28 protein-coding genes are annotated in these 43,767 nt (G+C 40.1%); 15 read left to right on the top strand and 13 right to left on the bottom strand.

Features of this window, described 5'->3' with window-relative positions; translation table 11 throughout:
• Positions 1–447: 447 nt before the first annotated feature.
• On the top strand, positions 448–1,110 hold the full coding sequence (locus H5203_RS17600) for a response regulator transcription factor (protein WP_145235355.1): 663 nt from the start codon (positions 448–450) through the stop codon (positions 1,108–1,110).
• On the opposite strand, the gene H5203_RS17595 is transcribed toward H5203_RS17600, so the two are convergent.
• Positions 1,107–4,646 (bottom strand): PAS-domain containing protein, encoded by a 3,540-nt coding sequence (locus tag H5203_RS17595; RefSeq protein ID WP_182758182.1) that lies wholly within the window; start codon positions 4,644–4,646, stop codon positions 1,107–1,109. The genes H5203_RS17600 and H5203_RS17595 overlap by 4 nt on opposite strands.
• A gap of 181 nt (positions 4,647–4,827) precedes the next feature.
• Here H5203_RS17595 and H5203_RS17590 point away from each other — a divergent pair, with 181 nt between their 5' ends.
• The 9 genes from H5203_RS17590 (at position 4,828) to H5203_RS17550 (ending at position 14,862) form a co-directional block, all read left to right on the top strand.
• On the top strand, positions 4,828–5,868 hold the full coding sequence (locus H5203_RS17590; RefSeq protein WP_145235348.1) for a DcaP family trimeric outer membrane transporter: 1,041 nt from the start codon (positions 4,828–4,830) through the stop codon (positions 5,866–5,868).
• A gap of 140 nt (positions 5,869–6,008) precedes the next feature.
• Positions 6,009–6,815 (top strand): ABC transporter ATP-binding protein, encoded by an 807-nt coding sequence (locus H5203_RS17585; RefSeq protein ID WP_182717177.1) that lies wholly within the window; start codon positions 6,009–6,011, stop codon positions 6,813–6,815.
• Positions 6,815–8,776: a long-chain fatty acid--CoA ligase gene (locus H5203_RS17580; protein ID WP_182820040.1), complete on the top strand. Its 1,962-nt coding sequence runs from the start codon at positions 6,815–6,817 to the stop codon at positions 8,774–8,776. Before H5203_RS17585 ends, H5203_RS17580 begins: the two co-directional genes overlap by 1 nt.
• Positions 8,773–9,666, top strand: coding sequence for a branched-chain amino acid ABC transporter permease (locus H5203_RS17575; RefSeq protein WP_145235342.1), 894 nt, complete (start codon positions 8,773–8,775; stop codon positions 9,664–9,666). Before H5203_RS17580 ends, H5203_RS17575 begins: the two co-directional genes overlap by 4 nt.
• Before the next feature lie 68 nt (positions 9,667–9,734).
• A complete protein-coding gene (locus H5203_RS17570) occupies positions 9,735–10,808 on the top strand; it encodes a branched-chain amino acid ABC transporter permease (RefSeq protein WP_149982122.1) in 1,074 nt (357 codons plus the stop codon).
• Positions 10,809–10,903: 95 nt separating this feature from the next.
• The gene (locus H5203_RS17565; RefSeq protein WP_145235338.1) at positions 10,904–12,154 is read left to right on the top strand and encodes an ABC transporter substrate-binding protein; all 1,251 of its coding nucleotides are present in this window, start codon (positions 10,904–10,906) and stop codon (positions 12,152–12,154) included.
• An 82-nt stretch (positions 12,155–12,236) separates the two neighbouring features.
• Positions 12,237–13,058: an ABC transporter ATP-binding protein gene (locus tag H5203_RS17560; RefSeq protein WP_145235336.1), complete on the top strand. Its 822-nt coding sequence runs from the start codon at positions 12,237–12,239 to the stop codon at positions 13,056–13,058.
• Between the two features lie 41 nt (positions 13,059–13,099).
• Entirely contained in the window at positions 13,100–14,347 is a 1,248-nt protein-coding gene (locus tag H5203_RS17555) for a phenylacetate--CoA ligase family protein (RefSeq protein WP_145235333.1), read from the top strand.
• 23 nt (positions 14,348–14,370) lie between these two features.
• A complete protein-coding gene (locus H5203_RS17550) occupies positions 14,371–14,862 on the top strand; it encodes a PaaI family thioesterase (protein ID WP_182758183.1) in 492 nt (163 codons plus the stop codon).
• Between the two features lie 48 nt (positions 14,863–14,910).
• Here H5203_RS17550 and H5203_RS17545 read toward each other — a convergent pair whose 3' ends face one another.
• From H5203_RS17545 to H5203_RS17525, 5 genes are all read right to left on the bottom strand, one after another.
• Positions 14,911–15,171: a hypothetical protein gene (locus tag H5203_RS17545; RefSeq protein ID WP_182820039.1), complete on the bottom strand. Its 261-nt coding sequence runs from the start codon at positions 15,169–15,171 to the stop codon at positions 14,911–14,913.
• 202 nt (positions 15,172–15,373) lie between these two features.
• Positions 15,374–15,997, bottom strand: coding sequence for a 3'-5' exonuclease (locus H5203_RS17540; RefSeq protein WP_145235327.1), 624 nt, complete (start codon positions 15,995–15,997; stop codon positions 15,374–15,376).
• Positions 15,998–16,032: 35 nt separating this feature from the next.
• Positions 16,033–17,871 carry a DUF294 nucleotidyltransferase-like domain-containing protein gene (locus H5203_RS17535; protein ID WP_182820038.1) on the bottom strand — a complete coding sequence of 613 codons (1,839 nt, stop codon included), beginning with the start codon at positions 17,869–17,871 and terminating at the stop codon, positions 16,033–16,035.
• Positions 17,872–17,990: 119 nt separating this feature from the next.
• A complete protein-coding gene (locus H5203_RS17530) occupies positions 17,991–19,715 on the bottom strand; it encodes a sodium:solute symporter family protein (protein WP_145235323.1) in 1,725 nt (574 codons plus the stop codon).
• 10 nt (positions 19,716–19,725) lie between these two features.
• Complete coding sequence (locus H5203_RS17525) at positions 19,726–19,989, bottom strand: DUF4212 domain-containing protein (RefSeq protein ID WP_145235321.1); 264 nt, start codon at positions 19,987–19,989, stop codon at positions 19,726–19,728.
• Positions 19,990–20,377: 388 nt separating this feature from the next.
• On the opposite strand from H5203_RS17525, the gene H5203_RS17520 reads away from it, so the two are divergent.
• Complete coding sequence (locus H5203_RS17520; RefSeq protein ID WP_145235319.1) at positions 20,378–23,818, top strand: PAS-domain containing protein; 3,441 nt, start codon at positions 20,378–20,380, stop codon at positions 23,816–23,818.
• Positions 23,819–23,936: 118 nt separating this feature from the next.
• Here the strand turns inward: H5203_RS17520 and H5203_RS17515 are convergent, their stop codons facing one another.
• The 4 genes from H5203_RS17515 to H5203_RS17500 all read right to left on the bottom strand — a co-directional run bounded on the left by H5203_RS17515 (position 23,937) and on the right by H5203_RS17500 (position 32,405).
• A complete protein-coding gene (locus tag H5203_RS17515; protein ID WP_145235317.1) occupies positions 23,937–26,588 on the bottom strand; it encodes a DUF2339 domain-containing protein in 2,652 nt (883 codons plus the stop codon).
• Positions 26,589–26,694: 106 nt separating this feature from the next.
• Complete coding sequence (locus tag H5203_RS17510) at positions 26,695–28,059, bottom strand: hypothetical protein (protein WP_145235315.1); 1,365 nt, start codon at positions 28,057–28,059, stop codon at positions 26,695–26,697.
• Positions 28,060–28,262: 203 nt separating this feature from the next.
• On the bottom strand, positions 28,263–29,585 hold the full coding sequence (locus tag H5203_RS17505) for a metallophosphoesterase (RefSeq protein WP_145235529.1): 1,323 nt from the start codon (positions 29,583–29,585) through the stop codon (positions 28,263–28,265).
• Positions 29,586–29,633: 48 nt separating this feature from the next.
• On the bottom strand, positions 29,634–32,405 hold the full coding sequence (locus tag H5203_RS17500) for a TonB-dependent receptor (RefSeq protein ID WP_145235313.1): 2,772 nt from the start codon (positions 32,403–32,405) through the stop codon (positions 29,634–29,636).
• 335 nt (positions 32,406–32,740) lie between these two features.
• Between H5203_RS17500 and H5203_RS17495 the strand changes: the two genes are divergently transcribed.
• The 4 genes from H5203_RS17495 (at position 32,741) to H5203_RS17480 (ending at position 38,554) form a co-directional block, all read left to right on the top strand.
• Positions 32,741–33,661, top strand: a complete 921-nt coding sequence (locus H5203_RS17495) for a GGDEF domain-containing protein (RefSeq protein WP_145235311.1) — start codon at positions 32,741–32,743, stop codon at positions 33,659–33,661.
• Complete coding sequence (locus tag H5203_RS23150) at positions 33,658–34,683, top strand: AraC family transcriptional regulator (RefSeq protein WP_145235309.1); 1,026 nt, start codon at positions 33,658–33,660, stop codon at positions 34,681–34,683. The genes H5203_RS17495 and H5203_RS23150 overlap by 4 nt, the downstream gene beginning before the upstream one ends.
• A 68-nt stretch (positions 34,684–34,751) precedes the next feature.
• Positions 34,752–35,321, top strand: coding sequence for a sigma-70 family RNA polymerase sigma factor (locus H5203_RS17485; RefSeq protein WP_145235307.1), 570 nt, complete (start codon positions 34,752–34,754; stop codon positions 35,319–35,321).
• A gap of 8 nt (positions 35,322–35,329) precedes the next feature.
• Positions 35,330–38,554, top strand: a complete 3,225-nt coding sequence (locus tag H5203_RS17480; protein ID WP_182820037.1) for a serine/threonine-protein kinase — start codon at positions 35,330–35,332, stop codon at positions 38,552–38,554.
• Between the two features lie 47 nt (positions 38,555–38,601).
• Here H5203_RS17480 and H5203_RS22980 read toward each other — a convergent pair whose 3' ends face one another.
• The 3 genes from H5203_RS22980 to H5203_RS17465 form a co-directional block, all read right to left on the bottom strand.
• The gene (locus H5203_RS22980) at positions 38,602–39,954 is read right to left on the bottom strand and encodes a PQQ-binding-like beta-propeller repeat protein (protein WP_145235303.1); all 1,353 of its coding nucleotides are present in this window, start codon (positions 39,952–39,954) and stop codon (positions 38,602–38,604) included.
• A gap of 148 nt (positions 39,955–40,102) precedes the next feature.
• The gene (locus H5203_RS17470; protein ID WP_145235301.1) at positions 40,103–40,372 is read right to left on the bottom strand and encodes a hypothetical protein; all 270 of its coding nucleotides are present in this window, start codon (positions 40,370–40,372) and stop codon (positions 40,103–40,105) included.
• Between the two features lie 207 nt (positions 40,373–40,579).
• The gene (locus H5203_RS17465; RefSeq protein WP_145235299.1) at positions 40,580–43,477 is read right to left on the bottom strand and encodes a PKD domain-containing protein; all 2,898 of its coding nucleotides are present in this window, start codon (positions 43,475–43,477) and stop codon (positions 40,580–40,582) included.
• Positions 43,478–43,767: the final 290 nt, after the last annotated feature.

Below are 43,767 nucleotides of genomic sequence, written 5' to 3'. Positions count from 1 at the left end.
TTTTTAAGATACCATTTTAGTAATAGTCCTTTGTCTAGGTTATAAGAGGGAAAGTTAAATAAATGGTTTAAGCCCGCTTTTGGTGCTGCAATTTTGGTAATCGACCTTTGTCTTGATTATAAGAGGGAAAGTTAAATAAATGTGTTAAGCCCGCTTTTGATGCTGCAATTTTGGTAATCGACCTTTAATCTGAATATAAAAGGCAAGATTAAATAAATGTTTACTCCCTCTCCTTTCTTCCTGATATCTACTCATAACATAGAATAAAACAGCGCTTATAGGTTCATTTTCACGAGTGAATTTTAGTCAATTTATGCTATTTAGGTTTATTATTATTGAATTATTTTATAATAGCGTTACTTTATTCAAGACAACGAACACTATTCAATCAAAAAACAATTGATGAAACTAAAAGATCATTAATCTAAACATTAGGTTAGAAATAAAATGACAACACACACAAAAATCTTAATTGCAGATGATCACCCGCTGTTTCGACAAGCACTATTACTTATGCTGGAATCAAGCTTTAATAATGCTTGCCTACTTGAAGCCGAAACAATTCCCGAATTAGAGCACAAATTAGCAAACACCACAGATGTTGATCTGATCTTACTCGATCTTGATATTCCGGGTGCACAGGGTTTTAATACGCTGAGTAATATACGTGAGCTGTATCCTGAAATAGGGGTGATTGTAGTATCAGGTTTTGAAGAGCCTGATACCATACGCAAAGCGATGAGCCTGGGTGCAGCAGGCTTTATACCTAAATCAACTCCCGTCCCTGAGATGATAAAAGCAATAGAAGATGTGCTACAAGGCAAACTATGGACACCCACCGATGATCACAATAAAAATACGCCAGAGCAACAGCAAGCAGAAAAGTTAGCAACATTAACGCCCCAACAGCATAAAATATTACACATGTTTGCCGATGGTTTGTTAAATAAACAAATCGCCTACGAACTTAGCTTGTCTGAATCTACAATCAAAAGCCATGCCAGCACAATATACTTAAAACTTGGGGTAAAAAGTCGAACTCAAGCCGTGATTTTATTAAACGAGCAGCAACTGGCACAAGCATCACTTTCACCTTTTCATCGCCATTAACTATTATAATTTTTTTCTAGCTGTTTAGTTAATAAAGCACTCATCAACGCCCGTAATGCGACGGGCTTGATGATTTTCCGCAAATAGCCAATATCGGCTTGCTTTGCCTGTACTTGCACTAACTCATCAGTTGTTGCGGTGATTAAAATCGCAGGTAATGGATACTGGCTGATTGCTCGAATACGCTTGATTAATTCAATGCCATTACAGCCATCAAGATGCTCCGAGTGAGGCTTTTGCTCCTGTCGCTCAGAGTAGTCTACTGTTACAATATGCAAAGGGTTAGCGGGGAACATTGGTTCAGCACTAAGTTGATAATCAACTAAGAGAATATCAATTTCATCTTCATGTGTTTTATAAAGTGCAGACGCCTCGGCTGCGGTTGTCGCGGTAAATACACGACATTTCCAGGCTGTTAAAAGCTCGGTCATACCTGCAATAACATCTTTTTCGTTATCAATACATAGCACCCCAACTCCTTGCAAAGTCATATTCTTAGGGGCAAGTGTCGGCTTTGTTTGCTGTACACGGTTTACAATCGGTACTTCAACGCTAAACAAGCAGCCATGCTCAGGCTCTGATACCAAGCCAACCTTATGCTCAAGAATATTAGCCAGGCTTTGTGCAATATTTAAACCCAACCCCAAGCCTTTAGGGCCAATCAATTGCGTCGATAATTGTGTAAATTGTTCAAATACTTCTTGCTGCTTATCTTCGGGGATGCCAGGTCCGTTATCAATCACTTGAATACTTAAGTAATTGCCCTTACGACGACAACCCAGCAATACTTTACCTTTATTTGCATAGCGAAATGCATTACTTAAAAAGTTTTGCACAATCCGCGTTAGCAAAGTTAGATCTGTGCGGATAAATAATTGACTTGAGTGACAGCGAAAATCAATTTGATAATCTTTACTCAAGGCAGAAAACTCCGAATGCAACATACTAAATACCCGCTCCAGTGCAATGTCATTGAAAACAGGGATGATATTGCCACTTTCAATCCGCGCAATTTCATTTAAATCAAGTAATAGGTTATTTGCTATCTCTAACGAATTATCAATTTTCTTAATTTGCTCACGCTCTTGTATTGACACTCTAGGGCTCAAACATACCGCAGAAGAAAACAACCGAGCAGCCGACAATGGTTGCAAAAGATCATGACTACAGGCTCTTAAATATTGACTCTTTTTCAAATGAGCCTGCTCTGCTTTTAACCTTGCATCAGCGAGTTCTCGATTGGCTTTTTCAAGCTCTAAGTTTGCTAGTTCTAATTCTGTCGTGCGCGCAAGAACACGACTTTCAAGATCGGTGTTTTCTTCTTTTAAATAATTTTCTGCTCGGCGAAACTCCGTAATATCTGAGAAAATCATCACAAATCCTCCACCAGGTATTGGGTTCCCTTCAATTAACAGCACCTTACCATTGGCTAACTTTCGCTCTGATTTATGCTTACTACCGGCTTTTAAGTACTCAAGACGTTTATTAACCTGCCCCTCAATATTATGTATATAGCGATTTTGATTGCTAAGGTTGAAGCGGATCAACTGGCTAATTGGGCAACCAATATAGATTAAATTTTTAGGGTAATTAAAAATATCTAGATACTGCTTATTCCATGCTACTAAATTCAAATTAGCATCTATCACAGAGATCCCTTCACTGGTATTTTCAATCGCTCCTTGCAATACTGAACGACTAAATTCAAGTTGTTGAGTAGAGTTATCCTCAACAATTTTAGCAACTTGATCAAATGCGATATCACGCCCAGCCAAAGCAAAAGAAATCACCAATTTGGCTGATGCCGAGCCCATTACACTCGCTAATGTCTGCTCTGCATGCAGTAATAAAGCCTCATTATAGGTTTTATGCTTTTTAATTTTATGTGATTGATTAAATTCAGCAAAGCACTCGGCTGCTTTGTCTTGACCAATAAAGCGAGCAATTAACAGCTCGAGTTCCTGACGATCTATTTTTGGTTGTTTAGGCAGATGTGAATCTTGTTTATTATCGGTTTCATAGAAATATTTACTCTGCATTTCTTCGCGAATATTTTGCCGAGTAAGCTGTGAAACAATAAACAGCACAATAAGGTTAATAGCCAAGCCAAACAAGGTAGCCACCGTTGTAGCAGGCCAATTTGTATTGCTTAACGGGTGTGCATAAAACCCAAGCTGTGGTAATAAATTAAACAGTGCCCAAATAGAGAAACCACAAAACATGCCCCAAAAAACGCCCTTTTGAGTCGCTCTTCGCCAAAAAAAAGCAGCAACCAATGCAGGCCCTATTTGCGCAATCGCGCCAAACGCAACCTCACCAAGTGATGCCAGCGTATCAGGTGGAGAAACTAATAACATACAATAACTAAGCGCAATAACTACAACGACTAAGATTTTACGGATCAATAATAATCGGGATTGAAAGTGTAAAAAGTCATGGTGCTTACGAGGCGCTAATTTAAAAATTAACGGAAAAACAATTTCGTTACTGAGCATAGTACTCAATGCAATGGTCGATACAATCACCATTGAACTTGCCGCAGAAACCGCCCCTAAAAACGCAAATAACGACAGCCACTGTTGGCCGTTGTAGGCGGGCAAAAATAAAACATAAGCATCAGGGTCTAAAGACTGGCCATAATTTAATGTGCCAGCAAGGCCTATGGGACCTGCAAAAAAAGCGAATACCAAAATATAAAGAGGTAATAACCAGCGCGCTAAATTACTGGTTTTTTGTTCTTTAATCTCAACAAACATAACTTGAAATTGCCTTGGTAAACATAAAAAAGCCGACATAACGATGATCAATAAACCCACCATACCTACTAGGTTATAGCTTTCAAACTGCTGCGATAAGGACACGTAATCTTGTGACTTTTGCCAAATATCAGCGGGGGAATCATAAATAACAAATGATACAAATAAGCCAACAAGTAAAAAAGCGATCAGTTTAACTAACGATTCAAAGGCAATCGCTATCATGACGCCGGGATGACGCTCTGTTACATCGATAGTTCGAATGCCAAAGATAATGGTGAATCCAGCTAAAATCAGGCTAACGATTAAACCTAATTGCCAAATCGGAAAATCTTGGCTTTGCTGTAAAATTTTATAAGAGTAAACAATCGCTTTAAGCTGCAAAGCAATATAAGGCAAGGTGCCAATCATGGCCACTAACGTTACCAACAAGGCTAAGCTTTGTGATTTACCAAACCGAGCCGAAAGTAAATCAGCAATGGAAGTACTTTTGAGTTTGAGGCAGGTTTTTATGATCCGCTGAATAAAAGGCCAAGCAAATATAAATAATAAAATAGGGGCTAAATAAACCGAAATATAAGAAAAAGAGCTATTTGCCGCCTGCGCTGAAGTACCTAGAAACCCCCAAGACGTACAGTAAACCCCTAATGATAAGGCATAAATAATAGCATGCTGTTTGGCAACTAGCTTATGTCGATACTTGCCCCCAAGGTGGGCAATTAGAAATAACAAACTAATGTAACCAATACTTACACTAACCAACAACCAATTAGAAAACATCGCGCTCTTCTTTGTATCAAATTGTATTTATTATTATTTTCAATGCTTACTTTGCCCGTAAAACACAGCATATAACATTGGACTAAAGGACTAAGCGCAAGGTACTAGCCCTTATTTACAATTGTTGATTTTTTCGACTCACCTAGTATGAATCACACATAATAACAAAGGAATTTGGTCGATGTTCAACACACAATATAAAAAATTACTGCTTACATCTGCTTTTCTTACTGCCAGTACATCCGCACTGGCAGGCTACGAGATCAACATAACTGAAAACGATAAATTAACCTTCGGTGGCTACATTAAAATTGATGCACGATACGTTGACGGTGACATTGCCTATCGTGATTACTGGATTGGTGATGGCATTGCTTTAGAAGAAGACGCATCCCAGTTTCGTATCTTTGCTAACGAAACCCGTTTCAATACTAAATACCAACACGGCGAGATAACAGGCTTCATCGAAATGGATTTTTGGGGCGGCGGCGGTAATGAAATTGTCTCTAACTCAGCTAACCCGCGCATCCGACATGCTTTTATAAACTACAAAGATCTCACTGTTGGCCAAACTTGGTCAACCTTTATGAATACTAGCGCAATTCCTGAAACTGCCGATTTTGCTGGCGCAACAACAGGTCTAGTATTTATTCGTCAAGGGCAAGTACGTTATAACATGGGCAACTTCCAAGTATCCATTGAAAATCCTGAGAGCTGGGGGGGCGATACCGCAAACGATAATATTCCTGATTTAATCGCACGCTATAACATCAAAGGTGATTGGGGCAATGTCTCTATTTCTGGCTTAGCACGGCAATTACATACCTTATCAGGTAACACTGAAAGCGCCTTTGGCGCATCTGTTGCGGCACGAATTAAAACAACAGGAAAAGATGACTTACGCCTACAAATTCATAAAGGTGATTTAGGCCGCTATGTAGGGGCTGCGGCTGTTAAAGATCTCTATGGTGAAGAAGTTGAAGATATTACCTCTGTATTAGTTGCCTATCGTCATTTTTGGAATGATTCACTGCGTTCAAGCGTGCTGTACGGCAAAGTTGATGGAGATGTATCCAATCGTGAGCGTACGCAATGGGGTATAAACCTCTTTCAAAACTTAACTAAAGAACTCGAAGTGGGTATTGAAGTCGGTAACTTTTCAATTGATGAGTTAGATAAAGATTCAAATTACCTACAAGCCACAATGAGATACATCCTCTAGCTGACAGAACACTTTCTAATGTTTGTTGTGTGTAATAACGACCCCAACCGTTAATACATTTTAAAGAGGGTTCACCCCCTCTTATTTTTCAACGCATTCGTTATTCATTTTTATTCTCAGTTAAATTTAGGAGTATGAGTATGACAACATCGATACTCAATATAGAGCAAATATCGCTAGCCTTTGGTGGTGTTAAAGCCTTAACAGATGTTAGTTTTTCGGTGACTAAAGGCTCTGTATTTTCAATTATTGGCCCAAATGGGGCTGGTAAAACATCAATGCTCAATTGCATTTCTGGCCGCTATCAACCTAACAGTGGAAAAATCACCTTTGCAGATCAAGATGTTACCCACTTAAAACCCAATGACCGCGCAGACTTAGGTATGGGCCGTACTTTTCAAAACTTAGCCTTATTTGGCCATATGTCAGTGCTCGATAATATTATGGTTGGTCGCCATCACTTATTAAAAAACAATTGGTTAACAGGGCCGTTATATTGGGCTTCTGGGGCGCAAAAAGAAGAACTCGCTCACCGAAGAAAAGTAGAAGAAGTGATCGACTTCCTTGAGATCTCTCATATCAGAAAATCCATCGCTGGCACCTTGTCTTACGGGCTTCGTAAACGCGTTGAATTAGCTCGTGCAATGGCTCTAAACCCAAAACTGATTTTACTTGACGAACCAATGGCTGGAATGAATCTGGAAGAAAAAGAAGACATGGCCAGATACATCCTCGATTTAAATGAAGAATTCGGTATTACGGTCGTTATGATTGAACATGATATGGGAGTTGTAATGGATATTTCTCATGAAGTTATGGTGCTGGATTTTGGTAAAAAATTAATTTCTGGTTTACCACACGAAGTCATGGCTGACCCCTATGTTAAACGTGCCTACCTTGGTCTTGAAGACGACGCAGAGCCAGCCACCTTAGAGGAGGTAAGTTAATGACTAGCCAAATCAATCAAGATTTTGAGATGGGTGAACTGAATACCTTCCCCAAAATTCTACAACACAATGCCACGCATTGGCCTGATATGGTGGCGATGCGAGAAAAAGAGTTTGGTATTTGGAACGAGTTCAGCTGGGCCGAATATAACAATAAAGTAAAGTGGTTGTCGCTCGCGTTGAGTAACAAAGGCGTGAATACAGATGATACCATTGCCTTACTTGGTGATAACCGCCCAGAATGGATATGGGGCGAAATTGCTGCTCACGCTTTACGTTGCCATTCATTAGGTATTTATCAAGATTCAATGCATGACGAAGTAATCTATTTACTCGCTAGCAGTGGCGCAACCGTTGTGATTGCTGAAAACGAAGAGCAATGCGATAAATTACTTGATTTAGGTGATGGCATAGAGCAAGTAAAATTCATTGTTTATTGCGACCCAAGAGGTATGCGCAAATACAACGACTCGCGACTTATAGATATCAATACCCTATACACACTGGGCCAAGAACTCGAACAAGCATACCCTGATCGTTATCAAGCCATGATAGATGCCTCAGCCCCTGACGACATTGCTATTTACTGCACCACTTCAGGTACCACATCAAAACCCAAAATTGCCCTACTCAATGGTGGCAATTTTATTAAGCACTGTAGTTCATATTTACGTGCTGACCCGCGTCAAGCTGGCGACAACTATGTATCTGTATTGCCCTTACCTTGGATCATGGAGCAAGTCTATGCAATTGGCCAAGCACTGATCGCCCGTCAAATTGTAAATTTTGTTGAAGAACAAGAAACACTCATGGCTGACCTACGAGAAATTGGCCCCAGCTTTGTACTATTAGCACCACGGGTATGGGAAGGCATTTTAGCTGACGTACAAACCCGTATGATGGATTCAACACCTTTTAAAAGAAAGCTATTTAATTTTGCCATGAAGCTGGCTGAGCAAAGCCAAGTAACAGGCAAAAAATCATGGCTAGCTGAAATTCTACTGCTAAAAGCACTTCGTGATCGACTCGGTTTTTCATTCTTAAAATCGGCTGCCACCGGCGGAGCTGCGATGGGGCCTGACACCTTTAAGTTTTTCCAAACCATTGGTGTGCCTTTACGCCAACTCTACGGCCAAACAGAAATGTGCGGAGCTTACACCATCCATCATGAAGCCGATGTTGACTACGACAGTGTTGGCGTCGCGTTTGATAATGCACAAATTAAAGTCATTAATCCCGATAAAGCCGGTATTGGCGAAGTTATTGCTAAAACAGTCGGAATGTTTAGTGGCTACCTTAATAATCAACAAGCCTATGATGAAGACGTGATTGACGGCTGGATGCAAACAGGTGATGCCGGTTACTTTAAACCGTCTGGCCATTTAGTGGTGATTGATCGGATCAAAGATCTCGCTTGCACCAGCGACGGCGCACAATATTCTCCTCAATATATAGAAAACAAACTTAAGTTTTCTTCATTTATTGGCGAAGCCGTTATTTTAGGTAAAGCAAAGCCTTATCTATCAGCCATCATTTGTATTCGTTTTAGTATTGTTGCGAAATGGGCTGAGCAACAAGGGCTGTCGTTTACCAACTACACCAACTTATCAACCCTGCCTGAAGTGTACGAAAAAATTGGCGAAGAAATAATGCGCGTCAATGAGTCACTTCCTGAATCACAAAAAATCCATAAATTTTTATTACTTTACAAAGAACTTGATGCCGATGATGGCGAATTAACACGAACCCGTAAAGTTCGCCGTAGTGTTATTGCGGATAAATATGGCGACATTATTTCATCCATTTATGACAACAAGGAAAATGTTGATATTGATACCATGGTGGTATTTCAAGATGGTACTAAAACCCGTATTCAAACCCAGCTTAAAGTCACTTCGCTGATCGAAACAGCCTGCACGGCTGCTGATAACAATATCAACATAACACGGAGAGTCTCATGAATTTTGAATTGCTAATTCAACTAATCGTCAATGGTTTAATTGTCGGCTTACTCTATGGCGTCGTTGGGATGTGCTTTGTATTAGTGTACAAATCAACGCAAATTGTAAACTTTGCCCAAGGTGAGTTTTTATTAGTGGGTGCCTGGGTATGCTGGGCAGTACTGATTTATTTAGAGCTGCCTTTTGTAGTGGGCTTTTTACTGACAATGGCCTTTATGGCAATCTTTGGTGTGCTGCTGCAAATGATTGTTTTACGCCCGATGATAGGTGAACCTATTATCTCAGTGATCATGATCACCATTGGCTTATCAATCTTTTTTCAAGCCTTGATGAAATGGATTTTTGGTGTTTCAGCGCAAAGTTACCCGCAAGTATTTACCACTAATAGCATCCAAATATTTGGCTTGAACATTGAAGCCGCTTACTTAATGAGCACCGTAATCGCCTTAATAATTATGGTTGCCTTCTATCTATTCTTTAAACATTCAAAATACGGTTTAGCAATGCGAGCCACAGCCTTTGATCAACAGATTGCACAAAGCTTAGGTATTTCGGTAAAACAAGTTTTTGCTATGAGCTGGGGTATTGCTGCTACGGTTTCAGCCACAGCTGGAATTGTTATTGGCATGGTAAACGGGGTTTCAAATTCACTGTCATTAATTGGTATCAAAGTTTTCCCTGCAGTTATTCTTGGCGGTTTAGATTCTATCATCGGCGCTATTGTCGGTGGTTTGATCATTGGTGTATTAGAGAATGTCGCTGAGTTTTTCGACAGCCAATATCTGCATGTTGGCAATATGTATGACATCGCACCATTTTACGTGTTGCTCGTCATCCTTTGGTTCAAACCATACGGTTTGTTCGGCACAAAAGATATTGAACGTATTTAAACAAGCCGATTTAGGTGCATCAATAGCGCCTAACAAGTGCAGATAAAGGTAAATTTTAGGAGTTTATTATGTCGAGTTTAACCATGAGACCCTGCGGCGATTTCCGCACCAGTTATAAACAAGATAATACAATTTTTGAAACAACAACCATCAAAAATGTGGCAATTTTCGCAATTGCCCTATTATGTGCAGCGCCATACTTAGTCGATGCATATTACTTAACCCTATTTATTCAAATTTCATATTTAGGGATAGCCGCACTAGGGCTCAATATTTTGGTCGGTTACACCGGACAAATTTCATTAGGTCATGGCGCATTTTTTGGCTTTGGTGCTTTTGCATCAGCATGGCTCAATATCTCCTTTGGTATTCCTGTATTGCTGTGTATTCCACTGGCTGGTTTTTTAACAATGGCTGTAGGCATGATGTTTGGTTTACCGGCCTCAAGAATTAAAGGCTTGTACTTAGCTATAGCCACACTGGCTGCGCAGTTTATTTTAGAAGACTTCTTTGCCCGTGCTGACTGGTTTTCTGGTGGTTCTGCCGGCTCATCTGCCGACCCAATTAGTATATTTGGCTTTGTTTTTAATAGCGATGAAAGCTTCTTTTATATCGCCTTAGCAGCCTTAGTTATTATGTATATTTGGGGCTGTAATCTGATGCGCAGTCGTGATGGTCGCGCCTTTGTTGCAGTACGTGACCATTATCTATCAGCTGAGATCATGGGCATCAAGCTCAATAAATATCGCTTACTCTCTTTTGGTATATCGTCTTTTTATGCCGGTATTGGCGGTGCCTTATATGCCCATTACTTAGGCTATGTTTCTGCCGAAGGCTTCACCTTATTTATGTCGATTCAATTTTTAGCCATGATCATCATCGGCGGCTTGGGTTCAATTAAAGGCACCTTAATGGGTGTGGTATTTATGGTGTTTTTACCTGAAGTGCTCGAAAGCGGCGTTGGTTTAATGAAGATGACCGACTGGGGCAATATTCCTATGGTGGTTGATGGCCTGGCCTATATCAAAGAAATGGCCATTGGCTTAGTGATTATCTTATTCCTTATTTTTGAGCCGCAAGGCATGGCACACCGCTGGGCACAAATTAAAAACTATTGGAAGTTTTACCCGTTCTCTTACTAATCAATAGACACTAACTTAAGCATATACAACACACATGAGCATCATTAATGCGTAAATAATTGGCAATCTAGCCATAAAAAAAAAAGGAAATAGTTATGCACAATCATAAGGCAAAATTAACGTCTCTATTAATAGTAAGCGCGCTGTGCACCAGTCAACAAACATTCGCTGAAGACTCAGTCTTTGTTGGTCATCTAGCTGATATGAGTGGCCCGACAGCTTTTGTTGGTAAAAATTACGCTGACGGCGTGCGTGATTCCCTAGCTTACATTAACGAAAATGGTGGCATCAATGGCACTAAACTCGAATATGAAACAATTGATTACGCTTACAAAGTGCCGCAAGCGATTGCCGCTTATAAAAAGTGGCATTCGCGTAAAAACATGGTTGCCATGCAAGGCTGGGGCACCGCTGATACCGAAGCACTGATCTCATTTGTAGCCAAAGATAAACTACCAGTATTTTCAGCGTCTTACTCTGGCCACTTAACGGATCCTATGGGTAAAAACCCACATACAAAGAAACCAGCTCCTTATAACTTTTTTTACGGCGCATCCTATTCAGATGCGTGCCGCGGTTTAGTCCAGTGGGCAGCTGAGGACTGGCAAAAAAAGGGGGGCAAAGGCAAACCTAAGTTTACTCATATTGGTGCAAATCACCCCTTCCCTAATGCACCGAAAGAAGCCTGTGCAGAGTACGCCACCGAATTAGGCTTTGATGTACAACCTGCGGTTGTTATTTCGATGAAACCAGGTGATTTTAAAGCGCAATGTTTAAGCTTAAAAAGCTCAGGCTCAAATTACGGATATATAGGCAATCTAGGTGGTTCAGTATTGTCTTTAGTTAAATCATGTAACACCGTTGGTACCGATATTCAGTTTATGTCGAATATATGGGGGGGCGATAAAAAAATATTCCAAGCTGCGGGCGAAGGCATTAAAGATTATGTATTTCCAGCTATGACGCCGTTTTGGACTGATCAAGTACCTGGCATGAAACTCGTTAGGGAGATTTCAAAACAATCAGACCCTTCAGGCCAAGAAGAGCGTGTTCATCATTACATTCGTGGCGTGTGCTCAACATTCTTTATGAAAGAGGCTATGGAATGGGCAAAAGATAACGGCGGAATAACCGGTGAAAATATTAAAAAAGCCATGTATGCCCGTAAAGATTGGGTACCAGCAGGACTTGAAGGCGTATGCCTTGCGGGCAACTGGAGTGAACAAGATCACCGTGGCACTAACCAAGTTTACATTTACAAAGGCAACTATAACGAAGGCAATGTCGTCGTTGAAGAGTTATCACTGGTAACCATTGAGCGCCGTGATGCGTGGTTAGGTTTTTAATAGCTCGTTAAACATAGCAGCGGATGAAGCATCTCGTTATTTTCATCCGCTGATAAATTATTAATTTTTCAAGGAGTTAGCTATGTCACAAGCAGCTATAAAAATACAACCTGCATCACCAATTCTAAGCGTTAACAATATTGAAGTTGTTTACGATGAAGTCATCCAAGTTTTACGTGGTGTTAGTTTAGATGTGCCAGAGGGTGAAATAGTCACCCTACTTGGGCCAAATGGCGCAGGAAAATCAACCACCTTAAAAGCCATTTCTGGCTTATTAAAAACTGAAAATGGCGAAGTCACTAAAGGCGACATTACCTTTATGGGCGAACGAATAGACAATAAAAATGCCGAAGATGTGGTGCGCAGTGGATTGTTTCAGGTTATGGAAGGGCGTCGTATCATCGAAGATATGACCTCTCTAGAAAACTTAAAACTCGGCGCCTTTACCCGCAAAGACGCACAAATAAATCAAGACATTGAAATGGTGTACCACTATTTCCCTCGCTTAAAAGAACGCACAGGCTTAGCTGGGTATTTATCAGGTGGCGAACAACAAATGCTGGCAATTGGCCGTGCATTAATGGCACGTCCAAAGATGATTTGCCTCGATGAGCCATCGATGGGGTTATCGCCATTATTGGTTAAAGAAGTGTTCGGAATCATAAAAAAGATTAACCAAGATCAAGGTATTACTATGCTGTTGGTAGAACAAAATGCCAACTATGCACTGAGAGCGGCTAATTATGGTTACATCATTGAATCAGGGAAAGTTGTATTAGATGGCACACAAGAGCAGCTTTTAAACAACGAAGATGTAAAAGAGTTTTACCTCGGTGGAGGTAACGAAGAACGTAAAAGCTTTAAAGATCTTAAGTCATATAAACGTCGCAAACGCTGGTTGTAATCAACCTATCTCTCTACTTTTTCTATGTTACTGGAGCTATTATGAGCCATTTTTATCATGCCAATGAACATCAACACTCTGAAACCAGAGAACAAAATTTATTGTCCCGTTTAGCTGACTTTATTACCTATGCAAAAAATAACAGCCCCTATTATCAGGCTATATTAGCGAACATTGATGCCACGAATATCACTACTCGCTCACAACTAGCGACTTTGCCGATCACCAGAAAATCTGACCTTTTAGACATACAAAAGCAACAGCCTCCGCTTGGCGGTCTCGCATCTAAAAGTGGCCATATAAATCGAATTTTTCAATCACCGGGGCCTATTTATGACCCTGAAAATTGCCAGCAAGATTGGTGGCGAATGGGCCAAGCCTTTTATGCTGCGGGGTTTAGAGCAGGTGAGTTAGTACAAAATTGTTTGTCATACCATTTGACTCCTGGCGGTTTTATTCTTGATTCAGGGGCGCGTGCGTGTGGCTGTGTGGTTATACCCGCAGGCCCAGGGCAAACAGATCAACAACTTGACGTAATAGAAGATTTACACCCGCAAGGTTATTGTGGCACTCCCTCTTTTTTAAAAATATTACTGGATAAAGCGCAGGCAACTAAACGTGACGTTAGCAGCCTCAAAAAAGCACTGGTGACTGGAGAAGCATTATCTCATGAACTGCGCGAGTTATTTAAACAACAAGGTATCAACACCTTACAGGCTTACGCAAGTGCCGATGTAGGCTTAATTGGCTATGAAACCATTGCTGACGATGGGTTAATTATCGCTGAAGATTTAATTGTCGAAATTGTGCGCCCAGGCAGCCTCACTCCAGTCGCAGATGGTGAGATTGGTGAAGTGGTTATTACAAGTTTCAATACTGATTATCCGTTAATCCGTTTTGCAACCGGTGACTTATCGGCTATCAAGCCAGGGCAAAGTGCGTGTGGTCGCACTAACATGCGCATTCAAGGTTGGTTAGGTAGAGCCGATCAAACCACGAAAATAAAAGGTATGTTTGTTCATCCTCAACAAATAGAGCGAATTAGGCTCAGTGTTAAGGGGATAAAGAAAATGCGCTTAGTGGTCAAGCTACAAGATCATCAAGACAAAATGCAGCTATTGTGTGAATACGATCAAGACCAATCAGAGCTAACTAAACTGGAACTCACCGGATTATTGCTAGATAACTTAAAACAATACACAAAATTAAATGGCAGTGTTGAGTTGGTCGAGCTAGGCAGCTTAGCTGATGATGGCAAAGTGATTGATGATCAACGAGTCATCGGATAACCCAATTAGAACTAGGAGTTTTAATGAACAATATAGCCTTTCAAGATTATTACCCCGATGAGCTCAGCCATTGTTATGGCTGTGGCAAAAACAATGAGCAGGGTCACCAATTAAAAAGTTATTGGTATCAGGATGAGCAAAATCAAGGCAATATCGATAAAACTATCGCCCACTTTACGCCGCAACCTTGCCATACAGCAATCCCTGGCTTTGTTTATGGTGGGCTGCTTGCGTCCCTGATTGACTGCCATGGTACAGGCAGTGCCGCTGCTATAGCTTATCGATATGCAGAGCGAGATATGGGGACTCAACCTGCATTTCGTTTTGTTACAGGGGCTTTAAATGTTAACTTTTTAGCGCCGACTCCAATGGGGGTAGAGCTGCAGCTAATAGGTAGCTTCATTGAAGTAAAACCCAACAAAGTGATTGTCGACATCACGCTATCAGCGAACAACGTGATCTGTGTTAAAGGCAGCGTAATTGCTGTGAAAATGCCAGCGAGCTTTATCAGTTAGCATTCAAAGTTAAGAGCGAACTGCCGTGTTCGCTCTTCAATTCAAAACTTAGCGCTTACCTAGCTTTTTCAGCAGTACACTGACTGATAGCGACAAAGCCATAATCACCACACCATAAATAACTAACATACCTGACGGTGTAGCAAGTTCTATTATTTGCTCGTTTGCGCCCAAGCATAAGTTTGTTTTATGATTAATAGCCCCACCACTATCTAAACAGCGGTCAACCAATAAAAACCCATGTAACCACCATACGGCGAACAAGCTCACTAAAACGCCAGCTAAAGATGGCAGTAAATTATTTTTCATAGATAAAAACCAAACGAGAAAGTAAATGTTAATGCTCTACAATAGCAAATAAAGTACCTAAAAAGATTACGATAAAAGCCTGTTTTTAAGAATAAAAATTAATACTTACGGCGCGATATAGTTAACAATTAAAACAGTTGTTCAGCTAGGATATATATTAATAATAATGAGAACGGTAGAGTGTAATTAATCAGCGTTAGGTTTAAACCAACTCAGCCAACTTTAGTTCATTGCCACGGCTAATTTGATGGCATTGTGCTAACAGTAATTCAGCGGTAGCCATGGCATCGGTAAGTGCATGATGGCAACCATAATGAGGTAGCTCATACCGCGCCCTGCAGGCACTGAGAGTTAAATCGTCTAAGCCTATTTCATGGCCTTGTTGGTGCAGGCGCTTTTTTTCAATCTGAAAAGTATCAATAATCAATAAAGGCTGCACATCAATATTATGTGCTTGAAATGCCTGCTTTAAAAATCCCCAATCTAAAGTAGCATTATGAAACACCAAAATAGCATCCGAAAAATGAGCGCTTAGCTTAGCTAAAATAGCCGCTAAGCTTTTTCCATTAGCGACATCTTGCTGGGCAATTCCATGATAAACAGGACTTTGCTCAAGGCGCAGCACTTCTTTATTTATGGCGTGCTGAGCTTGGCTCAATTTAATGCATTGCTTTTCTATCAACACCCACGCAATCGAGACGATTTCATGCAGTTTTGGATCCAGTCCAGTCAACTCTAAATCAATCACTATATAGCGCTGTACTAGTGCGTTTTGAGCAAGTAATCGCTTACGTGCTAAATAACGACTCAACCAACGTTTAACCACTTAGCTTGTCACCTTATTCATAGCAAAACACATATTTATAAACTTCCACGAGCAAACTTAAATGCCGCAGCTTGTTGTGCGAGCTTGAGTAAATAAAACGCTTCTTTTAATTGATGGCGCTCTAGCGAGTTTAACCTATCTGGATTAATACAGTTACTCGGTAGTCCTTCTTCATTTATTTGTGTACGTAAACGTAATTGAGTTAAAAATCGCCAGCAGTCTTTCAAATTATATACATCGTGATTACTTAACAATGAGTGTTTCAGCAATGCATCTAAGCGCTCTTGGGTGTTTGCTCTACGGATCCCTGCTTTTAACGCATACAAGCGCACAATGTCATTGATGATAACCACACCACGCTTTTTCAAATCAATGTATCTATGTTGCTTAGCATCTTTTTCTAACTTGAATTGATTAAATAACCCTATCGGCACAGAACTCGATTTAATATCCGTTGCCATTGCGGCGTAAAATAATTCGTTGCGAGAAATTCGGGTTAGTTGCTCACAAAATGCAGTGTAAAGTGCCGTTGAGCCTTCAATAAAACGTAAATCAAAAAATATTTTACAGTTGAGCATTGCTTCAGGTGTCGGGCTTTTGATCCAGTTAAAAAAGCGCTCACACCAATCCGATATACTCATTCTGCATAATTCGCTGCTTGCCATAATATTACCTGGGCAGCGTTTAATACCGCACTCAACCAACTGTTCGCAAACAAACTCCCCCATGCGGCGATAGTAATCTTGATGTTGCTCGCTTAAGTCATCAGGTAGTAATAAGCCGTTATCTTGATCAGAATGTAAGGTTTGCTCTTCACGCGCTTGAGAGCCAAAACAAATAAAACTAAAGCTAGTAGGAGCGGCACCGTTATCTTCTTGGAATAAATATATTAGTCGTGAGGTTAACGCATCAGTTAAGCCACTGAGTAATTTACCTATTAAAGATATATCATCAATATTATGAGAAAAACTACGCAGTAATTCTGGTACTTCTGCCGCATAACGCTTTAAATCGGCGACACTGCGAGCTTTATAAATACGGCCAATCAATTGTACGGGGTCGCTCTTTTGCTGACGTAATAAGTCTGTGCTGGTGATCATACCCAACGCTTTATGGTGTTCATCCAACACTGGTAAATGATGAATGTTATGTTTGAGCATTAAATGCAGAGCTGAAAAAACACGGTTATTTTCAAAAATAAACTTGGGTTTGACACTCATGATAATGCTAACCGCTTGTTTGGGATCGATTTCATCTGCCAATACTCGGTTACGTAAATCGCGATCTGTAACCACACCAACTAAGCGTTCAAATTCTGTCACCATAATCGAAGACACGCCGTGCTCTTTCATTTTTTTAGCTGCTTGACGAATACTTGCATCGGGCGATAATGTGACCGCTTTACGTGACATCAGTTCAGATATTTTACGTTCAGACCAACTATCGTTTTGGCTTTTATAATGTGAAGAAAGCAGCCGATTTGCATGCGCGCGCACAAAATACTGCTCAAACGTTTTATATTCACGGCGCAAGTAGTCGAAAGCATCTTGGTTGAGCATATAAACAATGCCCTCTTTTTGCACTGCTAAATGATTTTGAATTGCTTCTCCGGTTAATAACGAAGGAAAACCAAAATACTCTCCTTGCGCTAACCGTGTGATCACATCACCTTTAGCATCCACTAAGTCATACAAACCAGAACGAATTAAAAACAGTTTAGGTGATTCTGATTGCAGCCATTGTGTTTGGTTTTCACGAGTCAGATAAATAACATCTAGGTGCTTTACAAAATAATCCGTAGCACTGCTATTAAGGTGACTAAAAGGAGTTTGTGCTAGCACAAACTGGGCTACTTCCTGTTGCTCATTATTCATTTGTCTACTCGCAAAAAACAATCGTACAATCACTGTACTGCTATCAACGGTAAATAAAAAGCCCGACTTAAGTCGGGCTTTTGGATCTATCAATATTAATTAATAGAGTATCAGCGTTATTAGTGAGCGTGAGCTTCACTAGAACCTTTAGGATTACGAATGCTTTCAACCATTTCTTGAATTTCAAGCGGTGTATCGGCAGTAAATTTAAGTACGATTGCTGCAACTGAGAAATTAATAATCATACCTACTAAACCAATACCTTCCGGTGAAATACCTAAGAACCAATGCTCAGGGCTATTTAGTTCTGGGCTGATAAACTTGAAGAAGATGATATATGCTGCAGTAAAGGTAATACCTGTAACCATACCTAGAACCGCACCTTCTTTATTCATCTTCTTAGAGAAGATACCCATAATGATCGCCGGGAAGAAACTTGCTGCGGCCAAGCCGAATGCAAATGCCACTACCGACGCCACGAATCCAGGCGGATTAATACCAAAGTAAGCGGAGATAACAATCGCAACCATGGCTGCCAACCTCGCTGCGAGTAACTCTTGTTTATCGCTAATGTCTGGTTTTAAGGTCCGCTTAAGCAAATCATGCGATACCGAAGTCGAAATAACTAATAATAAGCCTGCGGTTGTTGATAATGCAGCAGCAATACCACCGGCGGCCACAAGTGCCACGACCCATGCTGGTAAGTTAGCAATTTCAGGGTTAGCAAGTACCATGATATCGCGGTCAACGTTAACTTCGTTAGCGCTATTTGGATCACTGATCTTACCTGCTGTGTAGAACATTTTGCCATCACCATTTTTATCATTAAAAGTGATTAAGCCCGTTCTTTCCCAATTTTTTACCCATACTGGTGCTTCAGCGTATTCAGTACCACTTCCGTCTTTACCATTTATGGTATCAATCATGTTTACGCGGGCAAATGCCGCAACGGCTGGCGCGGTTGTGTAAACTATCGCAATGAATACTAAAGTCCATGCTGCTGAAATACGCGTATCTTTAACGCGAGGTACAGTGAAAAAGCGTACAATTACATGCGGAAGACCCGCAGTACCCACCATTAAGGCACCAGTAATAGCAAACACATCAATCATGCTCTTAGAGCCTTCAGTGTATTGTGCAAAACCAAGTTCGGCACTTAAACCGTCCAGTTTATCAAGTACGTATACACCATCGCTGCCAATTAATGTAGCGCCAAAGCCTGTTTGTGGGAAGAAGTGACCCGTCATCATCATAGAGATAAAGATGGCAGGAACAAGGTAAGCAAACACCAATACACAATACTGCGCTACTTGGGTATAAGTAATGCCCTTCATACCACCGAGTACCGCATAAAAGAATACGATAACCATACCAATGTAAACGCCAGTTTCAATTTCAACTTCTAAGAAACGTGAGAATACAACCCCTACACCGCGCATTTGCCCTGCAATGTATGTAAAACAAATGAAGATGGCACATAAGATTGCCACTAAACGCGCGGTGCGTGAATAGTAACGGTCGCCGATAAAGTCTGGCACAGTAAACTTGCCGAATTTACGTAAGTAAGGTGCTAAACACATAGCAAGTAGTACATAGCCACCTGTCCACCCCATTAAGTAAACGCCGCCATCATACCCTGCAAAAGAGATGATACCCGCCATTGAAATAAATGACGCTGCACTCATCCAGTCTGCGGCTGTTGCCATACCATTAGCCAGAGGCGGAACCCCACCACCTGCTACATAAAACTCTTTTGTTGAACCAGCTCGGGCCCAAATTGCAATGCCGATATAAAGCGCGAAGCTCAACCCGACAATTATAAACGTGAGTGTTTGAACATCCATTGCTTAGCTCCTATTCGTCTACGCCGTATTTTTTATCTAACGTATTCATTTTGAAAACGTACACAAAAATCAAAGCAACAAAGGTGTAAATCGCGCCTTGCTGGGAGAACCAGAAGCCAAGTTTAAACCCAAAAAAACGCACTTCATTAAGTACATCAACCAGTATTATGCCAAAGCCAAACGACACGACAAACCAAACTGCTAATAATTTAAACAGCAGTGAAATGTTTTCCGCCCAATAAGCTTTTGCTTGTTCTTCATCTTTAAAAGCCATTTTTATTTCCTCTTTAACATCTGTAAAAAGTGATGTGTTCGATTTATTCTCGGTTATAAACTTAGCAATGCCTGAACAATATTGAATTGAGACCATAGTCGTAACAACAGATTAACGTTTACGTAAACTGCAATGCGGCGCTTGTTACAAAAAAGTAAAAAGCGTTTTTTATCATAATGTTAAGTATTTCCACTCGGTGATTTTAACTATTCACCTAAGCTATATTGCACACTTGCGACATTAGTCTAATATATCAACAAAACATTAAATTCCTTATATATATCAAATAAATATGTTTATTTTAAGAATACTCACGAAAATTGACAGCTCAAAATAGTGAAAACTTCTGGTATGGTGTGCAATAACATAATAAAAATTGAATAAAAACATGACTGCTGCACTAATTTTTGTCGCTTTAGCGTACATTGGCATATTGTTTTGGCTAGCAAACTGGGGCGATAAAACCACACCGCTGGCAAAACGAATTAGCCATCACCCTTTTGTTTACTCCTTTTCGCTGGGTATTTACTGTACTTCGTGGACTTATTACGGCTCTGTTGGTACTGCGGCTACCAGTAGTTGGAGCTATTTACCCATTCTACTTGGCCCTGCACTATTGTTTTTTTTCGGACAAGGATTTTTGCGCAAACTGGTACTGGTGAGTAAAAAACAAAATATCACCACCATTGCCGATTTTATCTCTGCCCGTTATGGCAAACGTCAAACCACTGCCATTATGGTGACTATGATTGCGCTACTAGCAACCATTCCTTATATCGCCTTGCAATTAAAAGCACTGAGCAATAGCTTCTTACTACTGCAAAGTGACAATAAAATATCGGGATCAATGGTCGCGCTTTCTGCCACCCTGATCATGGCTATGTTCGCAATATTTTTTGGCACCCGTAAAGTTGATGTAACCGAATACCGTTCAGGATTAATGTTGGCAGTCGCATTTGAATCAATGATCAAACTACTGGCATTAGTAGCAGTAGCGGCTTTGGCAGTGTACACCTTGTATAATTTACCCAGTGCTAATGAAGAACAAATAAAAGAATCTTTATGGCAACATTGGAATAACTTTAACTTTTTAAGCTTTAACTTTATTGGTCAATCACTGATGGCCGCTGCTGCAATCATCTGTTTGCCAAGACAATTTCACGTTACAGTGGTTGATAACCAAGACAAACGTCACCTATTTACCGCTCGTTGGGCATTTCCACTTTATTTACTACTGACGGCAGCAATGATTTTACCAATAGCCACCGCAGCTATTCATCCACAGATCGGCAATAGCTTCTCCCCTGATAGTTTTGTATTGGCGCTGCCATTAATGAATGACAATGTATTACTTACCACCTTTGTATTTATTGGCGGAATATCCGCAGCGACTGCGATGATTGTGGTTGCCACTTTAACCCTGAGTACCATGATCTCAAACGATGTGGTATTACCGCTAATGCTGCGACGTAAATTCAAACGCAACCTGATCACCAGCAGTTATAAGCCACAAATATTACTGGTAAGGCGTTTTACCATCGCCGGTATTTTGATCTTATCGTATTTTTATCAGCAATGGTTTGGTCATGGCAAAGCACTAGCCAGCATGGGGTTAGTTGCATTTTCTTTGGTAACGCAATTATTACCCGCCATTGTGGGCGGCCTATACTGGCGCAAAGGCCATGCCTACGGTGTTTATGCTGGTTTATTAGCGGGGTTAATTTGTTGGATATTATTTCTAATGTTACCTATTTTAGATGCAGGTAATACACTTGACACCGAACTACAACAAACCCTTATTACCCGCGGCACACTGATCGCTTTATTTGCCAATATTGGCTGTTATATTAGTTTTTCACTGGGAGCTGATGAGCGGTTAATTGATAAAATTCAAGCAGCAGCATTCGTTAATCCCAAGGAGCAAGCAGTACTTGCAAGACGTTTAAACAAAAACGTGAAAGCCACGGTATACGATTTTAAAGTACTGTTACAAACCTTTTTAGGAGTCCAGCGTAGCCAACAAGTATTGACGCATTTTTCACTGACTCACCAACTCGGAGAAAATAACACTCACCCCGATCCTGAGTTTATAGCTTACTGCGAACGCGCCTTGACCGGTGTATTAGGCGCCTCTTCAGCGCAAGCTTTGATCCACACTGTAGCGTCGGGCAAGCGAATGGCATTTGAAGAAGTGGTTAACTTTTTTGATGAAACAACGCAAGCACTACAGTTTAACCAAAACCTGTTGTTCACCTCTTTAGAGAATCTCAGTCATGGTATTTCAGTTGTTGATAAAGAGCTTAATCTTGTTGCGTGGAATAAGCGCTACGCAGAGATGTTTAATTACCCCGAAGGATTTTTAGAAGTAGGTCAACCGATTGAGCAAATTATTCGTTACAATGCGGAGCGCGGCGAATGTGGCCCTGGTGAAATAGAACGCCAAGTAGAAAAGCGCGTACAACATTTAAAAAATGGTAGTTCGCATCACTTTATCCGTCACCGTCGTAACGGCCTAGTGTACGAAATGACCGGTAACCCACTGCCTGATGGCGGCTTTGTTACTAGCTTTTCAGATATTACCACTCACATTGCCACACAAAATGCACTTGAAGAAGTGAATATGGATTTGGAAAATCGTATTGAAGCGCGTACCCAAGAAATTCGAACTATCAATAAAGATCTCGAAGCACAAATAGAAAGCCGCGTACAAACAGAGCAAGCACTCACTTTAGCAAAACGAGAAGCAGAGCAAGCCAATGACAGTAAAACCCGCTTTTTAGCTTTAGCAAGTCACGATATTTTGCAACCGCTCAACGCCGCGCGTTTATACCTTGCTGCGATAGATGAAAAATCCCTCGCTGATAATAATATCAATAACTTCGAAAAGCTCGGTGCCAGCCTCGATTCAACAGTGCATTTAATGTCAGCCCTATTAGAAATTGCCAAACTTGAACAAGGTGCGATGACCCCCACCCCTCGCCACTTTAGTATTGATGATATCCTCGCACCACTGCGTAATGAATACGCCATTTTAACAAGCGAAAAAGGCCTCAAGCTCACAGTGCGCAGCGGACAGCATATTGTCCACAGTGATATCACCTATCTACGGCGAATTGTGCAGAACTTAGTATCAAATGCAGTTAAATACACCAATACGGGCAAAGTATTAGTAGCGTGTCGTAAACGCAAACATCACCTGCGCATTGAAGTGTGGGACACCGGCCCTGGCATTAGCGAGGTAGAGCAAGCAAAAATATTTAACGACTTCTACCGCGTAGAGGCCTCTGACAATAAAGGCGTTGGCCTTGGCCTTAGCGTAGTAAAGCGTATGGTAGATTTACTGTCGATTCGCTTAGATGTGCGCTCAACTCCGCAAAGAGGTAGCTGCTTTAGTATTGAAGTCCCTTATGGCGAAAGCCAATTTGTTCAGCAAAAACACGTTACCAATAGCTTGTTTGAAGAGCGCTCTGCAATGAATATCGTTGCCGTTGATGACGACCCTGAAAACCTAAACGCCATGGCCAGTTTATTACAAAAGTGGCAAGCTAATTATCAGTTGTTTGATCAAGTTGAAGGCGTACTCGCATACGCAAATGAACACAGCGCACCGGATGTGATATTAATGGATTATCAGTTAGGCCATGAACACGATGGTATTACATTAATTAAAGCCCTGCGGGAAATTTGGCAAACCAAAGTACCGGCAATTTTAATCACCGCAGTACGCGACGTAGAGCTAAAACAAGCGACTAAAGCCGCTGATATTCATTACTTGTCTAAACCAATCAAGCCAGGGAAATTAAAAGCACTGCTAAACCATAGTACGTGAAGGGAAAGGTGCTAGGTGCTAGGTGCTAGGTGCTAGGCAAAAGGTTAGAACAGATTGGCGTTAAACAACATAACTAAGTACACCCAACAATCTTATTGGGTGTACTGCTTGAGTTAAATTACCCCGCTGGTGCTTTACTCCTGAGCTTTTGAAACAGCCAGCTTAGGCCAACGAGCGACAGGCCTAAACCAATAAATGATACAGCTTTGAGCAAGCCGGTCAGGCTTGCCATATCAATTAAGAATACCTTCACGATAACCGCGCCGAGAATGCCTAAGCCGACTTTTTGTAGTAGCAACTGTTGTTTTAAATGCCCGGTAATGACCACCAACGCGCCAAGTAATAACCAAATGATCGAATAGCTGTATAGCTCGGCGTCACTGGTCGCTTTATCAAGATAAATGAACCCGCCTTGCCAATATTGGCGGATCAATGTGTTGATAGCTAACACTGCTAATAAGCCTGATGCACCCAGTACTATTTGACTAAACTTAGCATTAAGTGGTTTAACTAATTTAGCCAACCACAGTGTAAGAATACTTGGTACGAGCCAGGTTAATAACAGCCAATTAAATAATGGCATTTCACCAACGTAAAGGCGTATAAATAGTGGATTTTCATACAATGCTGTACTTATCAACAACAAGCCAGCGAGTCCCGCAAGTGCAAGCCCTGCAATGCGATAAAGTTTACCCAGTTGCCCTGCGCTGCGTGACCGATGCAAATAAACGCAGCCAAGTGCTAACCAATTACAACTGAGTAATACCTGCTCATAAAAGCTTAAAGAAGTAAGCTGTGGATAATGCCCGACTAGTTGATAGCTGGTCTCGGTGGTGATAAATAATGCTAAGCAATGTAATGCAGCCCCTTCGAGCCAAATTTTCATATCTGTTTGTTGCCACTGTTTTGCGGCAAACCAAAATAACCCAACCGCTGATGGATACACAATTGCGCTCCAATGCATTGAAAATATGGTTAGATCAAAATAATGTGCAGTCCACGGTGCAAAGGTTAGCCTTGCCAGCACCACAGCCACCAGCACTTTAATAGGCCAATGCGGCATAGGCACATCATGGCGTTTCACCAGATAGCTAATAACCAACACTTGAGCAGCCAGTGCGAGGGTTAACCCGCTATCGGTTAATAACATAGTTAAACAAAGAGTTATATTAGCATTAGCGCCAACCCAATAACTAAACTGCTGCCATTGAGTGTGAGCTGTTTGTGCGCGTTTAATTAATACACCACTCGTAACTAGCAAAAATACAGTCCATAGCGGATACGCAACGCCTAAGCCTTGCTCGGGTATTATGGTATAGAGCGTTGCAATCAAGGTAAACACACTAAACGCAGCCACTAAATGAAACGTTAAACGTTTATAGTAACGCGCGCCAAAATAAAGCCCGTATAGACAAAGCCCAACCGCGAGTAATAACCCTACGCCATACATTTCCCTAAATACAAACAAATGATCATTGCTATCGACACTATAACGTTGTTGGCTAAAGACTAATAACATCGCAATCACTAACGCCACACCTTGCCAAAGATCCCAACGACTATTTTGCAGCACTAAAAATAACAGCATGACGATTAAACACACCATCACTATTTGCCATTGTAAGCTCACCGCCTCTGTCATTATCGCCAGCAATAAAGGAATTACTATCGCTAACAATAACGGATGATCCGGCTGTAATTTTAATAATCGCTGTAAACTATGTGGGCGATATTCTAATAAACGCAAAGTTAAACCTAATCGAGCTATGGCAATTAAACCAATAATAGAGAGCAGTGCAAAACCACCAACAATCCAATATTGCTGCGTATTGATTACACTCAGTGCCACCCAATACCAGCCAATATGCCCAGCCCATAGTAAATACCACAGCCAATTACGTTTTACTTTTTGCGCCACTAATACCGCAGCAAAAGTGATAAAGCCAATGTACATCAGTAAAGCAGCTAAATTACCACTGCCAGTATTAACCCAAATCGGCACGCTGTAAGCGCCAACTATGCCAAGCACGGCCAATAAAGGCCCTAAACGCAGCGCCATAGAGCTTGCGGCCAGTGCAATTACTGCCAGCATCACAAACGCCACGGTTGGGCTTAACATGGCATAGCTTGAATAAGCTAATAACGTTAATGCAAAGCAGCTAATAAACCCGCCACCTGCAAGTGCTGCAGGCACGTAATTATTAAAGCCTTCGAAGACAATACCTTTTCTATGTAAATACTCGGCACCGGCAATTAATGCGACACCAAATAAGCCCCCTAAGGTGAGTCGTAAGCTTGGTGATAATAAGCCGGCATCAAGACTGTATTTTGCCAAAAATATACCACCAAAGGCCAGCGCGACGCCGCCAATCCAGGTCATCCAATTTTCTTGGAACTGTGTTTTTAATTTACTAAAGAAAATATCAATAACTGAGGGAGAAGCTTGTTTCGGGCGAGAAGTTGTTATTATAGTCGGTGCGGTGTTTACGTATTTTTTTACCGATGGTTGCTGATGTAAAGTTGCCTCAGCTTGGGATGATCGTTCTAGCGTAAACGGATGATCTACTTGCGGCTCAGTTATATTAGCAGCAATGTCTAGCGACACTTGATGCTGCCCGGTATTGTCTACCATGACTCCACGCAGTTGTTTTTTTAACATCGCAATATCTTGCTTTAACGTACTTATTTGCGTTAAAGCAATAAAACCGGCAATAGAGCCTGCGACTACAACTAACGATAAAATGACTATGAGCCCTAAAACATCGTCCATTTTTCAATCCTTGACTGCTTTTAATATTCCCTTATAACGTAAAGCGTATTGAAAATATACCCAAAAATCTCAGCCTCGCTATTACGAGGCTGAAATTAAAGTAAGATTACTCTACCGAATCAGTAACCGTTCGCTCTAGCGTCATTTTATAGCCAGTGCTGGTTGTTTCATCATGCTCAAGAATTAATATGTAGTTACCTTCTTGGCTAAAGTCCATATCGCCTTGTTGCATGAGTACAATTTGCTGGCCATTATCTTCATAAAGCACATAAGTGGTGTAAATTTCATTATCGACAACCTGATCTTCTTGATCATACTGATCGATGCCATCAATAATATTTTTAGCATCATCTACGGTTTCACCATTGAGGGTAAATACCACATCAACGTCAGTAATATTTTGCCCTGCGTAACTATCAATTAAGTTAACGACTGTTACCTTATGACTGTAGCTACTTGGCGTTAAGGTTTCTTTTACTGTCATCATTCGCGGGCCGTAATCTTTATCTTTATAAAAAACACCAACATTACTTTGCTCGCGCTCAAGGGTTAGTAAAAAGTTATCAACAATTGCATTTCCTTGCTCATCTAACATAGCAATACTGTAACTGTTTGGAGCAAGCTCAATGTAGTTTGAGTAGCTGTCATTAGCGGTTACTTGCGAAGTGCTGCTTGCGCTCCCCCGCGTTGCACTAAAGCTAGTTTGCGGGTAATCATCAATAGTATTGATAAAACGCAATTGCCCTTGGGCATTTTGATGTTTGAGCGTGGTTACGGTATTGCTTGAAGTAACGAGATCTAGCGTAATACCATGTTCTTCAGTGGCGTAACTTGATCTGATCATCGCAACATAACTGGCATCATCATTTAGGTAAATCGAAGCAGACTCAAATAGCACATCAGTACTGCCGCTTTGAGTTAAATACAGTGTGTAATATCCTTCATCAAAGCTTTGCAGTGCCAGTTCGTTTAAATACCGTGGTGATGCAATTAACTCAGCGGTTTCAAATAAGCCATCATCATTTGCTAAATACACATCAAAACTAATGTCTTCTCCGGCAATATTAAAGAAGCCTAAATTAATAGCCCCTTCATCACTGCCGGTTGGTACACTTAACTCACTGAATGTTGGCTCTGAAAAATCGCCATTCATCACCCATAATTGGGTCATGTCGTCTTTTACCGAAACTGCTTTTTCACTGATCGTTATATAGCTGTCGTTTGCATCAAGGTACTTAAAGCTCACATCATAGTTATTAGTACTGTAATTATGACGAGTGGTAACGCCACCAAAATCAGTGCCTGAGCGCTCAGCATCTTCGATAAATAAACGGGTGTACGGGCTATTATAAGAGCCATTGTATAATTGGATATAACCACTTTTACTCGAGCTTGAGTCATCGCCAGAGCACGCAGTAAGGGTTGCAAGTAAAGAGGTTGTTAGTGCAGTTTTAAATAACGGGCCACGCATGTAATCAATTCCTTATTGTTAATAGTTTAAATTTGACCATTAACAAAAGCAATAATTCCATGATTTACAAAGCATTACCTCAACTTACAAATGTTTACGTAACCGTAAATAAATGTACAAATATGCAATAAAATGCACAATTTTACACATTAAAACAACAAAAAACCAGCGTAGTTACACTGGCTTTTATGCAAAATATAAGTTTATCGAGTGCGTTTAGAAAAACTAAAACTACCTTCATCAATAATACTGCCCGTTAAATCTCGTGGCGTGGTATAAAAGCTCACATCAAGCTTATTGGCTTGATTATCCAAACTGATATGACTAAACCCCCATACAAAGCTTTTTGACCAAAGCAAATCATATTCAGGATATTGGCGTTCTTGAAACTGTGCAAACGGGGTATGTTTACCACGCATTTTAGACGCAGCGCCAGAAATGATCAGCGGCAATTTGCCAACGCTATTACCGGTATCAAACTTTGAGCAATCATCGGTTAGTAACTCTAAGTCATGCTCGTGGCCGGCAATATAACCATCTGCATATTTGCAAAGAGTTGGCATTAGTAATTTACGCAGTACGTGGCCTTCACTATATTTAGTGCCCCCAATTGACCATAAAATATGATGCCCATAAACCAGTTTCCATTTAGCAGTCGAGTTTGCAATGCCTTGTTTAAGCCATATAAGCTGAGCTAGGTCTTCATCATTTTGTGGCCCTTCATGGGGGTCATGTACTTCAAGAACTGCGCGGCCATCACGTATTGCTTGTTGCTCATCTGCTTCGCTGCCATCTGGGTTTAGCGGCACATCATAATAACTTTGCCCTGCCAGTAACATATTGGTATCGAGTACAAAAAACTCTACATCGTTACCCGGCTCACCCATTTTGTAGCTATAGTAGCCTTTTTCGTCTAGGTGAAAGTTCGCTTGCTCTGCCATCCATTGCGTTTGTACCGCTACGCCTTTGCGCGAGCTTTTCCAATCATGATTACCTAATGCGGAATACACCACTAAATTAGGCTCAGCTTTAAATAATGGCTCAAGCGGCGCATACACTAAGTCGTGTAAACGTTTTTGGTCGTCTTTACCATCATTAGCATCGGCACCATCAGGGTATACGTTATCACCGAGCTGAATAGCAAATTGGCACGCTTTTGTTTCACACAATTTTGCCATTGCGATCCCCACAGCCTGAGCACCCCCTTGCTCTGTAGCAATCTCAGTGCCTGGATAAATATATATTGGTGCATGGTCAAATTCATCGCGAGGGCGATAATCTTCTAACCAATCAGCAAGCTCTGCGGCTATAAACTGTTGCTTGTTTTTAGGGTTGGTTATGTGTTTAGTTTTTGGATAGTCAACATGATAACCACCATCACCAAAAGCTAAAAACTCAATCTTGTCGGAGGCTTTTTTACTGGTACTTGCGACGTCAGTACTGCTTTGTTTGTTACTTTGAGCTGTGCAACCAACCGTTGCTAAACATGCGGTTAGTGCAATATACAAAATAGTTTTATTAATCATAATACCCTCAACAATGAGCCTACTGTTAAGCAGGCTCATATGTTCACCTTACAAAGAAGAAAACGTAAAACCTAGCTCAAATGTACGACCGTAAGATTCGTACTGGTAGTTGTAACGTTTTTCGCCGTGGTACAAGTACATTGGCTCATCTGTTAGGTTGGTAGCATTGAAATACACGTTCATATTATCGTTTAAGTAATATTTACTGCTGAAATCCAATTGCATGTGGCTATCTTCATAAACCGCCATATCAGCATCATCAAACTGGAAACTCTCACTCTTATATGATGCGCTTAAACGAGTGCTAATAGCATGATTTTCAAAGCCAACAATGATATTTGCCACTGTGTCTGCTTGATTTGGTAATTTTTCATCCGCATCAATAAAGGTTCCGTTTGCACCAAGCACAAATCCTGATTTAAAGGTTTTGTTCCAGTTTAGCTCGATCCCCGTTAATGACGCTTTACCGCCATTAACCATTTGCACTACTTCGTCAAAACCATCCCAATCACCGTTATCTTGTACTTCTTGTTGAATAATAAAGTTGTCGATGTCTTTATAGAAAACACCAGCAGATAACACCCCAATGGAACCTGGGTAATATTCGATTGATGCGTCTAAGTTCATTGATTCATAAGGGTCGAGAGCTGGATTACCGACTTCAGCTTTACGCTCTGTAACCATTACGCCTTCATCTTCAACTGTTTCAGTTTCAATTAATTGGTAAGCGGCCGAATCGCTAAAGGTTGGCCGCGCGATAGTATTGGTGTAAGCAAAACGGGTCACTAGTTTATCGCTGATGTTATAGCGTAAATTTAAGCTTGGTAAAAAGTAGTCATAATCTTTACTTACTTGCCAAGGCGTTGTGGTAACAGTTTCTGTATCACTTACTTTATCGACTACTAAGTCAACTTGGTTACCTTGCGTTTCAAACTTAGTACCTTCATAACGCACGCCCGCGACAACATGTAACTTATCAATATCCATGCTAACCATCGCATAAGCGGCGGTAATATCTTCATTACTTACATAACTTTGACCATCAGATTCAACTTGTGACTCATTACTATTGAAAGCAAACGCCTCTTTATTTTTTCTCACAAAGGCTTGAATCGCGCCGCGATCAAGACCCGGTCCAAAACTTCCCAAATCAAAGTCAGGTGCAGGCGCGACAAAGTCGCTACCAAGAGCATCTAAAAAGTCGCCATCATAAATAGCAACCTTTACATCATTACGCTTTTCGCGATTTTGATGTTTAAAACCAAACTTAAATTCACCATTATTATTTTGCCACACAAAATCACGGCTGAAGTCGAGTTTAAAGCTAAGCTCTTCGTCTTCACTAAGGTTATTGGCCGCTTCAATTTTATCCATCTCAAACAGGCTTAAATCGTGGGCATTAGTCGATTGGCTTAATAATGGAGTATCAACGCGCGCAATGTAGCCCATATCAATATCTTTACCAGCAAAGGTCACATCTAAGCGGTTTGGCTCTTTTTCTTCTGATTTAGAATAACCAACATTATATTCAACAAACCAATTATCTAATTGATTTTCACCACCAAGTACCAGTGAAAGAATACTTTGTTCTTCATAACGGTCTTTGGTATCGCGGTCCATTTCTGCACCACTAAAGTTTGCACCGCTCTCGTTGCTATCTAATAGTTTGCCATCGCTAAACTTATACTCATTACGTTGGCGATACTCATCATCAGAAAAGTCACTATATAGTGTGCGTAAATAATATTTATCAGTGGCGCCGCTGTGTAAATCTAAATTAAGTGCTGCACCTAAACGCTCACGGGTAATTTGATACTGGCGTTGCTCAATTTCTTCAGCGCCAAATAATGAGACCTTGTCGCCAGTTGCTGCATCTTCAACATCAAATTCACTCCAACCACCGTCGGTCTCCATATTACGTGAACCAAAATCACGCTTAAACCAAGAAATAGCTGTTGCTACACCTAGATCAAGACCACCATCAAGCTCATAAACATTAGTGTAACTACCTGAAAGCTTCGGGCTAGTTTTTGACTCTAATTCGTTATATGAGCCCTGTGCAGTAAAACTATAGCTTTCACCTGCTTTATCAAAGGCACTTAAGCTTTTTACTTCGATAGAGCCACCAATAGCACTGGCATCCATGTCTGGGGTAACAGTTTTACTTACTTCTAAACTTTGAATTAGTTCACTTGGCAATACATCCATCGCCACAGAGCGAACACCGGCCTCAGGCGACGGCACATTTAAGCCATTAACCGTAACGTTGTTTAAATTTGGATCAATACCGCGAATACCAACAAATCGCCCTTCACCTTGGTCGCGAGCGATAAAAATACCCGGTAAACGCTGTAATGCTTCTGCTGCGTTTTGATCAGGGAACTGGCCAATCGAGTCTGCACTGACTACCGATTTTAAATTAGTTGCGTTTTTTTGACGGTTAATTGCGCCTGCTTGGCCAGCACTTTGGCCATAAACAATGATATTGTCGATGGCTTCTTGTTGCTCACCAATAATAATTTGTTGTGTAAAAACTTGTGAATCAACCACCGTAATTTTTTGTTCTACCGATGGTGCACCAATGTAATCAACCACTAGGGTGTAATCACCCGCTGGCAACTTATTAAATGAAAAAGAACCATCGCGGTTACTTACCGTATTTAAGTTTAACTCTTTAACCGATACTTTCGCGCCGCCAAAATACACACTTTGGCTGGCATCAGTGATGCGACCTTGCACACGACCATCCGCTAAGGCTGGGGTCGCATATAAAATACCACAACACGCTAATGCAATACTCGATTTGATAAAAGGGTTCATAATTGTTCTCTTGGTTGCTGCTAATGATTTTGATTGTTTACTTGGCCATGCTTGGCTCGCAGCAACACCCTAAAGGGCAATCATGAAAGAAATATGTCAGTACCCGTTACACCCTTGATAATTAGCCGTTGTATGAGCATTTTAAGTAGTTAAATACGGTAAAATGAGCTGATTTGACCCCCTGTTTTTGTGGTTTTTTAATTCAAAAATCAACAATAATCCGTTTGAAAAGTTGCCACCGTAAAAAATATGTCATCACTGTGAGCTAATCTGACCCTAGTGGTGTTTAAGCTGTTTGCTTATTCTGCCTATCAAATATACCTATTGAGCTGACAATGAATTTATCGTTTTTAAAATTACATCGCTCATTACTGCTTATCTTAGTGGTGATGTTAACCAGCGTATTAACCCTGACACTTAGCTACGGCCACTACAAAGGCCATAGCCAGATCGACTGGTTTGATGTCGGTGGCGAAGGCGGTATTACTGCCATGACCCTGCTATGGATCTTTTTTATTCTATTAAGTAGACCAAAGGGACGAGTAACTAACTTATTATTCTCAGGCCTTGCGATTATGAACTTATCGATGACCCTCGATTTTATTGATGAATTTGTATATTACAGCGATGAACAAGCATGGCTCAGTACCATTGAATCTATTCCCGCACCATTTGGGATGATTTTAATGACCATGGCTTTGTATCATTGGCACCAAGAGCAAATGACCATTAATCAACAATTACGTAATCGCGAGCGCTTTTATCGAGAGCATCAACTCAGTGATGCTATCAGCGGCCTAGCTAGCGCCGATTATATGAAAAGCCAGATCAACCGCGAGCTAAATTTGCTCCATCATAGCCTGCATGGATTTTCATTACTGATGTTAGATATTGCTCAATTTGATCGGTTTAATCGTCAATTCGGTGATGCAGAAGGCGATAAGCTGTTACAAGAGTTTGCTCAAGTGATCACCTTGAATGTACGTGAACAAGATTTAGTCTGCCGTTACGCCAGTGATTGCTTTATTGTCATGTTACCCAATACCGAACTCGCTGTTGCAGAGCGGCTAAGCGTATCGTTAGTCAGTGCTTTAGAAGCGTTTTCGTTTAATAGCAGCGACAAAGCTGTGAGCTACAAACAAAAAGTACACACCAGTTTAGTAGCTGCAACGCACCGTGATTCGACCTCTGGTTTACTCAGTCAATTGCATCAAAAATTACTAACGAACAAAAACTTACATGGACATACTGCGTGAGTGCAAACCTTAGCAACAGCAGTTATATCGACTCTCCTTATCAAGGTTTACAGTCATGGGCGGCGCAATTAGTGGATTTAGCCAAGCACCGAGGGGTACACCCTGATAAGTTACTCAAAGGGACTCGATTATTTTATCAAGATTTTGCAGCTGGAACGGCTTCGATCAGTGTTGAGCAATTTTATCGATTACAAGAAAACTGTCGTCAATTTGATAATCAACACCAACTCAGTTTTTTACTAGGGCGAAAACTACTTAATCACAATCCGTTATATAGCGCATTTTCTCAAGCAGAAAGTTTACGCACACTGCAAAAACTACTCACACGCACTCCTTTACATGGCTTTAACTTATTTAATGCCGAACATAAATACCATCAAGGCCGACATTACTTCATTATCAACCTCAGCTTCGGGGCAATAAATGCAGCCGTTGAACAATTTTGCTGCGAATTATTTGCCAGTTTTATCGCTGCAACATGTAAATGGCGAATAGGTAATAACAGCGATTTATGTTTTTCGTTTCCCTATGCGCAGCCCTCACACATAGAGCAATATCAAACTAACCTACAAGCCAACTGCAAGTTTTCACAACAATTATTTATGGTCAGTATTAGTGATGAACTTTATAACAAACACTTAATAGATAGCTGTCCGAGCCTGCTGCAGCAATCATTAGCAACCATAAAGCAGCACCCTTTACCCGCTGCGCCTTGGCTGCAATTAGTGCGCAATCATATTGGCGCTCAACCACAACAAAACCTCGAAACAGTTGCCCAGCATTTCGCTATGAGCCCCGCCACTTTTAAGCGAAAACTAAAACAACATCATACTCGTTTTAGCGCCTTGCAAGATTGTATCAATCGCCAAACCGCGGTGTTTAATATCGCCACTTTAGCGCAAAGTAACGAAACCCTAGCAGGCGAACTTAACTTTAGCGACTTAACTAACTTTCGCCGCGCATTTAAACGCTGGACTGGGACGACTCCCTCACAGCTGAGAGAATTGATTAACGAACATTAAGTTAACACTTGTAATTAAAGTCCCGCAAATGTACCTTATTAATTGAAATATCGAAATAAGGAAGATCGATGCAGGCATCATTAGAAGATCTAATCAATGGCTGGCAAAATGGTTGCCCGCAAAGTGCTGATGAACTTAAAGCTCGGCTTTACTACCACCTGAAACAAGTTTGTCATGTACATTTAGAAGGTTACCGTAATGAAATCGATTCAACCTATGTATTGCAGCACTTACCGCATACTGGATCGCTACTACATCAATCACTTATTGAATTAATCCCGCCACAACAAAGCATTAATCACCAAACACAATTTAATACTTATTTAAGTGTATTTATCCGTAATATTTTACGCGATGAAATTCGCAAGTTTCAAACTCTCAAACGCACTCCTAACGCAGAAAAAATCCAGCAACAAAACGATCAACTAAAACACCAAGAGGATTTTTTAGCATTAGATAGCGCCCTAAATCATCTAGAAAAAAATCATCCGCAAAAAGCTCAAATATTCTCTCAACATTACTTTTTGGGCCTAGATACTAAAGTGCTAGCTAAACAATTCAAGGTCTCACTTGCTACTATTTATCGCGAATTAGATGCTGCTAAAGCGTTTATAAAAGTGCGTATTCAAACAAATTAAGATAATTAATGAATCAATTTAAAGACGCGCTTTCGTGTTTTGAACACTTACTTACACACCATGCCAACAACTTAACCTCAGGATTGCTGCAATTACAACTATCTGATGAACAATTCATCATTGAAGTGAAGCAATTAATAAATGCACATACAAGTAATGATCAAAGCTCATTGTTTAATGACTTATTACATGGCCAATTAAATTTACTTACTAATGATCATCAGCTTTTACAACTGCAAGGCGGCGAAATAAGTCACTTTAGGTTAGAGCAATTAATTGGCTATGGGGGAATGGGTGCAGTTTACTTGGCGACTAGAAATGATGGCCAGTTAAATCAAAAGGTAGCGATTAAGTTATTTTATCCATCCATTGTACAATTACATGGACAAAAACATGTTTTACAAGAAGCGCAATATCTTGCCAAATTATCACATCCCAATATAGCTAGCGTATTAGATGTCGGTAAATGCAGTATTGGCACTTACATCATCATTCAATATATAGCCGGTGATACATTAATTAACTACGCAAAAAACCTTTCGCAAAAAGCAAGGTTAGAGGTATTTCAAAAAGTATGTGATGCCGTTGAGTATGCTCACCAAAATAGGGTGATCCATGCAGATTTAAAGCCTTCAAATATCCTAGTAGATAACAATGGTGAACCTAAACTTGTTGATTTTGGGGTTGCGCGTTCCAGTTCCATGAATCATGAAATACCATTACATAACGCATATATAAAAGCGCTTAGTCACGAGTTTGCAAGCCCAGAGCAACTGGCTGGTGAAAGCTTAACAACCCAAGCTGATATCTATAGCCTCGGGCGTATTTTAGAAAAACTACTTATACAACCTATTAGTACAGAGCTTCAAGAAATCATCAATAAATCACTGGCGCCACTACCACAGCAACGCTTTGCATCAGCAGATACATTAAAACAAAATATCGCCGCTTATCTGGCGCATCGTCCATTACTTTGGTTTAAACACTCAAAAACATATATATTAGGTAAGTTTATAAGACGCTCCCCTCTTACTGCTGCTCTAATAACCTCAACTATCGCTTTTTTGGGTGTCGCCTGTATTAGCTTATTTCTTTATCAAGATGAACAAAAGCAAGCCGCAAAGCAACAGTATGAACTGCTCAACTTTTATCAAAACTTACTAATTAGCAGCACACCGCTAGCGCCGCAAGGTGCAAAACTGTCGGTATCGGCCTTGTTACTTGCTGGTGTTGAACAAGTAATGCAGAGTCAATTAAGCCCAAAAAACCAACAAAGCGTACTCTTAACCGTTGCCCAAAGCTTATACTTGCATGGAAATTTTACAGCAGCTTTAGATATATTGGCGTTGTGCGATAGTTCGATTGACATGCAAATATTAAAAATTAAAAGTTTAATTAAATTAAATCAACAACAAAAAGCACGAATTCTTTGGCAAAAACTATCGCAGCAAAACCCTCAAAACAGCAACATTAAATTGCTTGGTTGGCTTACTAAAGATAGCTATTTAGCTGGTGACATAAAGCAGATCAAAATAGCTTTTCAAAATAGCGATGCATCCGAACTAAAACTGGAATTATTAATACATATTTTTACTCATCGTGATAATCACCCTATACTCAGCCGTCAATTAATTCTCGAGAATGAAAATACGACAGCAACGTCTGCCTCGCAAAAAGCATGGCAATCGTTAATGAAAAGCAGCCTACTGATAGAAGATAATCAAATAGACCAAGCAATTAAGTTACTAGACTCAACATTAAAAAATGCTGCGAATAACTACCACCCACTACATTGTGAGCTCGCAAAATTAAACCATTTTGCGGCAAATTCATATGCTCAAGCAGGTGCACAACTTGCGCAAGAACAAGCCCTGAATAAAGCCATGTTTATCTATCAACAGCTACTCCCAAACTTTGAACATGAACTTAGTACTGTACTATATGAGCAATATCAATATTACCTAAAAGAACGTGATTATTTGCAAGCAAATAACTTTTTAAATAAACAGCTACTACATTGTTCGACAAGTGATCAAAAATGCATGAAGGGGCGTTATGAAAGTACCATGCTAGGTTTAAGTTTGCGTAAGTACTCACAAACCTTAAAGAATGCAGAGCTATGGCTTGCCAATGGTACACAACAATCAAGCCAATATTACGATATCACCTTAGCAAAATACACGGCGCAATATGAACAAAATACACTGAATAAAACAGCATTATTTGATATTGACCTAACACAACTAAGCAAGCAACAGCAAGTTCAATGGTTAGAGCTTGTGATAAAAACAAATATGTTTAATACTTTAACTTCACAGCAAATGCAGCAGCTCATTGTTTATGCTAAATCAAACTCTCCCTTGGCATTTGAATTAATAGCGACTATTAATAAGCTAAACAATAATCCACACACACAGTGGTTAGCACAACTCGAAAAGCAAAACCATATATCACACTCCACAAAGAACCAATTTAGCCCTGCCAGAGATATCAACGCGATAAGTGAAACAAAGCGAGTTAGCTCGATCACGGCCCCTAAACATGCAAGCCAACTAAAAATAGGCTCTGAATTTACGATTGAATGGGATAGCAAACGATTAATTGGCAATACGATAAGTGTATTAGTCAATCATACCGTCAACTATAAAGTTAACAGCTTTGATGATTTTAATAATTTGAAGAAAATTGATTGGCACCCAGCGGCAACTAATTTAAAAAACACGGGAACAGCCCAAATTGACCCTTATCATTTTATGGCCAATGGCACAAATCGCTTTAAACTTATGCTCATCAGCGATTTAGGCTATTGGAGCCTATCTGATGGTTTCTTTAGTATTGCTTCAGGTAAAACTGTTGATAACGGTTTAGAGCACTTTTTACTAAAAGACAAATTGGTTACAACTATTATCACACCTAAAGCCCTTGATATTTACCCTGTAGGTCAGCAAAAAACGATAACCTGGAACGCCAATAAACTCTACGGACAAACCGTTGCTATGTATGTTCTGCATGATGACTCTCGCGGAATTGGCGATAAGCAACAAGTGGATTTAAATATCGTGAATAATAGGCGCTGGTACCAGTTCGCTGAAGAACTGCCAAATACAGGAGAGTTTAACTTAGACCCTGCACTATTTAATGGCCGAGGTAACAATTATAAAATTTTAATCGTCTCTGATCTGGGTTACTGGAGTGTTTCTGATAAACGGTTCTCAGTGGTAAACCCGTTGTAATTTTAGTTAAAGCAATCGCACACTAGTGCGACTGCTTTACTTTAACTTTACTTAACCACGCCACTATTTTGATTATCCCGGTGAATTTTAGACCAAGTATTAGGCATTAAACCTGTGCTGTCGGTTTGAATAGCCACAAGCTTACCTGTTGCACTTGCGGCCGATACATTACTTTCAGATAAAGTACCTATGTATAAAACCCCCTGACTATCGATAGCTGGAGAAGACCAAGTTACATTTGCTTTTAAATCATATTGCCATGCAAGCGTGCCATCTGGTTTATATGTATAAAGTAAATTACTTTCTGAAGAAAAGTACACATTACCATTATCGCCAATGGTAGGAGACACATAAACATCACCGGTAATTGCCACTTGCCATTTTATACTTTTATCATTGATATCGAGTGCGTAAAACTCACTATCATCATTATTTTTTGTACCAAAATAAATCGTACTACGCGACTCATCTATCGCTACCGATGAGCGAATGTATGGCGCCTCGAACACCTGCGGGTTTGGTAACTCAAACTGCCAACGAAGATCCAAATTATCATCAAAGCTGTATAAAACTCCGGCTTCAGACCCAAAGTAAATATTATTGTTAGAATCAATAGCTGGAGTAGAGTAAACCAAGTCACCTTCAAAGGTGTCTATATCTTTGAATTCGCCAACTAACTCATAACTATTTAAATCAAGCTTAAGTACGCGCCCTTCATCATAAAATACCAATTCTCCATTGTGATTTACCGCTCCATTTACAAATCGGTCTTGTCGCTCTGCACAGTTACATAAACGCTCAAACAAGCTCTCACCCGTTTGCGCATTAAAAGCGCGGATATCTAAACCGGTATATATAACTTGGCCTTCAAAAGCCGCAACCTTGGTTAAACCAGAACCTGTTTGAAAGCCATAATCAGATACGCGTTGACGCCACATTTGCTCGCCGCTACTATTTAGAGCTACTAAATCGCGATATGCTTTTTCAAACTCACCTACTCGCTTATCAACAGTGAAATAAATATTTTCATTATGTACAACAGGGCTTGAACGCACTTCTTCACCATTAGGCAAAGTGTAACGCCACTTTTCACTGCCATTGCGGTTATAAGCTACCATCAAATCACTGCCTGCGGGGTCATTGCGTACATTCTTAGCTGTGCCTATATAAATTGTTTGCTCATCAGCACTAAGTGCCGGTGACGAGTAATAAGCAAAGCTTGTTGTTGGTAATAATTTTTCCCACACTAAGCGCGACGCTTCTACTTTATCTGGCTGTTTATCTGCATCAGATTTTGTAGTTTGTGAGTCATCGCTACCACCTCCACAAGCAGATAGAAGAAGACTGAACGTGAATAAAATTGATGTTTTAACTTTAGGTGATTCAAACTGTAACTTCATGTAATTCCTTAGATAGTTATTATTTATAGCTAAATAAATTTTACGAAGAAATCACAACAATGACAGACACGAATAGCAGTTAAATTTTTCTCATAAATTTAAAATATTTTTATCTGTCTTAATGGCGTTACTAAATCGTTGAGACGAATTACTTATTCTTAGCGTCTGGTATTGCCTCTACAGGCACGCAACTATTAGGGTCTAGCTCAAAGCCCTCGTGCAATGCATTTTGCATTTTAGCTAAAAACGCTTTACTTAAAGGCTCACGTGCCGTGATTGAATGATATTCAACCTCTCCTTTATGTGTACATTTATAAGGATATACATACTGATTTTCATCAATCTCTGCAGATGGGTCACTCATCGCGCACCCTGGTAAAACACCAACCATCAAACAACAAAAAATTAAACGAGCCACAATCACCTCCATACAACACCATAACAGCGGGTTTACCCCCGTTCTTTTAAGGGTTTACCCCGCGTCGGCCTTATAACCTAACATTTACACATTTTACGTGATATAAAATCTCTGCGACGGTAATTTTGCAGGCCACTAAAACGAATAAAAGCGCGATAAAAATTATCGCGCTTTATTTTTGTTAAAACTAAAAGATTGTAAGTGGAGTTAACGCTGTGCGCTTTCTCTTAATGCATTTGTGTTGTTAACAAAATCTTTTGCTTTTTGCTGATCAAATAAGAAATAGTTAAAATCTTTACTGCTATTTCCTACATCATTAGTAATAATAATATTAAACTCATCAGTCACTAACGATAAGTACATTGTATTTTGATCATCAGGGAAGCTAATCATGCCTGTGTCATCAACACTGTAATCAAGCTCTGTATTAATGGTTGTGAAACTTTCATCACTATAAATTGTGATTTTATCTTCATCAAACTTCAAATAACTAACCACCCACTGATCATCTTGATCTCGGTCAACCATATATATATCGCGCCCGATTAAATGTTCGACGTTACTTACTGGTTTATTGTCGGCAACAATACTCATGTATTCTTTGGCATCGTTTTCGCTAGTAAAATGCGGCCAAATATGCTCTTCAAAAGTAGCAATTACCACATTACTCGAGCCAATTAATAAACTATAATTAGCCCCATACATTAATGATGAACCATCGCGTAATATTAATTGATTATCAGAAAATATCTGGTAAGTCCCTGTTGATAGGTTGTTATCTTGATAATATTGAAATGAGTTATTGTCATCAAAATGAAAATAACCAAGCTCGCCTTCCACTTTATAATCATGATCTGTAAAATACAAACGCTTACCCAAGTAGTTATTAGGGCTAATTAGGCCAGTCAAAGAAACAGGGGGCTGATAGCCTATCTGTTGTAAAATTTCATCAGGTAGTGGAGACGAAATAGGCCGCTCAGTTGCTCGATTAAACTTGCGATTATCGAACGTTTTCTCTCTTGGTTCCTCACCTTGGCTATAGGTAAATTGATGCATGTTATTTACATAAATAGTATCTTCGATCTGTTCAATTAGCTTCCATTGCCGAGTATTCCACAACCAGCAATTAGGATCTTGCTCAACGTAGTAACAATCATCTCGTCCATTTAGGTTTCGCGTTATTGTAAGAATGTCATCATCAAGATGCCAGTTACCAGCATAAATTCGACTTTCAGCAACTGATAATTGCCCATCCTCATTGCTGTCGTACACACTCATCGAAATAGCTTTGCCATCAGGCCAAAGCTCAAACCAAAACTCATCTAAACTCTTACCATCAAAGTTGTAGCTATATATTCCAGGGATTGTTGCAATATTGAATGTCTCTGATTCGTCGATAATACTGCCAGTACCTACACTCGCATTTTTAATTCCGTCAAATTCACTAAATGCAGCAAACGTTGCAATATCACCATCACTTGTTAATTGCCTAAATAGTATTGTTTCATTATCGTAATCACTCAGTGTGATATGTAATGACTGTTTGTTATTATCTTCTATCATTCGCCAAGTAATAGGCGTATTTCCAAGCTCTGAAACAGCACCTGTTCCATCGTCATTTAACATTAACGTAATCGCACCAAGAGATACTTGATCAACGAAAATATGCGGTGCAGGCAATGCAATAGGGTTTTGAGTTTGCGCGAAGGTAAAATCAACTTGCTCATTTTGAGTGAATACTTTAAGGATAGACTCGTTAGTGAGTTGATAATTTTCTAACTCACCATCTGGGTACTCTACATTTTTATACTCAGTTTCTTTGACTAAAAAACCATTTTCAGTTGCCGCAATTAACTTTAGCTCTGCTTTATAAGTAGTAACCTCTTGGCGAACCCGCTTTGTTTCACCATCAATTTCAATATCAGCAGTAGTCTGATAAGCATAAAAACCTTCAGGATTATTTAAGGTATACACATCGTTTTGATATATCCAGTCGAAGCGACCATCATAATTTTGAAGAAGGTAACGACCAGTGCCGTCGTTATCTAATTCAATAACTTGATTAATAGATAAATTGCCACGATTATAGTAAAAAGTTTTAATGTTATTAGTCTTTGTAGACTGAACAACCTTCTCATCAGCTAGCATTTCTTCTTGGGCCTGGCTAAACTCGGGCGTTTGCTCCACTTTTTTAATATACTGAGTCATTTTTTCATTATCTAAAGCCAGCTCTAAAACATTATTTACTCCCTCGGGTAAAGCAAATAATTCATTGCTCGTTGATTTGTCCAAAATAACTTTTATAGCCGTAGCAACCTTAACGAGCTCATCAGCACTAATCTCATTCGACAAGCGTTTCAAGTCTTGCTCGCTTTTAATGTCTACGAATAAATTTTCTCGCGCCAAAAGCGCCGACTTTGCTGTGGTTAGATTAGTAATATTTACCGAAAAGTCTTCGTCATTAGTAAGTACAGCGTCATCGCCCGCTTTCGTTTTTAAGCTTGCAAAGCTCATTAGTCGTGACTGCAACAAAGCGGCTTGTTGTTGCTCTTTACCCTGTGCTTCAATTGTCACCAATTGACTCATATCAGCATCATCGTCAAGTGCTAACTCTAAGCTATAATAACCATCGCTATTTGTCGTTGTCGTGAACTCTTGCGATCCTATTTTGGCTTTTATAGCCGCGTCAATTAAGGGGGAATCTGTTGCTATGCCTTCCAGTGATAATTTAACCAGCTGCTGTTGAATATCAACTACAACATTTTTTTCACTCGTTAAACCTTCACTGTCTGTAACAGTTAAATTTAAAGATATTTTTTTATCTTCGCTAACACTTGGCGCAATAAAGCTAACAGTCCCTGTATTGGTGTTCTCTAATGCAACTGACAACCCTGCATTTTGGCTCCAAAGATAAGTAACGGGGCCTTCATCTTGCACTGTGGCACTGATTGAAATAGCTTGTTTTTCAACTACTGCTGTATCGCTTACGCTAATAACTGGTGCGGTATTTATAGGCTCATCAGGGTGATCAACAAAATCAGATTCACAGCCAGACAATAAAGCCAGCGAAATAGATGCCGCAAGCATTGATTTAATTAGATTCATAAAATTATCCCTTTCGTTGTTATATTTTGTCTACCTGACGATAATAAGATAATGAACAATAAATAACCCATAACGAAATCTGTATAATAATTTCTCACAAAATTAAAATATTTTTTTATTTTCCACTTATAGCAATTTAGGTAATACTGAATTTCTCAATAAAGCCCCAGGGCAAGAGCATGAAAAAAGTCTATGATTTCAATACCTTTTCAAGGTAATCTGTACTGCGCATAGCTTTTTTCTGTTTTGCGGGCATGCCTTTATTAAAGCTTGTTTCTGCTTTTAGCTGA

This window comes from Pseudoalteromonas sp. SG41-1 (genome assembly GCF_014164575.1).
Classification (GTDB): Bacteria; Pseudomonadota; Gammaproteobacteria; order Enterobacterales; family Alteromonadaceae; genus Pseudoalteromonas; species Pseudoalteromonas rhizosphaerae.
Note: the sequence above shows the minus strand (reverse complement) of the source record. Positions and strands in the feature narration are given on the sequence as shown.

Bases quoted from the DNA above. Each gene is read 5' to 3' on its own strand.
- H5203_RS17590 (WP_145235348.1), top strand. From the start codon at position 4,828: ATGTTCAACACACAATATAAAAAATTACTGCTTACATCTGCTTTTCTT.
- H5203_RS17585 (WP_182717177.1), top strand. From the start codon at position 6,009: ATGACAACATCGATACTCAATATAGAGCAAATATCGCTAGCCTTTGGT.
- H5203_RS17480 (WP_182820037.1), top strand. From the start codon at position 35,330: ATGAATCAATTTAAAGACGCGCTTTCGTGTTTTGAACACTTACTTACA.
- H5203_RS17500 (WP_145235313.1), bottom strand. From the start codon at position 32,405: ATGAACCCTTTTATCAAATCGAGTATTGCATTAGCGTGTTGTGGTATT.
- H5203_RS17595 (WP_182758182.1), bottom strand. From the start codon at position 4,646: ATGTTTTCTAATTGGTTGTTGGTTAGTGTAAGTATTGGTTACATTAGT.
- H5203_RS17495 (WP_145235311.1), top strand. From the start codon at position 32,741: ATGAATTTATCGTTTTTAAAATTACATCGCTCATTACTGCTTATCTTA.
- H5203_RS17560 (WP_145235336.1), top strand. From the start codon at position 12,237: ATGTCACAAGCAGCTATAAAAATACAACCTGCATCACCAATTCTAAGC.
- H5203_RS17600 (WP_145235355.1), top strand. From the start codon at position 448: ATGACAACACACACAAAAATCTTAATTGCAGATGATCACCCGCTGTTT.
- H5203_RS17530 (WP_145235323.1), bottom strand. From the start codon at position 19,715: ATGGATGTTCAAACACTCACGTTTATAATTGTCGGGTTGAGCTTCGCG.
- H5203_RS17510 (WP_145235315.1), bottom strand. From the start codon at position 28,059: ATGCGTGGCCCGTTATTTAAAACTGCACTAACAACCTCTTTACTTGCA.
- H5203_RS17515 (WP_145235317.1), bottom strand. From the start codon at position 26,588: ATGGACGATGTTTTAGGGCTCATAGTCATTTTATCGTTAGTTGTAGTC.
- H5203_RS17575 (WP_145235342.1), top strand. From the start codon at position 8,773: ATGAATTTTGAATTGCTAATTCAACTAATCGTCAATGGTTTAATTGTC.
- H5203_RS17535 (WP_182820038.1), bottom strand. From the start codon at position 17,871: ATGAATAATGAGCAACAGGAAGTAGCCCAGTTTGTGCTAGCACAAACT.
- H5203_RS17525 (WP_145235321.1), bottom strand. From the start codon at position 19,989: ATGGCTTTTAAAGATGAAGAACAAGCAAAAGCTTATTGGGCGGAAAAC.
- H5203_RS17465 (WP_145235299.1), bottom strand. From the start codon at position 43,477: ATGAATCTAATTAAATCAATGCTTGCGGCATCTATTTCGCTGGCTTTA.
- H5203_RS17565 (WP_145235338.1), top strand. From the start codon at position 10,904: ATGCACAATCATAAGGCAAAATTAACGTCTCTATTAATAGTAAGCGCG.
- H5203_RS17570 (WP_149982122.1), top strand. From the start codon at position 9,735: ATGTCGAGTTTAACCATGAGACCCTGCGGCGATTTCCGCACCAGTTAT.
- H5203_RS17555 (WP_145235333.1), top strand. From the start codon at position 13,100: ATGAGCCATTTTTATCATGCCAATGAACATCAACACTCTGAAACCAGA.
- H5203_RS17545 (WP_182820039.1), bottom strand. From the start codon at position 15,171: ATGAAAAATAATTTACTGCCATCTTTAGCTGGCGTTTTAGTGAGCTTG.
- H5203_RS22980 (WP_145235303.1), bottom strand. From the start codon at position 39,954: ATGAAGTTACAGTTTGAATCACCTAAAGTTAAAACATCAATTTTATTC.
- H5203_RS17550 (WP_182758183.1), top strand. From the start codon at position 14,371: ATGAACAATATAGCCTTTCAAGATTATTACCCCGATGAGCTCAGCCAT.
- H5203_RS17580 (WP_182820040.1), top strand. From the start codon at position 6,815: ATGACTAGCCAAATCAATCAAGATTTTGAGATGGGTGAACTGAATACC.
- H5203_RS17505 (WP_145235529.1), bottom strand. From the start codon at position 29,585: ATGATTAATAAAACTATTTTGTATATTGCACTAACCGCATGTTTAGCA.
- H5203_RS17485 (WP_145235307.1), top strand. From the start codon at position 34,752: ATGCAGGCATCATTAGAAGATCTAATCAATGGCTGGCAAAATGGTTGC.
- H5203_RS17520 (WP_145235319.1), top strand. From the start codon at position 20,378: ATGACTGCTGCACTAATTTTTGTCGCTTTAGCGTACATTGGCATATTG.